This is a genomic window from Bradyrhizobium sp. Pa8 (genome assembly GCF_052588265.1).
Window position 1 is genome coordinate 2,867,035 of record NZ_CP176767.1, and the last position, 57,671, is coordinate 2,924,705.

The following is a 57,671-nucleotide window of genomic DNA, read 5'->3' on the forward strand; positions in this document are numbered from 1 at the left end:
GAGCTGGCGCTGCGCTGGCTGCGCGACCATGATCCCGGCCCCTCGGCCGAAGTGACGCTGGTGCACGGCGATTTCCGCAACGGCAATCTCATCATCGGCGCCGACGGCGTCCGCGCCGTGCTCGACTGGGAGCTCGCCCATCTCGGCGATCCCATGGAGGATCTCGGCTGGGTCTGCGTCAACTCCTGGCGCTTTGGCGAGATCGACAAGCCCGTCGGCGGTTTTGGCACACGCGAGGAATTGTTCGCCGGCTATGAGGCCGCGGGCCGCAAATGCGATCCCGTGCGCGTCAAATTCTGGGAAGTGATGGGCACGCTGCGCTGGGGCATCATGTGCGGCGGCATGATGCAGCGGTTCCGCGAGGGGCCGGATCATTCGATGGAACGTGCCATGATCGGCCGCCGCGCTTCGGAAACCGAAATTGATCTCTTGCGGCTGCTCGCGCCGCGCGGGAGGTGAGACATGCAGGATGAACCGACACCGACCGAGCTGACCAAGGCGGTCGCCGATTTCCTCCGCAACGACATCGCGCCGCTGATCTCGGGCCACCAGGCCTTCAAGCTGCGCGTGGCCGTCAACATCCTCGACCTCGTGACGCGGCAGCTGACGCAGGAGGAGGGGGGCGATGCGAAGGAGGTCGAGCGGCTGCGCGCGCTGCTCGGCATGGACGGCTCGATCGCCGATCTCAACCGGGCGCTCGCCGAGCGCATCGCCAATGGCGAGGTCGACCTCGCAACGCCTGGCCTCGCCGAGCATCTGTGGGCGACCACGATGGACAAGCTAGCGGTGGATCAGCCGAATTACGCATCATACAAGCGGGAGCTGGGACGGGACTAGGCGACACTTCATCCCCGTCATTGCGAGGAGCCCTTGCGACGAAGCAATCCAGACTGTTTCCGCAGAGGCAGTCTGGATTGCTTCGCTGCGCTCGCAATGACGAGCAGAGGGGTCTTTTACTTCCCCACCCATTTCGGCGGCCGCTTCTCCGAGAACGCCTTCGGGCCCTCGATATAATCCTGCGAGGCCACCATCGCCTTCACCGCCGGATATTCCCGCTGCTCCTCGATCGCCTGTTCCAGTGACACGGCAAGCCCCTTCTGGATGGTCTGCTTCGAGGCCCGGATCGACATCGGCGAGTTCTTGGTGATCATCTCCGCCCAGCGTAACGCGGCCGTCAGCGCTTCGCCCTGCGGCACCACCTCGTTGACGAAGCCGAGCTCATGGCCCTCCTTGGCGCTGACATGGCGCGCGGTGAGGATCATGCCCATGGCGCGCTTGAGTCCGATCTGGCGCGGCAGCCGGTGCAGGCCGCCGGCGAGTGCGGCGAGGCCGACGCGCGGCTCGGGCAGGGCGAAGGTCGCGTTCTCCGACGCGATGATCAGGTCGCAGGCGAGCGCGATCTCGAAGCCGCCGCCCATGGCGACGCCGTTGACCGCGGCGATGATCGGCTTGTCGCAATCGAAGCGCGAGGTGAGGCCGGCAAAGCCGCCCTTGTCCCAGCCGCGCTTGCCGCCCGCCGCCTGCCACTTCAGATCGTTGCCGGCGCAGAACGCCTTGTCGCCGGCGCCGGTGACGACCGCGACCCACTGCTCCGGATCGGCGGAGAAATCGTCGAACACCTTGTTGAGCTCGAAATGCGCATCGATGTGCAGCGCGTTGTAGACCTCGGGCCGCGACAGCGTGATGATCGTGATCGGCCCATTGCGTTCCACCTTTGAGAATTTCAGATCCATCGCGCGCTCCCGCATTTTCTCGTGAAGGAATATTGGCGTCATACTAGCGCGCGTCAGTGCCGCGACACCATCGAATTGCGCGGACGCGCCTTGCGCCTGTCACACGTCTTGCCTTGCTTGACTTGCGCGCGCACTTCTCACCTTAATCGTGCGAAGCAAAAATGCGCCTAGCGCCTTAACGCAAAACGACAAAACTACTCCGGAGAGAGCCGTGGATTTCTCATTGCCTGCCGATCTCGTCGCCTATCTCGGAGAGCTCGATCGTTTCATCGAACGCGAGATCAAGCCGCTCGAACGAGCCGATGACAACATCCGCTTCTTCGACCATCGCCGCGAATGGGCGCGCACCGATTTCGACAATGGCGGCCTGCCGCGCCATGAATGGGAAGCGCTGCTGCGCAAGGCCAAGGATCTCGCGGACGCCGCCGGCCATCTGCGCTTTCCGGTGCCGAAGCAATATGGCGGCAAGGACGGCTCCAACCTCTGGATGGCCGTGATCCGCGAGCACTTTGCCGCCAAGGGTCTCGGCCTGCACAACGATCTCCAGAACGAGCACTCCATCGTCGGCAATTTTCCCGTTGTCACCATGCTCGATCGCTACGGCCGCGACGACCAGAAGGCGATGATCGACGGCTCGATCAAGGGCAAGTACCGCATCACCTTTGGTTTGACCGAGCCGCATCACGGCTCGGACGCGACCCACATGGAGACGCGCGCGGTGCCGGCGACCCGCGACAACGTCAAGGGCTGGATCATCAACGGCGAGAAGATGTGGACGACCGGCATGCACGTCGCCACGCATTGCGCGCTGTTCGCGCGCACCTCGGGCAATGACGGCGATGCCCGCGGCATCACCTGCTTCCTGGTGCCGGCCAAGAGCCATGGCGTGAAGGTCGAAGAATATATGTGGACTTTCAACATGCCGACGGACCATCCCCGCGTCAGCTTTACGGACGTGTTCGTGCCGGAGGATGCGCTGTTCGGCGAAGTCGGCCGCGGCCTGTCGCTGGCGCAGTGCTTTGTCCACCAGAACCGCATCCGCCAGGCGGCAAGCTCGCTCGGCGCTGCCGTCTACTGCATCAACGAGAGCGTCAAATACGCGCGCGAGCGAAAACCGTTCGGCAGGGCGCTCGCCGAGAACCAGGCGATCCAGTTCCCGCTGGTGGAGCTTGCGACGCAAGCCGAGATGCTGCGCCTCCTGATCCGCAAGACGGCGTGGGAGATGGACCAGCTCAACGAGGAGCAGATCGAGCGCACGCTCTCCGACCGCGTCTCCATGTGCAACTACTGGGCAAACCGCCTCTGCTGCGAATCCGCCGACCGTGCCATGCAGGTCCACGGCGGCATGGGCTATTCACGCCACAAGCCGTTCGAGCACATCTACCGCCACCACCGGCGCTATCGCATCACGGAGGGCAGCGAGGAGATCCAGATGCGCAAGGTGGCGGGATTCCTGTTCGGGTATATGGGGCCGGGGAAGCACTGAGGCGCTGCGCACATATCTCTCTCCGAGTCGTCCCCGCGAAGGCGGGGACCCATAACCCCAGGGAGTGGTTTGGGGTGAGATGGTAACCAAGAGTCTTCGCCAAACTCCTCGCTGTGGTTATGGGTCCCGGGCTCGCGCTGCGCGCGCCCCGGGACGACAGCGGTGATCAATTCACCCTTCTATCCTTCCCCGCCCAATACGGCTCCCTCAGCTGCCGCCGCAAGATCTTGCCTGACGGATTGCGCGGCAGCGCCGGCAAGAACTCCACGCTTTTCGGTGTCTTGAACCCGGCAATGCGTTCGCGGGTGAAGTTGATGATGTCGGTGGCGGTCGCTTGCTTGCCGGGCTTCATCACCACGACGGCCTTCACGGCTTCGCCCCATTTGTCGTCGGGCACGCCGATCACGGCGGCTTCCGCGACATCGGGATGATCGCACAGCGCGCTCTCGACCTCTGCCGGGTAGATGTTCTCGCCGCCGGAGATGATCATGTCCTTGATGCGGTCATGGATGTAGAGGTAGCCGTCCTCGTCCATGTAGCCGGCGTCACCGGTGCGCAGCCAGCCATCGCCGCGCAGCGTCGCTGCAGTCGCCTCCGGCAGATTCCAGTAGCCGGCCATGTTGGAGCCCGAGCGCGTCGCGATCTCGCCGACCTCGCGCGGCGGCAGTGGTTTGCCGTCCGCATCCAGGATCGCGATCTCGACGCCCGGCAGCGCCTTGCCGGCCGAGCGCATCCGCTCGAGGCCCTCGACGTGGTCCTCCGGCGGCAGCGCGACGATGGTGCCTGTCGTCTCGGTCATGCCGTACATCTGCACGAAGCCGCATTTGAAGACCTCAATGCATTCCTTCAGCAGCGCCGCCGGAATCGGCGAGGCGCCATACAGCATGTATTTCAGTCGCGAGAAATCGACCGTCTTCGCGCGCGGCTGCCGCACCACGAACTGCATCGCGGCCGGCACCATGAACAGCTTGGTGATGCCCGACTGCTCGAAGAAATCCAGAACCTTGGTCGGATCGAACTCGCGCGCGATCACGCCGCGGGCGCCGTGGTAGAGCCCCATCACGCCCCAGCCGGAGCCGCCGATGTGGAAGATCGGCATCGCCACCAGCGACACGTCGTCGGTGGACCACCGGTTCCACTCCGGCTTGTCCGCGGCATTGCCTGTTTGCACGAGGTTGAGGAAGTTCGCATGCGACAGCATCGCGCCCTTGGGCTTGCCTGTGGTGCCCGACGTATAGAGCTGGATCGCGATGTCCCTGGTGTCGATCGGCATCCTGGGATCATCGCCGCTCTGCGCATCGCGCCAGGCCGTAAAATCCTGCCATTCCGGCGCGCCGCCTTCGGTGGTGATGACAGTGCGCACGCCAGGCAGCTGGTCCTTGATCTGGCGGACCTGCGCGATGAACTCCGGCCCGACGAACAGCACCGGCGCGTTGCAATCCGCAACGATGAACGCGACCTCGGGCCCGGCGAGACGCCAGTTCACCGGCGCCATCACCACACCCGCCTTCATCGCGCCCATCAGCAGCTCGAAATAGAGGTCGCTGTTCTTGCCGAGATAGGCGATGCGATCGTCCTTCTTCACGCCCATCGCGATCAGCGCGTTGGCGACCTTGTTGGTCTTGACGTCGAACTCGGCAAAGCTGGTGACGCGGCCCTCGAACTCGTAGGCGGTGGCATTGCCGCGGCTGGTCGCGCGCTCGCGCACCATGTCGGCGAGATTCGCCAATGGCTGTGTGGTGGACATGTCTCTCCCGTGGCGTCTTGTTTTTATGCCCGGGAGTGTGGCGTCATCCGCGGGTGAAGACAAGATGGGAGAGGCTCCGCTGTATGGGAAAGCCACGCTGTCGTCCCGGACAAGCGGAGCGCAGAGCCGGGACCCATAACCACAAGGAGAAGTTCGACGAAGACTCGGAGTGACCGGTCTCGCGTCAAACTTCTCCTTGTGGTTATGGGTCCCCGCCTTCGCGGGGACGACAGGGGAGGGCGGGATGAAAGCCTCAGCCCCTCACACGTCTTCCCTCGCAAGGCGACATCACCCCCGCTTGGCCCGATCCTTCTCGTTCTGCGCCATGATGCTCTCGCGCGCGGTTTTCCAGTCGTCGTCGCCCCAGTCGCGGAGCTGGTAGAAATTGCCGCCCATTGCCAGCGCCTGCGCGCCGTCCATCGCGATGGTCTCGCCGCTGATCCAGTCGCAGCCGCCGGAGATCAGGAACACCGCGAGGTTCTGCAATTCCTCCATGGTGCCGACGCGGCCCATCGGGTTCATCGCCTTGGTGCGGGCGCCGGCCTCGTCGCCGGGCTTGATGCGCTTGCTCATGCCCTCGGTCGGGATCTCGCCCGGCGCGATGGTGTTGAGGCGGATGCCGTAGCAGCCCCATTCGGTCGCGAGCGACATCGTCATGGCGTGGATCGCCGACTTGCTCATCGCGGACGGCACCACGTAAGGCGAGCCGTTGCGCACCCAGGTCGTGGTGATGGAAACGACATTGCCGGGCTGCTTCAAGGCGATCCAGCGCTTGCCGACCGCATGGGTGACATAGAACGTGCCGTGCATGACGATGTTGGCGACGGCATCGAAACCGCGCGGCGACAGTTCTTCGCTGCGCGAGATGAAATTGCCGGCCGCGTTGTTGATGAGGTCGGTGAGGGGAGCTTCACGAAAGATGGTCTCGACCATCTCCTCGACCGCGAGCGCGTTGCGGATGTCGACGCCGTGGCTGGTGACGCGGCCACCATGCAGGTCCATCAGTTCGGTCGCGGTCTCGTCGCACACAATCTTGCGCCGGCCGCAGATGTGCACCTCTGCTCCAAGCTGGAGGAAGCGCGCTGCCATCGACTTGCCGAGCCCGGTGCCGCCGCCGGTCACGAGAATGCACCGGCCGGCCAGAAGATTTTCCTTGAACATGGGTGTTTCCCCCGTAGGGATTGTCAGTTAATTGGTCGATTGACTAAATCCGGCCGCCGGCTTCCTGTAAAGCGGCACTGAACAAGAACAGGGGAGAATTCATCCATGGAAGAGCGCGTCTCGGTCTCGATCTCGGAAGGCGTCGCCGACGTGCGCCTGGTGCGCGCCGACAAGATGAACGCGCTCGATCAGGCGATGTTCGAGGCCCTTGTTGCCGCAACCGACCGGCTTTCGAAGGAAAAAGGCGTGCGCGTCGTCGTGCTGTCCGGCGAGGGCCGCGCGTTCTGCGCCGGCCTCGACATGGGGCGTTTTGCCGCCATGAAGGAGAGCGGCGGCAACGGAATTCCGGGTGGCGAAAATCGCGATCTCACCAAGCGCACGCATGGCCAGGCGAACTTTCCGCAACAGGCGGTGTGGGGATGGCGCCAGCTTCCGGTTCCCGTGATCGCGGCCGTGCACGGCGTCGCTTTCGGCGGCGGCTTCCAGCTCTCGCTCGGTGCCGACATGCGGTTCCTCTCGACCGATGCGCGGATGTCGGTGATGGAGATCAAATGGGGCCTCGTGCCCGACATGGCGGGCACGCCGATCCTGGCCTCGCTCGTGCGCGACGACATCCTGCGCGATCTCACCTACACCGGCCGCATCTTCTCCGCACAGGAGGCGATGAGCTACGGCCTCGCGACGCGCATCTGCGACGATCCGCGCGCTACGGCTCTCGAAGTCGCGCGCGAGATCGCCGGCAAGAGCCCCGATGCGATCCGCGCCGCAAAGCGCCTGCTCAACAATCTCTCTGTCGACCCCGGCCCGGCGCTGCTCGCCGAATCCGTCGAGCAGCAGAAGCTGATCGGCAGTGCGAACCAGACCGAAGCGGTGCGCTCCAATCTGGAGAAGCGCGCGGCGAAGTATGCGGATTGATATTCCGTCATTCCGGGGCGATGCGAAGCATCGAGCCCGGAATCCATAACCACGATCGGGAATATGGATTCCGGGCCTGCGCCTTCGGCGCATCCCGGAATGACGACCGTGGTTGTGACTGAGATCTCAAACCCGACGAAAGATCGGAAAACAAAAATGAGCGAAACGTCAGAGTTCCTCGGCATCGTCTCCGGCGAGCGCCGCCGTACCCACGCCGAAGTCGCCAACCGCGCCGATCGCATCGCGAGCGGCCTCGCCAAAATCGGCGTCAAGCAAGGCGATTGCGTCTGCATGCTGATGCGCAACGACATCGCTTTCCTCGAAGCCGCCTACGCCGCGATGCGGTTAGGTGCCTATGGCGTGCCGATCAACTGGCACTTCAAGCCGGAGGAGATCAACTACATCCTCGGGGATACCGGCACGTCCGTGCTGATCGGGCATGCCGACATGCTGCATGCCTTGCGTGATGCCATTCCGAAGGGTGTCACCGTGCTCAGCGTGCCGACCCCGCCGGAGATCCTGTCCAGCTACAAGATCGATCCTGATCACCTGAACACACCGGATTTCGCGATCGATTTCGAGTCATGGCTGGCACAGTTCCAGCCCTATGATGGCCCAATCGTGCCGCAGCCCATGAACATGATCTACACGTCAGGGACGACCGGCCACCCCAAGGGCGTGCGGCGCAATGCGCCCACGCCGGAACAGGCGGCGGCCGGCGAGCGCATGCGGGCGATGATCTATGGGCTCAAGCCCGGCGCGCGCGCGATCCTGCCGGGCCCGCTCTATCACTCCGCGCCGAACTCGTTCGGCATCCGCGCCGGAAAACTCGGCGGCGCGCTGGTGCTGATGCCGCGCTTCGAGGCCGAAGAATTTCTGGGCCTGATCGAACGATACAAGATCGTCACCATCTTCATGGTGCCGACCATGTTCATCCGCCTGATGAAGCTGCCGGAGGCGGTGCGCAGGAAATACGACGTCTCATCGCTGCGCCACATCATCCATGCCGCCGCGCCATGTCCGGCCGACGTCAAGCGCGCCATGATCGAATGGTGGGGGCCGGTGATCTACGAGTTCTACGGCTCGACTGAATCCAGCGCCGTCACCTTCGCGACCTCTGAGGATGCGCTCAAGAGGCCCGGCACCGTCGGCAAGATTTCGCCCGGCGCCGAACTGCGCTTCATCGGCGATGACGGCAGCGTGCTCCCCGTGGGCGAGATCGGCGAGATCTATTCCCGCATGGCGGGGATGGCTGACTTCACCTATCACAACAAGCCGGAGAAGCGCGCCGAGATCGACTGCGACGGTTTCATCACCTCCGGCGACGTCGGCTACATCGACGAGGACGGCTACGTCTTCATCTGCGACCGCAAGCGCGATATGGTGATCTCAGGCGGCGTCAACATCTATCCGGCCGAGATCGAATCCGTGCTCCATGCCGTGCCCGGCGTGCATGATTGCGCCGTGTTCGGCATCCCCGACGCCGAGTTCGGCGAGGCGCTGATGGCGGTGGTCGAGCCGCAACCGGGTGTCACGCTCGATGCCGGCAATATCCGCACCCGGCTCAAGGGCTCGCTCGCCGACTACAAAGTGCCCAAGCACATCGAGATTCGCACGAGCCTGCCGCGCGAAGACTCCGGAAAGATCTTCAAACGTCGCCTGCGCGATCCCTATTGGGAGCAGGCGGGGCGGAATATCTGAAGCCTTGTAGCCCGGATGGAGCGCAGCGCAATCCGGGCTACAACCAGGCAGGTCTGTGGACCATGACCTCGCAGCTCGTGCTATATAAGCGGGATCGTTGACCTCCGGATCATCCCATGGCTCCCGTTTCCATCCTGCTCAACCTGCTCTGGATTCTCATCGGTGGTGCCTGGATGGCGTTCGGCTGGCTCGTTGCCGCCGTCATCATGGCCATCACGATCATCGGCCTGCCCTGGGCGCGGGCGGCGTTCAACATCGCCGTCTACACGCTGCTGCCGTTCGGCTCGAGAGCGGTCAACCGCTACGAGGTCACCGGCACGAGCGACATCGGCACCGGCCCGCTCGGGGTGATCGGCAACATCATCTGGTTCGTGCTCGCCGGTGGGTGGCTGGCGCTTGGCCACGCCTTGACCGCGCTGGTTCTCGCCATCACCATCATCGGCATCCCCTTCGCCTGGGCCCATCTGAAGCTCGCCGGCATCGCGCTCTGGCCGATCGGCAAGGTGATCGTGCCGGCCTAGGCTCTCGGTTCGCAGGCTTCAGCTTCCGGGGATAAAGTGGACGTTGCTGCGCTTGATCCTGATTGGCGGCTTGTGACCCGTTGCCGCACTTGATCCTAATTGGCAGCTTGCGACCCGTTAGCGGAAGTCGTCCAAAGATCGGGCGTCTTTTCAGGACGCACGAGATCGTGTACTCTTTGAATAGCTGTCGTCACAGGCGGGAAAATGCCGAATTCCTCGCGGGACTGAACGGACAGCAGTCGTGCCATCGGCAAGCATTACACTCAAATCACCGACTTCCTTTTTCGCCGGTCCTTCAGCATTCGCATTCCAGCGCGGGTGCGCGTAAGCACGGCCGAATGCCATTTGAGTCCTGAAAGCGCGGCCCCCAGAGCGGTGCACGCGAGGGAGGAGAATCTCCATGGCTGACCACCCCAACATTTCGACTGAATCGTACCTAGCATCGCCGGCCCCGCGGGCCGCCACGGTCACTCGCCGCTCGCTGCTCGGCAGCGCCGGCATAGCGGCTGGCGCAGCCGTGCTCGCGGCTCCACCGAATATGCTCGGGATTGCTACGGCAGCGGCGCAGCCTGTGAGCGCGGACCCGCGCCCCCTCGACGCGGCGTTCAAGCGACGCACCTTCGAAGTCCGAGGGGTCTGCGCGGGCAACATCGAGAAAATTCCCATCGCGCCCCACCCGACGAATGGCGATGAGGCGCGCTACACCAATAAGGTCGGTTCCGATTCCCGCGGCCTGCCGCACGACCAGCGCGGCGAAGTGGAACAAGTGGCATGGCAGGCGCTCCATGCCGCTTGCCAATCGGCCGATCCCGCTGATTTTGAAAAGATCCCGCTCGGCGGCACGCGCAAACTGGTCAATCCCGTCGGCACGCTAGCTGTCAGTCTCAGCGGCATAAACCCCACGCAGATTGCGATACCGCCGGCACCAGCCCTCGCAAGCGCGGAGCGCGGCGGCGAGGCGGTCGAGGTCTATTGGCAATCCCTGCTTCGTGACGTTCCGCTGACCGAGTTGCGCGACGACACCTCCAATCGCGACGTGCTTGCGGCAACCGAGGAGATCAACAAGCTTGCCGATTTCCGGGGGCCGAAGTCTGGTGGGCAAGTCACACCCGGTACGCTGTTCCGTGCCAATGCGCTTTATTTCGACCCGGCGGACCCGAAGGGCCGCTCCGTCACGCCTCCAGGCGTTCTGGACGGACCGCTGATCTCGCAATTCCTGCTGCGGGACGTGCCCTATGCCTCACAGTGGATCAGCGCCCAAATTCGCACCGCGTTGCCGACAAGCGAATTCCAGACCGAATACGAAGAGTGGCTGGCAACCCAGAACGGCGCCACACCGAAACGGCGGATACAGTTCGACGCGACACCGCGATACATCACGACAGGACGAGATCTTGCGGAGTATATCCACACTGGTCCTGCACTTGGGTGGGCGGCAGCACTGATCCTTGGAACCCCCGGCGGTGGAGCGGACCCGCGTTATACCGGCATGTATCCACCGACGGAGCCCGCGTCCTACCCATCGAACCCGTACCGGAAATCGAAGACACAGCAACCTGCGGGGGGCACCTTCGGGTTGCAATATGTGCAGGCACTCCTCGCCACGGGGATCAGTAACTCCGTCCGCGCAGCCTACTGGCAGAAGTATTTCGTGCACCGGGCGGTGCGACCGGAAGCCTATGGCGGTCTGGCGCACCATCGCCTCGCCAATGGCGTGAGCGACTACCCGCTGCATGATAGCTTCCTGAAATCGGAAGCCCTCGATCGCAGTAAAGCCAAATACGGCACCTACCTATTGTCACAAACCTATCCGGAGGCCGCACCCTTCCACTCCACCTATCCCGGCGGCGCCACGAGCGTTGGTGCCGTCACGGCTACCATCTTGAAGGCGTTTTTCGACGAGAGCCGTGTCATCGCCAACCCGGTGCAGCCCGATCCGGCCGACCCGACGAAGCTTGTGCCCTATAACGGCCCGCCGCTCACGGTTGGTGGAGAGCTGAACAAACTCGCGGTGAATTTCGGTTTCGGACGGAATTGGGCGGGCATCCACTGGCGTTCCGACGCTTCGGCCTCAATGGCGATCGGCGAAGAAGTGGGTATCGGCATGCTGCGGGACGAGCGCATGACCCTCCGCGAACCTTTCGACGGCTTCTCCTTCACGCGCTTCGACGGCAGCCGCGTGACGATCTGACAGCAGTCGGGCGACGCCCCCTGCCGTGGGGCGCCGCCCGCGTCATGGCCCTATCCGAGGCAAGCGAGGTTTTGGTTTCACGAGTGCGTCCTCAGATTTCGCAACCGGTCAAATTCAATGCCTTGCGCAAGCCACCAAACGCCTTGAGCCGGCAGGGCTCGGTATCGCTGGCGGCCTTTGAACGCTGGAAATCGGCAGTTCGCTTGACAACGGTTGCCTTCGGCTTCGGCTTGGGATGTTCAACGGTCGCGATCTTCTTCGGATTGTGCCGATGACGGACGATCGGCTTCGGCTCGGACGAACCGATACGAATGTCTTCTGGCGGAGCAACACGGTCTTCGACCGAAGCAGCCTGTATCGGCATCTCGCTGCTCGCTGCGACAACTTCGAGGCGATCGGCCTTCGCCAGGGCGTCATGTGACGCAGAAATGCCGGCGTTTTGCTCGGCAAGCGGCTGGACGATCGCGACTGCGCGACGCGGTGGAGCTCTCAGCTCCATTGCTGACAGCACTCCTACACTCAACAGGATAAGGAGGCCCAACAACGCCATTCTCAGCATAATGCGCCTCTAACCTAGGTTAGTGCCGCTGAAAATTCTCTGCGCCAATGAGGCAACTTGTCGGCGGCTGCCGAACCCACGACAAATCATTTGCGGATAGCGTTAACGTCGGTGATGCTCCCCAGACGTACCGAGAATGCCGCCGCTCACGTCGTTCCGCGAGCAGACCGTACTCGGTCACCCCGCGTGCGTTTCTCGCGTGCGGACCTTGGGTGCCAGCCGGCGCCCGGCCTACCCTGCGCCCTCTCTTCTCGATGAGGGTGAACGGACAGCAAAGATTCGGGCGCCTGCGCCGCGAGACCGAGGACGTGTGTGTGCCGCTCTGCGAGAGCCATCGTGCCACGGTCAGCGATGTTGCCGCGCCGCCACCAAGTTCATCTTGCACTGCGGTAGAAAAATATCGCACACTCCTCCGGACCGGAGAGCCGTAGGGAGCTCTAAAAGGGGAGCGAGCCATGTCCCTCCAGACCATACCATCCGACACCACTGAGCATCGCCCTAACCGCGCTGAGGACGCCCAGGCGCTGGAGGCAGATGCGCGGCTGCGTGACGACATCCGCCTGCTCGGACGCATCCTGGGCGACACCGTGCGCGACCAGGAAGGTGCGGAATTGTTCGACCTGGTCGAGCGTATCCGCCAGACCTCGATCCGGTTCCACCGCGACGAGGACCGGCTCGCCCGCCGCGAGCTCGAGCAGATCCTCGACAGCATGTCGACCTCGGAGACGGTGCGGATCGTCCGCGCCTTCAGCTATTTCTCCCACCTCGCCAACATCGCCGAGGATCAGAACAACATTCGCCAGATGCGTGCCCGCAGTGCCGCCCAGAGCTCTGGCTCCGGCGTGCTGGCGGAGACGCTGGCCCATGCCAGGGACGCCGGGATCAGCTCCGATGTGCTGCGCAACTTCTTCAAGACCGCGCTCGTCAGCCCGGTCCTGACCGCGCATCCGACCGAGGTCCGTCGCAAGAGCACCATGGATCGCGAGATGGAGGTCGCGGCATTGCTGGACCGCCGCGAGCGCGTTGCGCTGACCGCGGACGAGGCCGCTGCCAGCGACGAACAGCTCCGCCGCGAGGTGCTGACGCTGTGGCAGACCAATCTCTTGCGCCGGACCAAGCTCACGGTGCTCGACGAGGTCGCCAACGGCCTGTCGTTCTACGATTACACCTTCCTGCGCGAAGTGCCGCGGCTGGTCAACGTGCTCGAAGACCGGCTGGAGGAGGCTGGCGGGGCGGCTGCCAGCGAGCTCGCCTCGTTCCTGCGCATGGGCAGCTGGATCGGCGGCGACCGCGACGGCAATCCCTTCGTCACCGCCGACGTGATGCGCGGGACGCTGCGGCTGCAGTCGAGCCGGGTGATGCAATTCTATCTCAACGAGCTGCATGTGCTCGGCTCGGAGCTGTCGATCGCGGCGCACCTCGCCGACGTCTCCGAGGAGCTGCGGACGCTGGCGGAACGCTCGCCCGACACTTCGCCGCACCGGAGCGGCGAGCCTTATCGTCTCGCGGTCTCCGGCATCTATGCGCGCCTGACGGCGACGGCCGAAAAGCTCGAGGTCGAGATCACGCGCCGGCCGGTCGGCAAGGGCAGGCCTTACGAGACCGTCAAGGAGCTGCAGGCTGATCTCGACGTGCTGCACCGTTCGCTGATCTCCAACAATGCCCGCGTCATCGCCCGCGGCCGGCTGCGGCTGCTGCGGCGGGCGGTGGATTGCTTCGGCTTCCACCTGGCGCGGCTCGACATCCGCCAGAATTCTGCCGTGCACGAACGTACCATCGCCGAGCTGATGGATGCCGCGAACCCCGGCATGTCCTATCTCGCGCTCGGCGAGGACGCGCGCATCTCGCTGCTCACCAACGAATTGCGCAGCACGCGCTCGCTGGTCTCGCCATTCGTCAAATACAGCGACGAGACCATGGGCGAGCTCAACGTCTTCCATTCCGCCGCGGAGGCGCATGCGAAGTTCGGCTCGGACGCGATTCCCCAATGTATCATCTCGATGTGCAAGGGCATGTCCGACATGCTCGAAGTGGCCGTGCTGCTCAAGGAGGTCGGCCTCGTCCATCCCTCCGGGCGCAGCGCCATCAACATCGTGCCGCTGTTCGAGACCATCGAGGATTTGCAGGCCTCCAGCGGCATCATGGATCGCATGCTGTCGCTGCACGATTACCGCCGCCTCGTCGACAGCCGCGGCAGCGTGCAGGAGGTCATGCTCGGCTATTCCGACTCGAACAAGGACGGCGGCTTCGTCACCTCGGGTTGGGAGCTCTACAAGGCCGAAATCGGCCTCGTCGACGTGTTCGAGCGCCACGGCGTGCGCCTGCGCCTGTTCCACGGCCGCGGCGGCTCGGTCGGCCGCGGCGGCGGTCCGAGCTATGACGCCATCATCGCGCAGCCCGGCGGCGCGGTGAACGGGCAGATCCGCATCACCGAGCAGGGCGAGATCATCTCGTCGAAATATTCCAACGCCGAAGTCGGCCGCAACAATCTGGAGATCCTCGCCGCCGCGACGCTGGAGGCGAGCCTGTTGCATCCGCGCCAGAGCGCGCCGCGCCGCGAATATCTCACTGCGATGGACGAGCTTTCAAATTTGGCTTTCAAGGCCTATCGCGGCCTCGTCTACGAGACCGACGGTTTTGTCGATTATTTCTGGGCGTCCACCGTCATCAACGAGATCGCCACGCTGAACATCGGCAGCCGCCCGGCCTCGCGCAAGAAGACCCGCGCGATCGAGGATCTGCGCGCCATTCCCTGGGTGTTCTCCTGGGCGCAGTGCCGCCTGATGCTGCCGGGCTGGTATGGCTTTGGCAGCGCGGTCGAGCAGTGGATCGCGGAGCATCCCGACAAGGGCATGCCGTTCCTGAAAGAGCTCTACAGGGAATGGCCGTTCTTCCGCATGCTGCTGTCGAACATGGACATGGTGCTGGCCAAAAGCTCGATCGCGATCGCCTCGCGCTATGCCGAGCTCGTGCCGGACGAAGCCTTGCGCGAAAAGATCTTCAGCCGCATCCGCCGCGAATGGCATTCCTGCATCGAGACGCTGCTCGATATCATGGGCCAGGACCGGCTGCTGCAAGGCAACCCGCTGCTGGAGCGCTCGGTACGCCACCGCTTCCCCTATCTCGATCCGCTCAACCACGTGCAGGTTGAATTGCTGAAAGAGCATCGCGCACAGAACCCGGACGAGCAGGTGCTGCGCGGGATTCAGCTGACCATCAACGGCATCTCGGCGGGGTTGAGGAATACGGGGTAGGGCGACACTGTTGCTCCACACTCAGTCGTCATGCCCGGGTTTGTCCCGGGCATCCACGTTCTTCGTACTACGCGTCAAGGCGTGAATGGCCGGGTCAGGCCCGGCCATGACGCGTGGAGGGAGCAGGGCCCTCAACAGAAATGCGCTCCTTGCGTCTCCACATAGACCGCATACAGCGACTGGCTCGCGGTCATGAACAGGCGGTTGCGCTTCTTGCCGCCGAAGCAGACATTGGCGCAGGTCTCGGGCAACAGAATCTGCCCGATGCGTGCGCCGTCGGCGCCTGAGAACACCTGCACGCCGTCATAGCCGGGGCCGACCCAGCCGGCACCGACCCAGATGTTGCCCTCGGTGTCGACGCGCAGGCCGTCCGGGAAGCCTGACTTGCCGTCGAGCGTCATGTCGATCAGCTTCTTCGGGTTCGACAGTTTCGGCCCGTCGATGTCGTAGGACCACACCACGTTCTTGGCCTCAGGGTAGTGCGTGATGCCGGTGTCGCAGACATAAGGTTTTTTGTAGTCGTGAGAGAAAGCGATGCCGTTGGGTTTGAACGGCTCGTCAGCGACCTTTGAAACCTGCCCTGTTTGCGTGTCCAGCCGATAGACAGCTTCCTTCTGATAGGGCTGCAGCGAGCCGGTATTGGCAAGCTTGCCTTCGTAGATGCTGATCGCGCCGTAGCCGGGATCGGTGAACCAGATCGCCTTGTCGTTGGGGTGCACCACCATGTCGTTCGGGCCGTTGAGCGGCTTGCCACCCGCCTGTTCGGCCAGTGTCGTGACCGAACCGTCGTGCTCGTGACGGACGAGGCGGGTGCGCTCGGCGCTGAGCTGGCGTCCTTCGGTGTCGAACGAGTTGCCGTTGGCTTCGTTCGACGGCTTGTGGAACTGCTCGGAGATATGGCCGTCGTCGTCGAGATAGCGAAGCTGTCGGTTGGCCGGGATGTCGCTCCAGACGAGATATTGCCCCTGCGCATTCCATGCCGGACCTTCCGCCCACAGGCAGCCGGTGTAGAGCCGCTTGATCGCGGTGTTGCCGACCTTGGCCTTGAAGCGCTTGGGATCGATGACGACGATGTCGGGGTCGGGATAGCGCTGCGGCTCGGCGCTGGCGCCGAAGTCGCGGGCCTCGCTGCGCGAGGCGAGCAGGGCCGATGCGGCCAGGGTTGCCGTGCCCTTGAGGAGAGTGCGGCGGCCGAGACCGCCACGCTCGCTTGCAGTCGTGTCGTCAGAGTTGGTCAGTGTTCTTGTCATGGTTTCCTCCCAAAGTTTTGTTGGGAGGACACCATTCGCCCGCAATCGGGCGTAAAGCGGGGCGATCTCCGGACCAGGCAACCTGAGATCGCAGGGCAGGGATGCCGGAAATGCGGCTAGACGGGATCCCTTACACGGGATCCCAGGGGAAGATGTCGGCGGATCGGTCGAGCTTGTAGAACGAGCCCTTCAGTGCCGGCATGCCGTGTTCCGCGATTGATTGCGGCGTCCAGCCCTCGCTCCGATGAACCGAGCGCAGCGGGCGGTTCTGGCTGAACAGGAACAGCTCGTTCATGCGTGCGCCGAAGATCTGCCCGCTGACCTCCTTGGCGGCATCGGAGAGCAGATAGGCGCAGATCGGCGCGATCTTCTCCGGTCCCATCTGCTTGATCTTCTCGACGCGCGCCTTCTCGGCTTCGGTCTCGGTCGGGATGGTGCCGATCATGCGGGTCCAGGCGAACGGCGAAACGCAGTTGGAGCGGACGTTGAAGCGGCCCATGTCGAGCGCGATCGACTTCGACAGCCCGATGATGCCGAGCTTGGCCGCGGCGTAGTTGGCCTGGCCAAAATTGCCGATCAGGCCGGAGGTCGAGGTGAAGTGCACGAAGGAGCCCGACTCCTGCTCGCGAAAGATCCGCGCCGCGGCGTGGCTGACGTAGAACGAGCCCATCAGGTGAACCTTGATGACGGCCTCGAACGCTTCCACGCTCATCTTGTGGAAGATCATGTCGCGCAGGATGCCGGCATTGTTGACGACGCCGTCGAGCCGGCCGAAATGATCGGTCGCGGTCTTCACGATCTTGCTGGCGGGGACAGCTTCCGCCACCGACTCGAAATTGGGCACCGCGATGCCGCCGCGCTTCTTGATCTCCTCGACCACTTCTTCGGCCGGCGTGGCGCTGGTACCGGCGCCGTCGGCGGCCCCGCCGGGATCGTTGACGACGACCTTGGCGCCCTCTGCCGCGCAGAGCAGCGCGATCTCGCGCCCGATGCCGCGGCCTGCGCCGGTGACGATGATGACCTTGTCTTGCAGTGATTTTGTCATGTGGGTTCTCCGCTATTCGCTTCAAATTCCGCCGTCATTCCGGGATGCGCCGAAGGCGCAGGCCCGGAATCCATATCCACGATCGGGAGTATGGATTCCGGGCTCGTCGCTTCGCGACGCCCCGGAATGACAGCCACTACCTCTCGTTCGTAAACACGATCGTGCCACTCGCGGCGAACATGCCGCCGACGCCGTGGCACACCGAAATCTTCGCATTCGGCACCTGCGCCGGCGCAATCCCGCGCATCTGGCGCACGCTCTCCTGGAGTGCGTACATGCCGTACATTCCCGAATGCATGTAGCTCAAGCCACCGCCATTGGTGTTGAGCGGGAGCTTGCCACCGGGCCGCGTGTTGCCGTCGGCGATGAATTGGCCGGTTTCCTCGTGCGGCATGAAGCCGAGATCGCCGAGGCCGAACAGCGGCAGATGCGCGAACGCATCGTAGATCATGAGATGGTCGACATCCCGGTGCGCGATGCCGGCTTCCTTAAAGGCGAGGGGGCCGGCTGTCTTGAACGCGCGCGAGGAGTTGAACGTTTCCATCTGGCTGACCATCGGCGTTTCCACGCTCTCGCCGGTGCCCATGATGTAGACGGGCTTGCGCGGAAAATCCTTGGCGCGGTCGGCCGAGGTCAGGATCAGTGCGCCGCCGCCGTCAGTGACGAGACAGCACTGCAAAAGGCGGAACGGATAGGCGATCATGCGCGAGTTGAGCACGTCGGCGACCGTGATCGGGTCCTTCATCATCGCACGCGGATTCTTCGCCGCCCATTCCCGCTGCACGACCGCCACCGAGGCGAGCTGCTCATGGGTGATGCCGTACGTCTTCATGAAGCGCAGCACGGGGATCGGGAACATGCTGGGCGGCCCGTAGACGCCGAACGGCGCTTCGAATTGGCCGTTGAGGCTGTCCGGCGGCGTCGAGCGCGGCAGCTTGCCGATCATCGACTTGCCGCTCTCGGCATGGGTGATCAGCACGGTCTTGCAGAGACCGGCCTCGATCGCAGCCGCGGCGTGGCGGACGTGCAGCATGAACGAGCAGCCGCCGACCGAGGTGCCGTCCACCCAGGTCGGCCTAATGCCGAGATAATGGCAGACCTGCTGCGGCGTTTCGACCGCGGTGGCAAAGCCGTCGATGTCGGAGAGTTTCAGCCCGGCATCCGCGATGGCGTTGAGCGCCGCATCCGCGTGGAGCTGGAGCTGCGAAATGTTGGGGACGACACCGAGCTCGGTGGTCTCGGCCGCGCCGACGACGGCAACCTGGTTCCTGCGCATGGCTTACCCCTTCGCCGGACGGAACACGGGAAGGGTGATCTTGTCGTCGAGTGCCTGGAAGGCGACCTCGAGCTTCATGTCGAGCTCGAGCGCCTCCGGCGTCTGCGGACAATCGATGATGTTGCTCATCATCCGCGGTCCTTCGGCGAGCTCGACCACGGCGATCGCATAAGGCGGTGTGAAGCCGGGAGCGGCGGGACGATGATTGATCACGTAGCTGTAGAGGAAACCCTTGCCAGTCGCCTTGAAGATGCTGACCTTGCGCGAGGCGCAGGACGGGCAGAACGGGCGCGGCGGGAAATAGACATGCGCGCAGGCGTCGCAGCGCTGCAAACGCAATTCGCCCGCTTTCGTGCCGTCCCAGAAATGCTGGGTCTCCGGCGTCGGTTTCGGGCGCGCGCGCTGCGGTTCGGCCATGTCGGAAAACCCTCCCAAAGGCAATTCTTGATAAGGCCTGGGCTTCACGCCTGCCTGTTTCGATCTTGATGCGACAATCGACCATGGCGCGTCAACGGTCCAGCAATGCGCATGCATGCCATCATGCGCACAATGCTTGTGTCGAACCGAGGCGGCGCTATAGATTGCGCGCGCAATATTCCGTGAGACAGACATGCCCGATTTTCCGACACTGGCGAAGCTCGCCGACGACCTCGAAAGCGGCCGCACGACCTCCCGCAAGCTGGTCGAGGCATGCCTCGCCAGGATCGCCGACCCGGCCGGCGAGGGCCAGCGCACTTTCATCCACGTCGACAAGGACGCCGCGCTCGCAGCCGCGGATGCGATGGACGGCTTGCGCAAGGTCAAGGCGGCGCCGTCGCGCTATGCCGGTATCCCGGTCTCGATCAAGGATCTCTTCGATATTAGGGGACAGACGACGCGCGCCGGTTCTCGTGCGCTCGACGATTCCGATCCGGCGGAGCACGATGCGGCGGCGGTTGCGCGGCTGCGCCACGCCGGCTTCGTCGTGATCGGGCGGACCAACATGACCGAGTTCGCCTATTCCGGCATCGGCATCAATCCGCATTACGGCACGCCGAAAGGCGCCTGGAACCGGGCCGAGGGACACGTGCCCGGCGGCTCGTCCTCGGGCGCCGCGGTGTCCGTGCTCGAAGGTATGGCGCATGGCGCGCTCGGCACCGACACTGGCGGCTCCTGCCGGATTCCGGCCGCCTTCAACGGCATCGTCGGCTACAAGCCGACGCAGCGCCGCGTGCCGCTGGACGGCTCCGTGCCGCTGTCCTTCTCGCTCGACAGCATCGGGCCGCTAGCGCGATCGGTCAGCTGCTGTGCCATTCTCGATGCCGTGCTCGCGAACGAGCCGATCGTCCCGCTGAAGCCGCGACCGGTGAAGGGCATGCGGCTCGCAGTGCCGACCACGATTGCGCTCGACGATCTCGACGCGGAAGTTGCCTCGACGTTCGAGCGCACGCTCAAGAGCCTCACCGATCACGGTGCGATCATCGAGCGCATCGAGATGGCCGAATTTCACGACATCGGCCCGATGAACGCCAAGGGCGGTTTTGCGGCATCCGAAAGCTACGCCTGGCATCGCTACCTCATCACGGCCAAGGGCGACGTCTACGACCCCAGGGTCTTCGTGCGCATCATGCGCGGCGAGGCGCAGAGCGCGGCCGATTACATCGATCTCCTCAACGAGCGCCGCTCGCTGATCGCGCGCGTCAATGCGCGCGTCGCGCCCTATGACGCGCTGGTGCTGCCCACCACCGCCAACACGCCGCCGAAGATTTCCGATCTCGCCGATGACAAGGCGTTCACCAGGGAAAACCTGCGGGCGCTGCGCAATTGCACCCTCATCAACATGATCGACGGCTGCGCCATCTCGCTGCCCGCGCATCGCGAGGGCGAAATTCCCGTCGGCCTGATGCTGGCGGGCGTGGGCGGATCGGACCGTCGTATTTTCGAACTTGCTGCCGGCATGGAGGCCGTAATTCGTGTTTGACCTGACTTTCACCGTCGACGCCCAGGACACCACCACGCCGCTGACATTGGCGATCGACCAGATGGTCATTGCCGGCTGGACCGGCCGCGATCCCGTCGCACGCGACAAGCACATCGCCGAGCTGCAAGAGATGGGCATCGCCCCGCCGGCCTCGACGCCGATCTACTATCGCGCCTCGGCGCGGCGGCTGACCCAGGAAGACAGCATCGAATGCTGCGGCGGCGATTCCTCCGGCGAGGTCGAATTCGTGCTGATCGGCTGGCAGGGCCGCATCTTCGTCGGCTGCGGCTCCGACCATACCGACCGCAAGGTCGAGGCCTATAACGTCACCGTGTCCAAGCAGATGTGCGACAAGCCGGTCGCATCGACGCTATGGGAGCTCGAGGACGTCATCGGCCATTGGGACAGGATGATCCTGCGCTCCTACGCCACCATCAAGGGCGAGCGCGTGCTCTACCAGGAGGGTACGCTCGACGCGATGCTGCCGGTCGCCGACCTGATCGCGCGCGGCTTTGAGGGTGGGAAGTTCCCCGACGGCTGCGCCATGTTCGGCGGCACCTTTGCGGCCAAGGGTGGCATCCGCTCGGCCGATCGCTTCGAGTTCGAGCTGGAAGATCCCGTGCTGAAACGGACCATCAAGCACGGCTACGACGTCGCGACGCTGCCGGTGAGGGGCTGATACCTCTCCGCCGTCATTGCGAACGAAGCGAAGCAATCCAGAATCCCTCCACGGAACCAGTCTGGATTGCTTCGTCGCAAGGGCTCCTCGCAATGACGGGGGGAGAGTCGGAAATCGGGTGGTTCTAGCGGCCGCGATCTGCGACACCCACAACCGTCATTCCCGGGCGCGCCTCTTGGCGCGAACCCGGAATCCATACTCCCGGTCGTGGTTATGGATTCCGGGCTCGCGACTGCGTGCGCCCCGGAATGACGGATGTGGATAGGATGATCGTCATGGCCGTCGCCAAACGTATTGCCGCACCTGATTCTGGAACCGACCTCGCCGCCCATGTCGACACCCTCGACTGGCCGCAGATCACGGCCGAGCTCGACGCCCAGGGCAGCGCCGTCCTGAAGAATTTGCTGACGCCCGACCAATGCCGCGCCATCGCCGCGCTCTATCCTGATGATGCAGGCTTCCGCAGCCGCATCGTCATGGGCCGGCACGGCTTTGGCCGTGGCGAGTACAAATATTTCTCCTACCCGCTGCCCGATCTGATCGCGCAGCTGCGCCCGGCGCTGTATGCGCATCTTCAGGCGGTTGCCAATCGCTGGAACGAGGCGATGGGGATCGACATCCGTTACCCAACCGCGCATGCGGCGTTCCTGAAGCGCTGCCACGAGGCAGGCCAGGCGCGGCCGACGCCGCTGCTGCTGCAATACGAGACCGGGGATTTCAACTGCCTGCACCAGGATCTCTATGGCGAGCACGTGTTTCCGCTCCAGGTCGCGATCCTCTTGTCCGAGCCGGGACGCGATTTCACCGGCGGTGAGTTCGTGCTGACCGAGCAGCGCCCGCGCATGCAATCGCGCGCCGAGGTCGTGCCGCTGACGCAGGGCGATGCGGTCGCTTTTGCCGTGCATCACCGCCCAGTGCAGGGGACACGCGGGACTTACCGCGTTAATCTCCGCCATGGCGTCAGCCGGATCAGGTCCGGCCAGCGCCACACGCTGGGTGTGATCTTTCATGATGCCAAATGAGCGCTGCGATTGACGGGTGATCTCTTCGACACGGCCGCCGAGGCACAGCCGTCGCGTGAGGAGATCGCCGAGGGCGCCGTGTTGTTGCGCGGATTCGTCAGGCCGATCGAGAGCGAGCTGATCGAAGCCGTGCGCGCGATCGTGGCGCAGTCGCCGTTCCGCCGGATGACCACGCCCGGCGGCCACCTGATGTCGGTGGCCATGACCAATTGCGGCGAGCGCGGCTGGATCACCGATCACACCGGCTATCGCTACGATCCCATCGATCCGCGAACCGGCGCGCCCTGGCCCGCGATGCCGCCCGTGTTGCGCGACCTGGCCCGGCGCGCGGCGGAGCAGGGCGGGTTCACCGGCTTTGCGCCCGATGCCTGCCTCGTCAATCGCTACGAGCCCGGCACGCGGCTGTCGCTGCATCAGGACAAGGACGAGCTGGACTATTCGGCGCCGATCGTCTCGGTCTCGCTCGGACTGCCCGCGACCTTCCTGTTCGGCGGCCTGGCGCGCAGCGACAAGCCGCGGCGCTTCCGGCTCGTCCATGGCGACGTGGTCGTCTGGGGCGGGCCCAGCAGGCTCGCCTATCACGGCGTCGCGCCGCTCGCCGACGGCGAGCACGCGCTGCTCGGCCGGAAGCGGATCAATCTGACGTTTCGACGGACGCGGTGATCTTCCTTCTCCCCTTGTGGGAGAAGGTGGATCGCTGGCGCGAAGCGGCAGCGAGACGGATGAGGGGGCTGTCTCCGCGGATAGAGACCCCTCATCCGCCTTCCCTTCGGGAAGGCACCTTCTCCCTGTTCGATGCGGCGTGCCGCATCCGCGTTCAGCCGCGTAACGGACCAGCTTGGCTAAAAATTAGGCCTCGACCGGTGGATAGGTTGCGGAAGGTGTTGAACCGAGTCAGCGGACTCTTGCGCGCGAGTCACGAACCATCGTTTCTTGATGGCAGATGGCCCTCACTGATTCGAGTCGCCATCGAACGGGAACAGAGACCGGCCGACCTCTCCAGATTGGACCGGTCCCTGAGCCCTTGGCTCCCCAGCGGGCGGCTCATCAGCGTAAAGTCGATGGGGCGTCCGCGAGGATCTACGCGAACAGCACCACTGTGCGGGTGATTTGGCAAGTCCGCTAATTGGCGAGGGCAGACCAAATCACAAGAGATCGCCCTTGCTTCTGCATTTCCGGAGTTTGCGAATGTCTGGTGATCTCACCAGACGTCAAGCCGCTACTCACCAATTAATTATGCTGAAGGCGCGATGCGGCACCTGACGCGCGTGTCGGCCGGGATGGCCGGCGCTGCAAGCCGTCGGCAGCGCTGATCGATCACCGCAATCCCGCTCCCGATCCAACGCGAGCCCGTCCGCGTGCGCTGTAAATCGTGGGGAACTGAATCCCAATCCCTTGAAACGGATGGCTTTCCGCGCCACCTTGCGCGACCTCAGCGGCTTTGCCCTAATGGGGGAGTGATTTGGCTGTTCGCCGAATCACGGCATGGAAAAGCCGAGCACACTTTGCACGCGGGCTCGGCTTTCCGTGGCGTTTGTCACAACAGGAGATGCTTTCGCATGTCCGTAACCACAAGGAGAGCCTAGCGTGACTAGTCGCCTCGTACAAGACAACCAGCCCCGCAAGACCAAGTTCACATTCGAAGAAGCTGTTGACGTCTGGCTGCGCCGCTGGTGCGGACAGTTTCAGCACGAGATCGCGGCGGCATATGTGATCAACCCGCGCGCGGTGAACCAAGTCCTCAAGGAAATCACCCACGCCGGGAGCAAGGCGGAGGCCGCTCGGCGCGTCAGCCGCACGGCATAATCATTGTGTAGGCGAGCGGCTCAGGCCGCTCGCCAAGCGACCATCTCACGCCAGTGTCAGCAGTTTTTCGGTTTTTTACACCGGCTAGACACTGGCGCGGCTATCGATTGATATTGCTCCGCTATTTCCACTACTGACTTTCCCACAAGGGGAAAAGGGAGTCCCGGAACGACGGTGCTTTGTTTACGGCTTCGGCGGGTGAATGAACGCCCAGGGGCTGACTTCCGAATCCCGCGTCACCTCGATCGAAATCAAATATGGCCCGTCATGGGCCAGCGCCTTTTCCATCGCCGCCGTGAACTGGTCCGGCGCGGTGACGCGCGCAGCAGCCACACCAAAGGACTCCGCGAGCTTGACGAAATCCGGATTGACCAGATCGGACGCCACCACGCGGCCGTTAAAGCGCTCACGCTGGTCGCGGCGCACATTGCCATAGGCGTTGTTGTTGAACACCAGCGTCACCACGCCGATGTTGAACTGTACGGCGGTGGCAAGCTCCTGAACGCCGAACATGAAGCCGCCGTCGCCGGTGATCGCCACCACCGGCTTGTCGGGGTTGGCGACCTTGGCGCCGAGCGCGGTCGGGAAGCCCGAGCCGAGCGTGCCCTGATAGCCTGACGTGATGAAGGTGCGCGGCTCGTAGATCGGGAAGCCGTACCAGGAGGCGAAGCCGAACTGCGACAATTCATCGGTGACGATCGCGTTCGCCGGCAGCACCTCGCGCAGGATGTTGAGATACGCCATCTGCGGCTGGATGCTCTGGATCTCTGCCAGCGCGGTCGCGGTGGCCTCGCGGATCGCGGCGCGGCGGCCGGCGGTCTTGCTGTAGCCGGCCTTGCTCACCGCTTCGATCAGATCGGCGGTCGCGGTCTTGGCATCGGCGACGATGGCGGTGTCGGAGATGAAGCGCCGCATCTCGACGGGATCGATGTCGATGCGGATGCTCTTCAACCCGTCCGGCCGATACGGCCAGCGTGACATCGTTGGCAGCTCCAGCCGCGAGCCGATGCCGATCATGAGATCGGTCTTCGGCCATAGCTTGTAGGCGGCAGCCATCGTGAGCCCCAGCTCGTGCGCGTTGGAGACGATGCCGCGCCCGCTGCGGAAGGCGACGACGGGTGCGTCGATCATCTCGGCGAGCTCGAGGATTTCGTCGCGCGCCTCGATCGCGCCGCTGCCGACAAAGATCATCGGCGCCTTGCTGCTCCTGATTACCGCGGCCGCCTGCGTGATCAAATCAGGATCGGGCAATGGCGCGGGCAGCGGCTCCAGCACCTTTGCGGCACAGGTGTCCGCGCGCTGGGTGAAGATATCCCAGGGCATCTCGACCGAGGCAGGGCCGCGCCGGCCGGACGTCATCTCCTGGAAGGCGCGCGACACGGTGGTCGGCGCGTTGCCGGGCGTTTCGATCCGATCCGCCCATTTCACATAGGTGCGCAAGGTGGCGAGCTGGTCCGGCATCTCGTGCAGATGGCCGCGGCCCTTGCCAAGAAACTGCGTCGGCACCTGGCCGGTGACGCACAGCACCGGCTCGTTGCAGCCGTAGGCGGTCAGCAGCGCCGCGCTGGCGTTGAGCACGCCGGGGCCGGGCACCACGCTGAACACGCCGGGCTTGCCGCTGGAGCGTGCGTAACCAAACGCCATGTAGCCGCAGGCCTGCTCGTGCCGCGCGCCGATTACGTTGAGCTTAGCCTGGTGGAAGGCGTCGAACAGGCCGTAGACCTGCGCGCCGGGCAAGCCGAACACGGTGTCGACGCCATGGGCGACAAGGCCGCTTACGATCGCTTCGCCGCCGGTGAGGGTGGTCATTGCACTATTCCATTTCGATTGTTGTTCAGGCTTCGTCGACGACGCCATTTCGTAGCATGCCGATGCCTTCGGCTTCGACCTCGATGACATCGCCGGGCTTCAGATAGCGCGGCGGATCGAACCGCGCACCGGCGCCGGTCGGCGTGCCCGTCACAATGATGTCACCGGGGACGAGCGTCGCGAAGGTCGAGATATAGCTGATGAGATAGCGGAACGGGAACATCAGCCGGCTGGTGCGGTCGTCCTGCCTGAGTTCGCCGTTGACATGCGTGGTGAGCCTGATGTCGGCGATCTGTGCTTCCCTGGTGTAGGGCACCAGCCACGGGCCGAGGCTTCCGCTGGAATCAAAGTTCTTGCCTTGCGTGACGTTGAACTTGGCATGGCGCAGCCAGTCGCGCACCGAGCCCTCGTTGCAGAGCGTGAGCGCCGCGACGTGGTCGAGCGCGGCACTTTCCGGAATGTGACGGCCCGCCTTGCCGATCACCAGCACGATCTCGCCTTCGTAGTCGAGCTGCGCTGATGCGCGCGGACGCACCAGCGGCGTGTCGTGGCCGACGAAGGAACGGGGCGAACGCATGAACATGCTCGGATATTTCGGTGCGTCCTGGCCGTCCTTGTACTCGGCATTGCGGTCGGGATAGTTGACGCCGATGCAGATGATCTTTTCCGGAGCGGGCACCGGCGGCAGCCAAATGATGTCGCCGAGCGCATGATCCGGCGCGCGGCCGGCGGCCTCCTCGGCAAGGCTCACGAGCTTTCCGGCCGCGATCACCTCGCACAGCGTCGGATAGTCCTTGGCGTAACGTGAGGAGAGATCGACGATACCTCCCTCCAGGACGGCGCCGTAGTGAGTTGAACCCTTGATCGAATATGTGGCGAGGCGAGGGAGCTTCATCGCTTAATCCGCCACCAGCACGTCGGCGACGAACTTCGGCTCGCGCACGGCTTGCCCGCTAAACGGCGAGCCCTGCTCGAACCACGAACGCGGCGCCGGCGCGCCCCACAGCGTCTGGCGGCGTGGATCGCGCAGCGACCAGCGCAGCGGCTCGTGGTCGTGATCGCCGGTGAAATAATCGCTGGTGTAGAGTTCGAGACGGTGCCCGTCGGGGTCGCGCACGTAGAGGAAGAACGCATTCGAGATGCCGTGGCGTCCCGGGCCGCGCTCGATGTTCTTGACGAAGCCTTGCGAGGCCATGACGTCGCAGAGATGGATGATGTTCATCGCCGTCGGCGTCCAGTAGGCGAAATGGTGCAGGCGAGGGCCCTTGCCGTTGGTGATGGCGAAATCGTGGACATTGCCCTTGCGTTGCATCCAGGCTGCGGCGATGCGGCCGTTCGGTCCGTCCTCCTCGGCATATTCGGTCAGACGGAAGCCGAGCCGCGCGTAGAACTCGACGGTGTCCTGCACCTCGGCGGCGAAGACATTGAAATGATCGAGCCGCTGCGGATGGCATCCCCTGTAGAGGTCGTAGCGGCGAAGCAGATGCGGCCGGCGGTCCATCGACGCGTAGAGCTCGATCTGGAAGCCGAAGGGATCGGTGAATTGCAGCGTGCGGCCCTGGAAGGGCTGGTCGACGAAGGCGTAAGAGAGACCGTTCTCCGAAAGGAAGGAGGCGGCCTTGTCGAGGTCTTTGTCATTGCCGACCTTGAAGCCGAGCCGGGCGCAGGCGGGTACTGCCGCCTTGCGCAACACCAGCGAGTGATGCTGGTGCTCCTCGGCTGCGCGCAAGTAGACGACCTTGTCGTCGGCATCCTCGACATGCAGGCCGACGGTGGTCTCGTAGAACGCGCGGCTGAGCTTCAGGTCGGTCACGTCGAGCACGACATGGCTGGAGCGGATGATGTTGAACGGCGGCTCGAAGATGTGTTGCGGTACGGGCATTGGCGTTTCCCTTTCTCGGCTCGTCACCCCGGGATGGCCCGAAGGGCCAGGCCCGGGATCCATAACCCCGGCTGGTGGATTTGGATTCCGGGCTCGACGCTTCGCGCCGCCCCGGAATGACACTGTCCCTAAATTCCCAATTTCTGAATCTTGTGCGTGCCCCGCGCCAGCGAGACGTGCTTGGTTTCCATGTAGAAGTCGAACGAGTAGTCGCCGCCGTCGCGGCCGATGCCTGAGGCCTTCATGCCGCCGAACGGCGTCGGCAGATGGCGGACGTTTTCCGAGTTCAGCCAGATCATGCCGGCCTCCAGCGCGTCGGCAACGCGCAGTGCGCGGCCAACGTCGTTGGTCCAGACATAGCCGGTCAGGCCGTAGCGGATGTCGTTGGCGATCTCGATCGCATCGGCTTCGTCACGGAAAGGCAGCACGGTGAGGAACGGACCGAACACCTCCTCCTGCGCCACGCGCATCTTGCCGTTCGCGCCGGTCACCAAGGTCGGCTCGACATAATGCCCGCCGCCCGGGCCGTCATAGGTCTTGCCGCCGACGGCGATCACAGCACCATCCTGCCGCGCGACGTCGAAATAGGAGCAGACTTTTGCGAGGTGCCGCTCGTGGATCAGCGGCCCGATCTCGGTGGCGGGATCGAGCGGATGGCCGACCTTGAGTGCCTTCACGCGCGCGGTCAGCTTCTCGATGAATGTCTCGGCAATGTCTTGCTGGATCAGCAGACGGCTCGACGACGTGCAGCGCTCGCCGTTGAGGGAGTAGATCATGAACACGACGGCATCGAGCGCGCGGTCGAGATCGGCGTCGTCGAACACGATCACCGGGTTCTTGCCGCCGAGCTCGAAATGCACGCGCTTCAAGGTCGGCGCGCCCTGGACCATGATCGCCGATCCCGTCGCGCTTTCGCCGACGAAGCCGATCGCCTTGATGGCGGGATGCTCGGTCAGGGCCTTGCCGGCCTCCTCGCCAAAACCGTGTACGGTGTTGAGCACGCCGTCGGGAACGCCGGCTTCCTTGACGAGCCTTGCCAGAATCGCGGCCGTCACCGGCGACCATTCGGCCGGCTTGTGCACGACGGTGCAGCCCGCGGCCAGCGCCGGTGCGATCTTCCAGGTCGAAAGCATGAACGGCGTGTTCCACGGCGTGATCACGCCGACCGGGCCGATCGGCACGCGGGTCGAGATATTCCAGTGCTCGTCGCTCGGCGTGTTCTGGCCATCGCGCGCCTCGGCGCATTTGTCGGCGAAGAAGCGAAAATTCTCGGCGGCGCGGATCGCGGCCTTGGCCATGAAGCGATAGGCCTGGCCGGTGTCGATGCATTCGAGCACGGCGATGTCGTCGGCATTGTCCTCGATCGCGTCGGCGACGCGGTGCAGCAGCTTCTTCCGCATCGCCGGCCCCATGTCGCGCCAGGACTTGAAGGCCAGCGCAGCGGCGGTGGCCGCGGCGTCGATGTCCTCGGCGGTGCCGCGGGCGACGCTTGCAAGCACGGCGCCATCGACCGGCGACTTCGTCTCGAATGTCTCACCGGAGATCGAGGGGACGATCTTGCCGTCGATCATGTGGCCGATGCCGTCGGCCCGCAGCTTCTTCAGCAGCGGTGCTGCGCGGTCGCGATTGGCCTGGAACACATCGGCTTTCGGCGTGGGCTTATCCATGGGCAGCCTCCACTTTCAGGGCGTCGTGGATGTTGTTGCGCTTCCAGCTGGTGTCCTTGTCGTTGATCTGCATGTCGAACGACAGGGCGAACTTGCTGGCGGCGAAGACGGGATCGAGATGTTTTGAAAGCGCCTGGAAGACGTGCTCGCCGGCTTTCTGGCGCGTGGGAAGGTCGCGGCCTTCGCCGATGCGCAGCACCATGTCGAGGAAGCCGTAGTCCTGCCGCGCGTCCGCGATCGCATAGCGCTCGCATCTAATGGCGCGGACGCGGATGCCGCCGAGTGGGAAGATGCCGGTCTCGACCGCCGCATTCCGCACCACCTCGCAGACCGCGCCGATGTCGAGGCGGCCGTCGAGATTGGCCGAATATTCGATGGTGAAATGCGGCATCGCGGTTTCACTCCCTGTTTTTTTGTTCGCCTAAGCGAAGTAGCAGCTCACCGAGCCGTAGGCGCCATAATCGGCCTGAATTGTGTCGCCCTTGCGGGTCTCGATCGGACGGATGAAGGAGCCGGCAAGCACGACCTGCCCGGGCTCCAGCGCAAGGCCGAGCGGCGCGATCTTGTTGGCGAGCCAGGCCACGGCGGTCGCTGGATGATTGAGCACGCCGGCGGCCAGGCCCGTTTCCTCGAGCTGGCCGTTCTTGAAGCAGAGCGCGCCGATCCAGCGCAGGTCGGCGTCCAGCGGGCGGATCGGCCGTCCGCCGAGCACGATGCCGGCATTCGCCGCGTTGTCGGCGATGGTGTCGAAGATTTTTCGCGTCGCCTTGGTGCTGGGGTCGACACGTTCGATGCGCGTGTCCAGGATCTCAAGCGCCGGCACGACGAAATCGGTGGCGTTGAGCACGTCGAACATCGTGCAGTCCGGCCCCGCGAGGCGCCTGCTCATGACGAAGGCGAGCTCGGCCTCGACGCGCGTGGCGATGAAGCGCCCGGTCGGGACGAGGCCGCCATCGGCAAAGAACATGTCGTCGAGCAGCACGCCGGAATCCGGCTCGTCGATATTGAGCGCGCTCTGCATCGCCTTCGAGGTCAAGCCGATCTTGTGGCCCTTGACGGTCCGGCCCTCCGCGAGCTTGAGGTCGACCCAGGCTTTCTGAATCGCGTAGGCGTCAGCGATGGTAATGCCTGGAAAATCCTGCGAGAGCTGCCGGATCTGGGTGCGGGTCTTCTCCGCCTGATGCAGACGGTTCGCACAAGCTTGGATATCGTCGTTGGAAAGCGCCATCTGTGATCTTACAAATCGTGGTGCCCGGAGATACTTAACATGTTAAGTGAATGCGTCAAACAGAATTTGGGCTTGCTGCACTGCAAACATTTTGCGGCTTGAAAGGGCGGCTTTGAAAGGACGACATGGCGAAGAGACCGGCTGATCCCGCGAACGGAAGTGAGCCCGCCGCACGGCAGGTGCCGATGCGCGACTTCTCGCGCTCGCTGCCGATGTCGCTGCTCAGGGCGCGTGAAGCGGTGATGCGGCAATTTCGTCCCAAGCTGCGCGAGCACGGCCTGACCGAGCAGCAATGGCGCATCCTCCGGGCACTGGCAGCCATCGAGGCCGCGGAGGTGACAGAGCTCGCGCGCACGGCCTTTCTCCTCGGCCCGAGCCTGTCGCGCATCCTGCGCGATCTCGAGGCGCGCAATCTGATCGAGCGTAAGACCGCGAAGGCGGACCAGCGCCGCAGCATGGTCTCGATCTCGAAAGAGGGCGTGAAGCTGATGGCCTTGGTGGCCCCATCCTCGGAAGCGATCTACGCCGAGATCACGCAACGCTTCGGCGCGCGCAAGCTCGCCGAGTTGCAGGAGATGCTCGGTCAGTTGGAATCGTGTCTCGCTTCCACGGACGCGAGCGACGTCACGGATGAAGCGTAACGGCAAATTTGCATGATCACTTTCCAACTACGCATGACTGTCATCATTGCATAACGCGTGGGCAGCGCGATCGTCGCGAAATGCGTGAAAATGCCGTGAGAAATCGCTGAGAATAGACAGCCGTCGCGGGTGTTGATCACTATTGGGTGCGCGCTGTGCGCAGTTAGTCGATGTTGGCGCAATATCAATTTACTCGTATCGGCAGAATTCGTAAGTAGCATCCGGTTCTGTATTCAGCGATAGAGCCAAGACATAGAGCCAAGACAAAGAAGGGCCGACAAGGATGCCCGGCCCCAGGGAGGAATGAATGAGACTGACGAGACGCGACTTCGCAGCCGGAATTGCTGCCGGCATTGCCGCGCCATACCTCATCAAGAGCGCGCATGCGCAAGGCGCCACCATCAAGATCGGCATGTGCGCGCCCGTCACCGGTCCCGCCGCTGAATCCGGTGGCTACGCCGTCAAGGGCGCCAGGCTCGCGCTCGAAGCCGTGAACAAGGCCGGCGGTATCCTGGGAAAACAGGGCGAATTGATCGTCGAGGACGACCAGACCACCAATCCCGGCATCGTGCTCGCATTCTCGAAACTCGCTGCGCAGTCCGACATCGTCGGGTTCCTTGGCTCGATTCGTTCGACCCAGGTCCATGCGATGGCGCCCGACGTCACCAAGCTCGGCAAGCCCGTGATGATCGGCGGTACCGATCCGAACCTCACCCATATGGGCAATCAGTGGCTGTTCCGCTGCCGTCCGAACGACAGCTATTCCGGCCGCGTGATCGCCGAATATGGCGTCACCACGCTGGCCAAGAAGAAATGGGCCGTGCTGCACTCGACCGATGCGTTCGGCACCGCGGGCGGCAAGGCGCTGACCGCCGCGCTCGAAAAGCTCGGCGCGCCGCCGGTGCTCGATCAAGGCTATGCCAACCAGAGCCAGGACTTCACCCCGGTCGTGCTCGCGATCAAGCAGTCCGGCGCCGACATCCTCGGTTCCTACTTCACCTTCGAGAACGATCTCGGCATCTTCGCCCGCCAGCTCCGTCAGCTCGGCGTCAACATCCCGTGGGTCGGCTCGCCCTCGATCGTCAACATCACGGCGCTGAAGCTTGCAGGTCCCGCGCTCTACAACACGTATGGCGTGGCGGACTATGCCGAGGATTCCAGCGAAGGCTCGAAGGCGTTCGGCAAGATCTACCGCGACGCGGTCAAGGTCGCGCCCGACAACCAGAGCTCCTGGACCTTCGACGCGATCAACGTGCTGGCGCAGGGCATCAACAAGGCCGGCACGACCGATCCGGCCAAGGTCCGCGAAGCCATCCTCGCGATCAAGAAGTTCCCGGGCGCCGAGGGCGAATACAATTTCGACCAGAACGGCGACGGTCTCCACGGCTACAACATCGTGAAGAACGACAAGGGCAAGATCGTCTTCGACAAGCACATCGAGTTCAACGACTGACGTTGAAGCGGCCTCCCTGATTCCGGTCGGGGAGGTCGAAACGTCTTTCATTGGACGAATCTGACCTCCAACAGAAGCTTGTCATGGATCTCGCCCTACAACTCCTTTTTACCGGCATCGGTATCGGCGCCGTCTACGCGCTCGTCGCGCTCGGCTTCGTGCTGATCTTCCGTGCCACCAATGTGGTGAATTTTGCCCAGGGCGAATTCTCCATGGTCGCGGCCTATCTGATGGTCGTCGCGGTCGAGGCCGGTCTGCCCTATTGGGCGGCCTTCATCGTCGCGCTGCTCGGCATGGCGCTGCTCGGAATCATCTTCAATCTCGGCGTCTATTATCCGCTGCGCCACCGCACCTATCTGCCCGTGATCATCGCCACTATCGGCGCCTCGATCCTGCTCGCCAATTCCGTGCTCGCGATTTACGGTCCGCAGCCGCAGGTGCTGGAAGGCTGGTTCGAGACGCCCGGCATTCAGGTCGGCCCGGTCTATCTCGACAGCCAGTATCTGCTGATCATCGGCGTCACGATCTGTCTCGTGATCTTCAATTTCTGGTTCTTCGAGAAGACGCTGCTCGGCAAGAAGCTGCAGGCGACCTCGCAGGACAAGGAAATGGCCTCGCTGCTCGGCATTTCCGTCTCCACCATGATCATGATCACCTTCATCTATTCGGCGGTGCTCGGCGGTCTTGCCGGCATCCTCGTCGCACCGGTGCTGTTCGTCTCGATCCAGATGGGCTCGACGATCGCGCTGAAGGCGTTCGCGGCCACCATCATCGGCGGCTTCGGCGACGTTGCCGGCGCCATCATCGGCGGGCTCTCGCTTGGGGTCATCGAAACCTTCGGTGCAGCCTATATCTCGGTGCCCTATAAGGACGGCTTCGCCTTCCTGGTGCTGATCGCCTTCCTGATCTTCCGGCCGCAGGGCATCTTCGGCGAACGCGTGGCGGAAAAGGCATGAGCGCTCCCAGCGACAACATGCCGATTCCGGCGCCCGCCATCCATTCGAAACCGCTCGTGATCCGGCACCTGCCGTACTTCATCGGCGCGGCGATCCTGGTCTGGCTCGCCGCGACCATGCGCTTCGACGGATACGTTCACAACATCCTGCTGCAGGCCACCACGTTCTCGATCGCGGTGTTCGGCCTCTCGGTCGTGCTCGGCCTGTGCGGCCAGATCAATCTGGCGCAGGCCGCGTTCTTCGGCCTCGGCGCCTATGCGGTCGGCATCGGCACGACGGACCTGCAGGTCAGCTTCTGGGTGTGCCTCGTCGGCGGCTGCCTGATCTCGCTGCTCGCCGGCGCGTTCCTGGGCATGTCCACGCTGCGGCTCGGCGGTCATTATCTTGCGATGGTGACGATCTCGTTCCAGCAGATCGTTACGCTGGTGATGATCAACGCGATCTGGCTGACGCGCGGCCCGGACGGCGTCCCCAACATCAAGCGGCCCGAGCTGTTCCAGTCGTCGCAGAGCTATCTCGCCTTCTGCGTCGCGATGCTGGCGATCGTCGGCTACCTGGTCTGGCATCTCGCGGATACAAAACTCGGCCGCGCCATGCGCGCGGTGCGCGACAACGAGCTTCTTGCGGCCGGCGTCAACGGCATCGACGTCTTCCGCACCAAGATCTACGCCTTCGCGCTCTGCGCGCTGCTCGGCGGGCTCGCGGGCGGATTGTTCGCCGGCGGCTTCGCCTATGTCAGCCCCGATCAGTTCTCCTTTGCGGAATCGATCGTGTTCCTGACCATGTCGCTGCTCGGCGGCGTGGCCTCGCCGATCGGTTCTGCCATCGGCACGGGGCTCTTGATCCTGATCCCGGAATGGCTGCGCTTCCTCAAGAGCGTGCCGGGCCTGTATCTCGCAATCTACGGCCTGTTCGTGATCCTGATCATCCGCTTCATGCCCGACGGCATCTGGGGCTTTGTCGCGGACGCCTTCACGCGCTGGCGCGCCAAGATCAAGGCGCCGCCGGCGGCGGCTGCCCTGCAATTGAAGCCGGCGACGATCGGCGGCGACACGGTGCTGGAAGTCACCGGCCTGTCGAAGCATTTCGGTGGCCTCAAGGCCGTCGACGGCGTCGACATCGCCGTTAAGCGCGGCGGCGTGCATGCGCTGATCGGTCCGAACGGCTCGGGCAAGACCACGACGCTCAATGTGCTCTCGGGTCTCTATGAAGCGACATCCGGCAGGATCGTGCTCGACGGCACCGACATCACCCACATGCCGCCGCATCAGCGCACGGCTTCCGGTCTCGGCCGCACGTTCCAGAACATTCGCCTGTTCCGTTCGATGACGGCGCTGGAGAATGTCGAGATCGGCGCCGAGCGGCCCGGCAACACCATGGTCGGGAAGGGCGACGACGCCCTGACCGAGCGGGCGATGGAGGCGCTGACCTTCGTCGGGCTCGGCAGCCGCGCCAACGAGCTGATCTCGAGCTTCTCCTACGGCCATCAGCGGCTGATCGAGATTGCCCGTGCGCTCGCGTCGAACCCGACGCTGCTGCTGCTCGACGAGCCCGCGGCCGGCCTCAACTCGACCGAGAAGCTGGAGCTACACGAGCTGCTCAAGCGCATCGCGGCGCAGGGCCTGACCATCCTGATCATCGATCACGACATGACGCTGGTCTCGGAAGCGGCCCAGCACATCACCGTGCTCAACTTCGGACGCCGTATCGCGGACGGCGAATCCCTGGCCGTGCTGCGTCATCCCGACGTCGTCTCCGCCTATCTCGGGAGCGAATGATGCCGTTGCTCGAAATCCGCAATCTGGTGGTGCGCTATGGCGAGATCGAAGCGCTGCGCGGGGTGACCTGCGCGGTGGAGCAGGGGCAGGTGGTGACGCTGCTCGGGGCCAACGGCGCCGGCAAGTCCACGACCTTGCGCGCCATCTCCGGCCTCGCCAAGCCGACCTCCGGCGACATCCTGTTCGACGGCAATTCGATCGGAGGTCTTGGTCCGGAAGCGATCGTCCGCATGGGCATCTCGCACGTGCCGGAAGGCCGCAGGGTATTCCCGGGTCTCACCGTGAAAGAGAACATCATGCTCGGCGCGTCCAATCGCCGGGCGCCGACCTCGGAGATATCGCGGGAGGCGGACGCGATGTTCGACCTGTTCCCCGACATCCGGAAGTTCACCAACGCGCTCGGCTGGACGCTGTCCGGCGGCCAGTTGCAGATGGTGGCGGTCGCGCGCGGCTTGATGGCCAAGCCGCGGCTGTTGTTGCTCGACGAGCCCTCCCTTGGTCTTGCGCCCGTCATCGTGCAGGCCGTGTTCAAGATCATCTCGGAGATCCGGCGCAACACGACGGTGCTGCTCGTCGAGCAGAATGCGCGCATGGGCCTGTCTGTGGCCGACTACGGCTATGTGCTCGAAACCGGCCGCATCGTGCTCGGCGGCAAGCCCGACGAGCTCTGGGGCAACGAAGCGATCCGCGCCGCCTATCTCGGCGGCCATGCCAAGGTGAGTGCTTAGGGCATGGTCCGGACCCGGAGGGCCGCGTTAGCGCAAAGTGTGCAGCGGTTTTTCGAGAAGATCATGCCCAAACAATAACCGGGGAGTTTGTCCATGGTCACGATCCAGGTCCAGAACCTCATCGACTTCGTCGGCGAGGTGTTCGGTCACGCGGACTCCTCGCCGGAGGAGGCGAAGCGGATCGCGACCTATCTCACCACGGCCAATCTCACCGGCCATGACAGCCACGGCGTGATCCGCGTGCCCGTCTATATCCGCTGGCTGAAGACCGGTTTCGTGGTCCCGAACCAGACCGCAGAGGTGGTTGTCGACAAGCCTTCGCTCGCGGTGGTCGACGGCAAGTTCGGCTACGGCCAGACCGTGACGCCGCAGGCGGTCCGGATCGGCATCGAGAAATGCAAGAAGGCGGGCCTTGCCGCTGTTGCGCTGCGCAATGCCGGCCATATCGGCCGCGTCGGTGACTGGGCCGAGATGGCCGCCGCCGAAGGGTTGGTCTCCGTGCATTTCGTCAATGCCGCCGGCTCGCTGCTGGTGGCGCCGTTCGGCGGCGTCGAGAAGCGGCTCTCCACCGCGCCTTATTGCGTCGGCATCCCGCGCGAGGGGCAGGATCCGATTGTGCTGGATTTCGCCACCTCGGTCGTCGCCGAAGGCAAGGTGCTGGTCGCAAGCCGCGGCGGCAAGAAGCTGCCGAAGGGCGCGCTGGTCGATGCCGACGGGACCCTGAGCGAGAACCCGACTGTGCTCTACGGGCCCTTCACGCCGGAAGGGCCGCGCGATCACACCAAGGGGACGGGGGCCATCCGCGCCTTCGGCGATCACAAGGGCTCGGGCCTTGCGTTCATGTGCGAGCTGCTCGGCGGCGCGCTGACCGGAACCGGGGCCACATCGGGCGGGCGACGCTTCGCCAACGGCATGCTGGCGTTCTATGTCGATCCGAAGGTGATCGATACCTCCCATGTGTTCGATGCAGAGGTGTCGCGCTATACCGACTTCATCCGCGCCACCAAGCCGATGGCGGGGGTCGATCAGGTGCTGATCCCGGGCGATCCCGAGCGGAAAACCCGGGCCGAGCGCACCAAGAACGGCATCCCCTTGCCGGATGACACCTGGGCGGCGATAGTGAACACCGCCCGCGAGGTCGGTGTCAGCGAAGTCAGCATCCAGCGGGCGACCGCATAGGTCTTGCGTCATTGCGAGCGTAGCGCGGAGCCCCGGTTCGCGGTAACAGCAGAGCCGTGCTGTCGCGGCGCTCGTCATGGTGACGAAGGTCCAAACAACGGTCCAAGCAACAAAAGAAGGAAGGCAACGTGGCGAACAAGGTCAAGGAAATCTGGAAGTCGGGCAAGGCCGTGGTCAACGCGTGGCTCGCGATTCCCTCCGGCTTCTCGGCCGAGATGATCGCGCAATGCGGCTTCGACAGCGTCACCGTCGACATGCAGCACGGCGTGCAGGACTATCTCTCGATGGTGCAGTGCTTCCAGGCGATGGATAAGCATCCCGTGACCCCGATGGTCCGCGTGCCCTGGAACGAGCCCGGCATCATCGGCAAGGTGCTCGACGGCGGCGCCTATGGCGTGATCTGCCCGATGGTCAACACGGCGCAGGAGGCCAAGAACCTCGTGTCGTATTCCAAGTATCCGCCGCAGGGCGTCCGCTCCAACGGCCCGATCCGCGCCGGCATGTACGGCACCGCGGGCTCCTACCAGAAGACCGCGAATGCCGACACCATCCTGCTGCCGATGATGGAGACCAGGACCGCGGTCGAGAACATGGAAGCGATCCTCGACGTCGAGGGCATCGACGGCGTCTATATCGGCCCGTCCGATCTCGGCTTCTCCTACGGCCTCGAGCCGAAGCTCGATCGCACCGAGCCAGAGATCCTCGCGATCTACGACAAGATCATCAAGGAATGCGCCAAGCGCGGTCTCAACCCGGGCATCCATTGCAGCGGCGCGGAAGGCGCGGCGCGTGCGATCAACATGGGCTTCAAGCTGGTGACGTTGTCCAACGAAGTCGGCCTGATGACGACCTACGCCAAGATGCAGGTCAACGCGACCCGCAAGGATTCGGCTGGGAAGGCCTAAGACACTCGCGAATGGCGAATGGGGAGTAGCGAATAGTGCTGCTCCCCTTTTTCCATTCGCCACTCACCACTCGCTATTCGCCTCCGAAGGAGACCTGCCATGACCATCAGCCCCGTCATTCGCCTCCATCCCGATGATGGCGTGCTGATCGCGCGCGCGAGCCTGCCGCCGGGAACCTTGGTTGCCGACGGCGTGACCACGGTCGAGCGCATTCCCTCCGGCCACAAGGTCGCGATCAAGCCGATCGCATTGGGCGAGCCGGTGATACGCTACGGCCAGATCATCGGCTTTGCGACCACGCCGATCGCGCCGGGCCAGCACGTGCACGTGCAGAATTGCGGCATGGGGGATTTCTCGAAGGACTACGCCTATTGCGCCGACGTCAAGCCGACGCCGAACTTCGACCTGCCCGCGACCTTCGAAGGCATCCGCCGCCCGGACGGTCGCGTCGCCACGCGCAACTATATCGGCATCCTCACCTCAGTGAATTGCAGCGCGCATGTCGCAAGCCTCGTCGCCGACGTCTTCAAGAAGAATCCGTTCACCGGCGACAATCCGCTCGCCGACTTCCCCAATGTCGACGGCGTGGTCGCGCTGACCCACAAGACCGGCTGCGGCATGACGCAGAACGAGCCCTTGGCGCTGCTCCGCCGTACGCTCGGCGGCTATGCGCGTCACGTCAATTTCTCCCACGTGATCGTGCTCGGCCTCGGCTGCGAGGTGAACCAGATCGGCGGGCTGATGGAAGAGCAGAAGCTCGCCGGCCGCCTCCGCGCGATGGACATCCAGGAGGTCGGCGGCACCCGCAAGACGGTCGAAGCGGGTATTGCCTTCGTGCGTGAAGCCCTTTCGGATGCCAACAAGGTGAAGCGCGAGACTGTCGCCGCGAGCGAATTGACCGTTGCCCTGCAATGCGGCGGCTCGGACGGTTATTCCGGCGTATCCGCAAACCCGGCGCTTGGGGCCGCCAGCGATCTCATCGTCCGTCACGGCGGCACCGTGATCCTGTCCGAGACGCCGGAGACCTATGGCGCCGAGCATCTGCTCACGCGCCGCGCCGTCAGCCGCGAGGTCGGCGAGAAGCTGGTCGATCTCATGCGCTGGTGGGACGAATACACCGAGCGCGAAGGCGCCGAGATGAACGCCAATCCCAGCCCCGGCAACAAGGCCGGCGGCCTCACCACCATTTTGGAGAAATCGCTCGGCGCGATGGCGAAGGCCGGCACCACCAACCTCGTCGAGGTGCTGCGCTACGCCGAGCCCATCACCAAGAAAGGTTTCGTCTTCATGGACACGCCCGGCTACGACCCTGTCGCGGCGACCGGGCAGGTGGCGGGTGGCGCCAATCTGGTCTGCTTCACCACCGGCCGCGGCAGCGTGTTCGGCTGCAAGCCGGCGCCCTCGATCAAGCTCGCCACCAACACGCCCATGTACAAGCGCATGGAAGAGGACATGGACGTCAATTGCGGCACCATCCTCGAAGGCGAGGAGAGCGTCCAGGAGTGTGGCCAGCGCATCTTCGAGCTCATCCTGAAGACGGCGTCGGGCCAGCCGACCAAGAGCGAGAGCTTTGATTTCGGCGGCGCCGAGTTTGCGCCCTGGGTGTTAGGGGCGACGATGTAGCGTGACCGTGCAGCCCGTGCCGTAGGCACGGTCTGCCCGTTGTTAGTGCTTGATCGAGGTCACCACCGGTGTTCTGCTCAAAAAAGCTGCTGGAGCACCGCACCCCGTGTCGATCTACGTCGCATTACACCACGTCACGCACTACAAATACGACCGCCCGATCGATCTTGGCCCGCAGACCATCCGGCTGCGGCCGGCGCCGCATACGCGCACGCCGGTCCTGAGCTATTCGCTCAAGGTCACTCCGGCCAATCATTTCGTGAACTGGCAGCAGGATCCGCAAGGCAACTGGCTGGCGCGCTACGTGTTTCCGGAGAAGACGACCGAGCTGAAATTCGAGGTCGACTTCACGGCGCAGATGACCGTGGTCAACCCGTTCGACTTCTTCGTCGAGCCCTACGCCGACAGCTTTCCGTTCGAGTACTCGAAGGATTTGAAGACCGAGCTCGCGCCGTATCTCGAGACCATCAAGCCCGATCGCCTGTTCGCAAAATTTCTCGACACGATCCCGCCTGAAGCCCCGAACACCGTCAACTTCCTGGTCGATCTCAATCGCGAGCTTCAGAAGCACGTCCGTTACATCATCCGTATGGAGCCCGGCGTGCAGACGCCTGAGGAGACGCTCTCCTCCGGCGCCGGATCGTGCCGCGACTCCGCCTGGCTCCTGATCCAGACCTTCCGTCATCTCGGTCTCGCGGCCCGTTTCGTCTCCGGCTATCTCATCCAGATCCGTCCCGACATCGATCCGATCGAGGGACCGCCGGAGGTGGAGAGCGATTTCACCGATCTGCATGCCTGGGCCGAGGTCTATCTGCCGGGTGCGGGCTGGATCGGATTTGACGCGACGTCCGGCATGCTGGCGGGCGAGGGACATATCCCGGTTGCGGCCACGCCGCATTATCGTTCGGCCGCGCCGATCTCCGGCGGTGCCGGATTTGCCGAAGTCGAGTTCGAGTTCGACATGAGTGTGAAGCGCATCCGCGAGGCGCCGCGCATCACAAAACCGTTCTCCGACGAATCCTGGACGCGGCTCAACGATCTCGGCGAGCAGGTCGATGGCGATCTCGCCGCGCAGGATGTCCGACTCACCATGGGCGGCGAGCCGACCTTCGTCTCGGTCGACGATCTCGAAGCGGCCGAATGGAACTCCGAGGCCGTCGGCCCGACCAAGCGCGCGCTCGCTGACGATCTGATCCGCCGCTTGCACAAGCGCTTCGGGCCGGGTGGCCTGCTGCATTTCGGCGAGGGCAAATGGTATCCCGGCGAAAGCCTGCCGCGCTGGGCCTTCGGCTTGTACTGGCGCAAGGACGGCGTGCCGATCTGGAAGAATGCCGATCTGATCGCCAAGATCGAGAATCCACGGCGCGCCGAGGTCAAGGACGCCCAGGCATTCGTGGAGGGCGCGGCGGCGCGGCTCGGACTCGATCCCGGCTACATCATCCCGGCCTATGAGGACACTGCCTACTGGCTCCAGAAGGAAGCCGAGCTTCCCGTCAACGTCGATCCGTCCGACTCCAAATTATCCGATCCGGAGGCGCGCGCGCGCATGGCGCGCGTGTTCGACGAGGGCCTCAACACGCCGCGCGGTTTCGTTCTGCCGGTGCAGCGCTGGAACGCGCCGCCGCGCTGGCGCAGCGAGCGCTGGCAACTCCGGCGCAATCATCTGTTCCTGATGCCGGGCGATTCACCGCTGGGTTTGCGCCTGCCGATCGGCTCGCTCGGCTACATCCCGCCCAACCAATATCCCTACATCGTCGAACAGGACCCGATGGAGGCCCGCGGCAAGCTGCCGGTGTTCAGCCTTCCGGCGCGTCCGGAATCGCCGCCGCCGCAGGTCGAGCCCGAGCATCTCAACACCTCCGTCCCCGTCCGCACCGCGATGTCGGTCGAAGTCCGCAACGGCGTGCTCTGCGCCTTCATGCCGCCGGTCGAGCGGATCGAGGATTATCTCGAAATGATCGCGGCCCTCGAAGCGACGGCCGAGGAGATGCAGATTCAGGTTCATGTCGAAGGCTATCCACCGCCGTTTGATCCGCGCATCGAGGTGATCAAGGTGACGCCCGACCCTGGTGTCATCGAGGTCAACATTCAGCCGGCGAAGAGCTGGCGCGAGGCGGTCGACATTACCGTCGGGCTCTATGAGGACGCCGGCAAGACACGCCTCGGCGCCAACCGCTTCCTGGTCGACGGCCGCCATACCGGCACCGGTGGCGGCAATCACGTCGTGGTCGGCGGCTCCAGTCCGCAGGACTCGCCGTTCCTGCGACGTCCCGATCTGTTGAAGAGCCTCGTGCTGTACTGGCAGCGGCATCCGTCGCTGTCCTATTTCTTCTCGGGGCTGTTCATCGGCCCGACCAGCCAGGCGCCGCGCATCGACGAAGCGCGGCACGACAGCATCTACGAGCTCGAGATCGCGCTCTCGCATGTGCCGCCGCCGGGCTACCAGACGCCGCTGTGGCTGGTGGACCGGCTGTTCCGGCATCTGCTCGTCGACATCACCGGCAACACCCACCGCGCCGAGATCTGCATCGACAAGCTCTATTCGCCCGATGGCACCACGGGCCGGCTCGGCCTCGTCGAATTCCGCGCGCTCGAAATGCCGCCCGACCCGCGCATGTCGCTGGCGCAGCAGCTCCTGATCCGCGCGCTGATCGCAAAATTCTGGCGCGAGCCGCAGACCGGCAAATTCGTGCGCTGGGGCACCGCGCTGCATGATCGCTTCATGCTGCCTCACTTCATCTGGCAGGATTTTCTTGACGTGCTTTCTGAGTTGAAGCAGTCCGGCTATCCCTTTGAGCCGGAATGGTATCTGGCCCAGCTCGAATTCCGCTTCCCCGCTTTCGGCCGTATCCATCATGGCGGCGTGACGCTGGAGCTGCGGCAGGCGCTGGAGCCCTGGCACGTGCTCGGCGAGGAGGGCTCGGCCGGCGGCACGGTGCGTTATGTCGACAGTTCGGTCGAACGGCTTCAGGTGAAGGCTGAGGGGTTTGTCGAGGGCCGCCACGTCGTGACCTGCAACGGCCGCCGCCTGCCGATGACCTCGACCGGGCGCTCGGGGGAGGCCGTGGCCGGCGTCCGCTTCAAGGCCTGGCAGCCTGCCTCCGGCCTGCACCCGACCATCCCGGTTCACGCGCCCCTGACCTTCGACCTGATCGACACCTGGAACGGGCGCTCGCTGGGCGGCTGCGTCTATCACGTCGCCCATCCCGGCGGCCGCAGCTACGACACCAAGCCCGTCAACACCTACGAGGCCGAGGCGCGGCGGCTGGCGCGCTTCCAGGACCACGGCCATACGCCGGGTCCGATGCAGCCCCCGCCCGAGGAACGCACAAATGAGTTTCCGCTGACCCTCGACTTGCGGACCCCGCTCCTGCAATGAGAATGATGGTGGGGCAGGGAGAGGCGCATGGGCGAGGGCGCAGCCGAACAAGACGACAAGGCGGGTAAGGCGCCAGGACAGCGTGACGGTCAGCGCGAAGGCCAGCGCCGCCTCGCGCAATGGGTCCGCGACTATAGCCGCCTGCCCGGCATCCCCGACGAGTTCCTGGGGCCCGATGGCGCGCCCCGCGCGGTCTGGAGCCGCTTCTTCGACGCCTTCGGCGCGCTCGCGCCGGACGAGATCGAACGGCGGTTCGGCATGGCCGACCGCCATTTGCGCGAGGCCGGCGTCACCTACCGTGCGCCCGGCGACAGCGCCGACCGGCCGTGGTCGATCAGCCATCTGCCGCTGCTGATCGACGAGGCCGACTGGAAGCAGCTGTCCGCCGGCATCACCCAGCGCGCCGAGCTGCTCGAGCTCGTGCTGCGCGACATCTATGGCGAGGGGCGGCTGGTCGCGGAAGGCGCGCTGCCGGCGGCCGCGATCGCCGGCAGCCCCGAATATCTCCGCCCCGTCTGCGGCGTGCCGCCGCCGGGCGGGCGCTATCTCTCGCTCTATGCCGCCGATGTCGGCCGCGGGCCCGACGGGCGCTGGTGGGTGCTGGGCGACCGCACGCAGGCCCCATCAGGGGCGGGCTATGCGCTGGAGAACCGCCTGGTGCTCTCGCGCGCCTTCTCCGACCTCTACAAGTCGATGAACGTGCCGCGCGTCGCGCCGTTCTTCGAGGCGTTTCGCGACAGCCTGCGCGCGCGCGCCGATCGCGACGAGCCGCGCATCGGCGTGCTCACGCCGGGCAGCTTCAGCGAGACCTATTTCGAGCACGCGACGCTGGCGCGCTATCTCGGCTTCCTGCTGGTCGAGGGCGACGATCTCGCCGTCAGCGACAATCGCATCCACATCCGCACCGTTGCGGGGTTGAAGCGGCTCGACGTGCTGCTCCGCCGCGTCGATTCAAATTCGCTCGATCCGCTCGAGCTCGATGCGTCCTCGCATCTCGGCGTGCCCGGCCTGATCGACGTGCTGCGCAAGGACGGCGTCGTCGTCGCCAACATGCCGGGCTCGGGCGTGCTGGAGGCGCGCGCGCTGCTCGGATTCCTGCCGGCCCTGAGCCGCCGCCTGCTCGGCGAAGAGCTCAAGATGCCGCATATCGCGACCTGGTGGTGCGGCCAGCGCATCGCGCGCGACGAGGTGCTGTCACGGCTCGACGAGGTCGCGATCGAGGGCGCCTATCGGCGTGGCGTTCCCGGCTTCGACAGCAATGGCCCGGTGCTCGCGAGCGAGCTCGACGCATCCGGGCGCCAGCGTCTCGTTGACGCCATCAGCGCGCGCGGCATGGACTATGTCGGTCAGGAGGTGGTGCGGCTCTCGACCATGCCGGTGTGGGAGCAGGGCCAGCTCACGCCGCGTCCCTTCGTGTTGCGCGTGTTCGCGGCCGCGACGCCCGACGGCTGGGCCATCATGCCCGGCGGCTTCTGCCGGATCGCCGAGCAGGCGGACGCGCGCGCGGTGTCGATGGGCGACGGCGCGCGCGCCGCCGACGTCTGGGTGGTCTCGGACAAGAAGGTCTCGATCGCCACGCTGCTGCCCGCGACCGACAAGGTGCGGATCCGTCGCATCGCCGGCGTGCTGCCGAGCCGCGCCGCGGACAATCTGTTCTGGCTCGGCCGCTATCTCGAACGCGCCGAGGCAACGCTGCGGCTGGTGCGCGCGCTGGGTTCGCCGAGCGGGCCCAACAAGGGCACCGCGGCCTCGCTGCAATCGGCCGACCGCATCCAGCGCCTGCTGGTGGCGTGGGGCGCGATCTCGCAGTCCTCGCGCACTGCGCCGGGGCGTATCGTCGCCGAAGCGCTGCAGAGCCCGGAGCGTTTCGGCTCGGCGCTGTCGCTGGTGCGCGCGGCGCAGCGCACGGCGACATCCTTGCGCGAGCGGCTGTCGCCCGACGCCTGGCAGGTCATCACCGAGATGGTCGATCGCCTCGCCTACGAGGTCGAGGACGACGACGATGTGCTGAGCGCGGCCGAGCTGACCTTGCAGGAGCTTGCGAGCTTTGCAGGACTGGCGCAGGAGAACATGAACCGCGCCGCCGGCTGGCGCTTCCTCGATATCGGCCGCCGCACCGAGCGCGCCATCAACACCACGCGCTTCGCGCGCCAGTTCGCCTATGACGAGGCCTGCGACGAGGATCTCGATATCCTGCTGACGCTGGTGGATTCCCAGATCACCTACCGCTCGCGTTACCTGCTGGCGCCGATCCTCGCGCCAGTGCGCGACCTCGCGGTGCTCGACAGCTACAATCCGCGCTCGGTCGCGTTCCAGGTGACGACGCTGAACGAGCACATCGCTTCGCTGCCGAGCCTGAAGGAGCACGGCCTGATCGAACAGCCGCAGCGGCTCGCGGTGGCGGTGCAGTCCATGCTGGCCATCGCGGAAGCCGAGAAGCTCGAGGTCAAGACCCTGTTCTCGCTGGAGCAGGACCTGCTCAGCCTCGCCGAGGCGATCGGGCTGCACTACTTCCCGCACGGCCCCAATGCCAGCCGGCCGGAAAAGCTGACGGGGCTGGCGTGATCTACGACATCCGTCACGTCACGACTTACGAATACGAGAGTCCGGTCAGCTTCGCCCGCTGCACGCTGCGGCTTGAGCCGAAGAGCGGCAATGGTCAGGAACTGATCTCGCACAGGGTCGAGATCCGGCCGCGCCCGTCCGAGCGCCACGTCCGCCGCGACTTCTTCGGCACGCTCACCGAGAGCGTGGTGATCGAAACCGCGCACCGAAACTTGCGCATCGACTCGCGCTCGCGCGTGTCCGTCTCGCGAAAGCCGCCCGCGCGCGATGCCGGCAGCCCGCCATGGGAGAGCATCCGCGACATCGCGTTTGAAGCAACGAGCCTCGGGCCGTCCTCGCCGGTCGGTTACGTCTTTGCGAGCCCGTTGGTGCCGGTACTGCACCCCGTCAGCGCCTATGCGGCCACGAGCTTTGCGCCCGGCGCAGGGATCCTGGCCGGCGCGACCGATCTCATGCATCGCATCCGCACCGAATTCCGCTACGATCCGAAGGCGACGGTGATCTCGACGCCGCTTGGCGAGGTCTTCGACAAGCGCCACGGCGTTTGCCAGGACTTTGCCCATGTGATGATCGCAGGGCTGCGCGGGCTCGGCCTCCCGGCAGCCTATGTCAGCGGCTATCTCCGTACCATTCCGCCGCCGGGCCAGCCGCGTTTGCAGGGCGCCGATGCCACCCATGCCTGGGTGTCGTTGTGGTGCGGGGCCGAGCTTGGCTGGGTCGATTTCGATCCGACCAACGATTTGCTGGTCGCCAACGATCACATCGTGCTCGCGGTCGGCCGCGACTTTTCCGACGTCTCGCCGGTCGACGGCATCATCGTCGGTTCGCCGAAGCAGAAGCTCGGCGTCGCCGTGGACGTGCTGCTGGTGGAATAAAAGCGTCTTGACGAGCCCGGCCAGGCTGTGTCGCGCCCCGACCGCAACCGTGATGTCGCAGGGCACAACAGCAACATATTTCCGTAAATTCGTCCCGGCGTTTGGTCAGTTGGGCCAAGATGGGCTATGCTGGCCGTTGCGTCGAGGACACGAATGAGACGTCGGGAGCTGGCGTGGGACACCACCGACAAGCGGGGCTGCATCCATGATGACGTTACCGAGACTGGCGGCTGAATCCCTGGAGAAGTTGCTGGGCTCGTTCATGCGTCGCAGGTATGACGATTCCTATGCCAGGGTGGTGGAGGCCTCGACGCGCACCGCGATGGAATGCATCGGCAACAGCGATGCGCTCTATCACAATATAGAGCATACGATGCTGGTGACGCTGGCGGCCCAGGCGATCATGCTTGGCCGCAATCTGCACACGCACCTTGATGCCGAGGACTACATTCATATCCTGATCGCCTGCCTTGCGCACGACATCGGCTATGTTCGCGGGCTGTTTCCGGAGGACGACGAAGACGGTTTCGTGGTCGACGAGGCCGGCACCAAGGTGTCGCTGCCGCGCGGCGCGTCGGATGCCAGTCTGATGATGTATCACGTTGATCGTTCGATGCTTTTCGTGCGGCGGCGGCTGCCACCGATCCGCGGTATCGACAGTGAGCGCGTCGCCCGCGCCATCGAGGGCACCCGTTTCCCGGCCCGTGAAGGCCAGGAGTATGACGACGAGGCCTCGATCCTGCGCGCCGCGGACTTCATCGGCCAACTCGGCGATCCCAACTATCTGCGCAAGGCCAACGCGCTCTACTACGAGTTCGAAGAGGTCGGCATGAACCGCCAGCTCGGCTACGACTCGCCCGCCGACATCGTGAACCGCTATCCACAATTCTACTGGAACAGCGTCGCACCGCACATCCAGACCGAGATCGGCTATCTCAACAAGACCGAGATCGGCCGGCAGTGGATCGCCAATCTCTACAGCAACGTGTTCCGCGCCGAGCGCGAGATCTCGCTGTCAGGCCCGCAGAAATAGGGACTCTTGCAGCTCGCATGGAGCGCGTCCGCGTCGCCCGGATCTCGCTATGCTCCATCCGGACTACGAGATCGCGCAAATCCGTGAGCAAGTCATGCAACAAAAAACCATCGCCACGGATATCCTCGACATCGCCTATCTCGAATACGGCGCGCCGGATGGCTGGCCCTGCATCATGGGCCACGGCTTTCCCTATGATGTGAACGCCTATGCCGAGACCGCGCCTCTGATCGCGGAAGCGGGCGCGCGGGTGCTTGTGCCGTGGCTGCGCGGCTACGGGCCGACGCGGTTTCGTTCAGCGTCGACATTGCGCTCCGGCGAGCAGGCGGCACTCGGCGCCGATCTGCTGGCCTTCATGGACGCCCTCAAAATCGAGCGTGCGATCGTCGGCGGTTACGATTGGGGCGGGCGGGCGGCCTGCGTGGTCTCGGTGCTGCATCCCGAGCGCGTGATCGGGCTGATCTCCGGCAATTCCTACAACATCCAGAACATCGCGCGCGCGATGGAGCCGGCTTCGCCACCGGAGGAAGCGGCGCTCTGGTATCAATATCTCTTCCACAACGAGCGCGGCCGTCGCGCGCTGGAGCGCAACCGGCGCGGCTTTGCGCGCCAGCTCTGGGCGATGTGGTCGCCGAAATGGGGCTTCGACGACGCGACGTTCGAGACAAGTGCGGTGTCGTTCGACAATCCTGATTTCGTCGATGTCGTGATCCATTCCTACCGTCATCGCTATGGGCTGGTCGAAGGCGATCCCGCCTATGCCGCGATCGAGGCGAAGCTCGCCGCGCAGCCGCCGATCCGTGTCCCGACGATCGCGGTCGACGGCGATAGCGACGGCGTCAATCCCGGCACCGCCCATCATGCGCCCAGGTTCGAAGGGTTTTTCGAGCGGCGTGTGTTCGCCGGGGCCGGCCATAACCTGCCGCAGGAGCGGCCTGCCGAATGGGCGCAAGCCGTGCTCGACGTTCGCAAGGCGGCCGGGTAACGCCGATTTTCGCCGTCGCGGGGAACTTTTCGCTGACAGCGCCGTCCAAATCCTGAGCGAGAGCTGTGAGGGAGATGACCATGGGCGAGGAAAGCAAGCCGAGCGGACCCGACCTGACCCAAGGCGTGTCGTTCACCGCGTTCAAGGACGGCAAGCTGCTCGGCCATGTCGGCGAGGAAGACGTCTTGCTGGTGCAAGCCGGCAGCGAGGTCTTCGCGATCGAGCCGTCCTGCAGCCACTATCACGGCCCACTCGCCGAAGGGCTGGTCGTCGGCGACACGATCCGCTGCCCCTGGCATCACGCCTGCTTCTCCTTGCGCACCGGCGAGGCCACCCGGCCGCCGGCGCTGAATGCGCTGGCGGTCTGGGAGGTCACGCGCGACCAGGATAGGATCTCGGTTCAGCGCAAGCGCGAGATGCCGCAGCCTGCAGCGTCACATCGCAGCGCGCCGACGCCGGAAAAATTCGTCATCGTCGGCGGCGGTGCGGCCGGCTTTGCGGCCGCCGAGACGCTGCGGCGCGAGGGCTTTGCCGGCGCCGTCACCATGCTCAGCGATGACGGCGCGATGCCGGTCGACCGGCCGAACCTCTCCAAGGATTACCTCGCCGGCAGTGCACCCGAGGATTGGCTGCCGCTGCGGGGCGAGGACTATTATCAGGACGCGGGCATCGATCTCAGGCTCAACGCGAGTGTTGCAGCGATCGATCCGAAGGCGCGCATCATCGCGCTCGGCAATGGCGACAAGCTGCCGTTCGACCGGCTGCTGCTCGCGACCGGTGCCGAGCCGGTCAAATTGCAGATTCCGGGCGCGGACCAGCCCCATGTGCACACCTTGCGGACCGTCGCCGACAGCCGCGCCATTATCAAGGCGGCCGGCAGCGCGAAGCGCGCGCTGGTGATCGGCGCCAGCTTCATTGGCCTCGAAGTCGCGGCCTCCTTGCGGGCGCGCAAGCTGGGGGTGCATGTGGTTGCCCCCGAGGAGAGGCCGATGCAGCTTGTGCTCGGCCCCGAGATGGGCGATTTCGTCCGCGCGCTGCATGAAGAGAACGGCGTCCACTTTCACCTCGAGGACACCGTGGAAAAGCTCGACGGCAAACGCGCCACGCTGAAGAGCGGCAGCGTGATCGAGGCCGATCTGGTCGTGGTCGGGATCGGCGTCAAGCCGCGCCTTGCGCTCGCCGAGCAGGCGGGGCTCGCCATCGATCGCGGCGTCAGCGTTAACGAGTATCTCGAGACCAGCGCATCAGGCATCTTCGCGGCCGGCGACATCGCGCGCTGGCCCGATCCGCATTCGGGCCAGAACATTCGCGTCGAGCACTGGGTGGTGGCGGAGCGGCAGGGCCAGGCCGCGGCGCGCAACATGCTCGGCAAGCGCGAACGTTTCGACGCCGTGCCGTTCTTCTGGTCGCAGCACTACGACGTTCCGATCAACTATGTCGGCCATGCCGAGAGCTTTGACGACGTCGCGATCGACGGCAGCATCGACAGCAGGGACTGCCTGCTGAAGTACCGTAAGGGCGGGCGCGTGCTGGCGGTTGCTTCGATCTATCGCGATCTCGATAGTCTCAAGGCCGAGCTCGACATGGAGCGCTCGCGCGCGTGAGGCGCCCCGTTCGCCCTTGACTTAAGTCAATGGGGGCTCCCGCGGGGGCTGCTCTACTGGCTGTTGTCCCGGCGCGGCTCGTGCTATCCTGAGATGTGCCTTGGGACTTCGCATGCAGGAGTAGCCGTCATGACAAGTGCTTCGGATACGTCTCCAAACTTGGGTCTAGGGTCCGGCATTGCTGCGCTGCACGCCAAGTGGGGCTGGATCGTCGCCCTCGGCGTCGTCTATCTCATCACCGGCTTCATCGCGCTCGGCAGCATGATGATGGCGACGGTGGCGAGCGTGCTCGTGGTTGGTGTGATGATGATCATCGCCGGGGTCACCGAGGTGATCGGCGCGTTCCAGATGAAGAGCTGGGGCAAGTTCCTGATCTGGGCCTTGCTCGGCGTGCTCTATATCGTCGCGGGCTTCCTGACCTTCGAGAACCCGTTGTTCGCCGCGGTGCTGCTCACCTTGTTCCTCGGCGCGTCGCTGCTGGCCTCGGGCGCCGTCAGGCTGTTTCTCGCCTTCAGCATGAAAAGGGAAAGCCCGTGGGTGTGGGTGGCGCTGTCTGCGGTCATCACTCTGCTGCTCGGGCTCTTGATCCTGGCGCGCTGGCCGGTCAACAGCGTCTATATCCTCGGCCTGTTCCTCGGCATCGACCTGATCATGGCCGGCGCCGGCTGGGTCAGTCTGGGCTTTAGCCTGCGGCGGCGCCATTAAGGCTTGATCCGGAGAAGGACCGTGGTCGCCCAAGAGCGCGATGACCGTTCATCCAGATTTCATCGTGCGTCGGGCGACGCTGAGGGATTGTCATGCGCTGGTTTCATCTCGCCGTGATCGTGTTTTTCGCCGCAGCGACCATCGTCTTCGCCGTGCAGAATCTCGACACGGTCACGATCTCCTTCTTCAAGATGAATCTCAGCCTGCCGCTCGCGCTCCAAACCCTCGTTGTCTATCTCGTTGGAGCCGCGACCGGCGGCAGCCTGTTCGCCCTGCTGCGGCGTTCATACGCAGGTTCGAAACGACACGTCGAATGAACCAGCAACTCGACGCAAGACCATCTTGCGGAACTCCGCTGAGCTGACGTGCTGGCAAAAAAGCAGCACGCCGCGCGGTCGCATCGCGTGGACGATCATCACCGGGGAGAAACCATGAGAGCCGCTTTGGTCCTGGCCGCAGCGCTGGCTGCCGCCTGCCTGTCCACGCCCGTCTCCGCGCAAAAGTCCTACGGTCCCGGCGTCAGCGACACCGAGATCAAGATCGGCAACACCATGCCCTATAGCGGCCCCGCATCGCCGCTGGGCATCACCGGTAGGGTCATTTCGGCCTATTTCGACGAGGTCAACGAGAAGGGCGGCGTCAACGGCCGCAAGCTCAATCTTCTGTCGCTCGACGACGCCTTCTCGCCGCCGAAGACCATGGAAGCGGCGCGCCGGCTGGTCGAGGGCGACGGCGTCGCCTTCATCTTCGCGACCATGGGCACCGCGCCGAGTTCGGCGATCGCAAAATATCTCAACAGCAACAAGGTGCCGCAGCTCTTTTTGATCAGCTCGGCCTCGAAGTGGAACGATCCCGCCAACATGCCGTGGTCGATGGCGCTGCCCTGGGCGCCGAACTACACCAGCGAAGCCGCGATCGACGTCGCCTATGCCCGCGCCAAGAATCCGAACGCGCGCTTCGCGGTGCTCTATCAGAACGACGACGCCGGCAAGGAATATTTTCGCGGCGTCAAGGAAGCGCTTGGTGCCGACGCCGACAAGGCGCTCGCGATGGCCTCGAGCTTCGAGGTCACCGATCCCACCGTCGATTCCCAGGTGCTGACGCTGGCCAACACCAAGGCCGACGTTTTCATGATCTATTCGGTGACGCCGCGCGCCTGCGCGCAGGCGATCCGCAAGGCCCATGAGGTCGGCTGGCAGCCGACGCGCTTCCTCGCCTCCGGCTGCGCCAACAAGGCGACCGTGATGGTGCCGGCAGGTCTCGATGCCGGCAAGGGCGTGCTGTCGCTCGGCTCGCTCAAGCCGTTTGTCGAGCAGCCGAAGGACGACCCGTCGATGACGGCCTATATCGACTTCATGAAGAAGCGCCTGCCCAATGCCGACATCAACAACGTGGCCGGCCTCTACGGCTACACCGTCGCCGAGGCATTGGTTGTCCTGCTCAAGCAGTGCAAGGACAATCTGACGCGCGAGAACATCATGGCGCAGGCGGCGAACCTCAAGAACGTGCCGCTGTCGCTGTTGATGCCCGGCATCACCCTCAACACCACACCGCAGGATTTCCGCCCCATCAAGGACGGCTATATGCTCCAGTTCGACGGCAACGACTGGATCGTGGCGAGCGAGCTCTTGCGCGGGACGTGAGGCTGAGCGAGTGGTCTCTCTCCGCTAGCTCGGAATCGTAGGGTGGGCAAAGGCGCTTTTGCGCCGTGCCCACCACGGGTCCAACACTGGAACAGGCGCGTGGGCACGCTTCGCTTTGCCCACCCTACGATACTGACGCGAAGGTCAGCGAGCGGGAGGATTAGAATGGACTTTCAACACTCCGCCCGTTCGCTGGAGCTGCAGGAGCGCGTTCGCCGGTTCATGCTGACGCATGTCGAGCCGGTCGAGGAGTTCTATTACGAGCAGGTCAAGCCGGAGGCCACGCGCTACAAGACGCCTCAGGTGCTCCAGGACCTGAAGCGACTGGCGCGGGAGCAGGGGCTCTGGAACCTGTTTCTCTCCGGCGAGCACGGCCAAGACCCTAACAACACTGGCCTGACCAATCTCGAATATGCGCCGGTGAAGGAGATCATGGGCCGCATCCTCTGGGCGCCCGAAGTGTTCAACTGCTCGGCCCCTGATGTCGGCAACATGGAAGTGCTGGCGAATTACGGCACGAAGGCACAGCAGGAGCGCTGGCTGAAGCCGCTGCTGGAGGGGCGCATCCGCTCCGGCTTCTCGATGACGGAGCCGCAGGTCGCCTCCAGCGATGCCACCAACATCCAGTGCGAGATCAAGCGCGACGGCGGCGACTACGTCATCAACGGCCGCAAATGGTTCACGTCAGGCGCGATGAACGAGGATTGCGAGATCCTGATCGTGATGGGCAAGACCGCGCCCGACGATCCCGACCGTCATCGCCAGCAATCCATGATCCTTGTGCCCAAGGCGACGCCCGGCGTGCGCATCGTCCGCGACATGCTGACCTACGGCTATGACGACGCGCCGGTCGGCCATCCCGAAATCGTCTACGAGAATGTCCGTGTACCGGCAGAGAACATCCTGCTCGGCGAAGGCCGCGGCTTCGAGATCGCGCAGGGCAGGCTCGGCCCCGGCCGCATCCATCACTGCATGCGGTTGATCGGCTGCGCCCAGCGTGCGCTAGAATTGATGTGCCAGCGCTCCGTGTCGCGGACAGCCTTCGGCAAGCCGCTCGCAGACCAGGGCTCGGTGCGCGAGGACATCGCCAACTCCTTTTGCGAGATCGCGCAGGCGCGGCTGCTCACCTTGCAAGCTGCCGATAAGATGGACCGCGAAGGCAACAAGGCCGCGCGCGACCTGATCGCCGCGGCCAAGATCGTGGTGCCCGGCATGGCCGCCCGCGTCATCGACCGCGCCATCCAGATCCACGGTGCCGCCGGCGTCTCGCAGGACACCTTCCTCGCCCGCGCCTACGTCTATGCCCGCTTCATCCGCATCGGCGACGGCCCCGACCAGGTGCACCTTGCCGCAGTCGGCAAGGAGCTGATCAAGCGCGGCGGAGTGATGGGGTAGCGCCTGCCCCTCTCCGGGGGCGCGTGCATCTTGACGTGGGATGAACGCTCATGACGGCGCGCAGGATGCCGCGCGCAACCCCCGGCGTCTCGCCATTCGACCCGACCTTTAACCATGAAACGGCACTGTTTCAGGTCGTTACGGCATTGTTTCAGAACGTTGTAGCACAATAGTAACGACTCTCGATTGAAAGTGGCGCTGAGTGCGCGCTGCGGCAGGTTCGCGCACGGGTGAGAGAGAATAAACCGCTTCCGTTCGAGGAGAGGGCCTTTGCCGGCGTCGAAAGAGGCGGTCACGCCCCTGGCCATGTCAGGAAGCACGTTTAGCATGAGCTACCGCTGGATCATCGTGTCGGCGATCCTGTTGATGGCCTTGTTCGTTCAAATGCCTGTCGTTCTCAACGCGGATTTGAGCTGCCTGCTGACCGAAGGCGAGAAGGTTCTCGATGGCGGAAAGCTTGGCGTCGACGTCTTCGAGCTGAATCCGCCGCTGTCGGTCTATTTGTACATGCCGGCGTTGCAGCTTGCGCGCATCAGCGGCATTGCCCCCGAGATCTTCGTGATCATCCTGGTGATGATCGAGATCGTTGCCGCGCTCATCATCATCGATCTCGCCGCTGCGGCGGCAAAGCTGGAAGCCGACGAGAGGAGCATTACGGCGTGCGTGCTCGCATTCCTGTTCGCAATTTTTCCCAGCGCCGTATTCGGACAGCGTGAACACATCGCCGTCATTGCGATGACGCCCTTTGTCGCCATCGCTGCGATCCGCTGGCGCGGGCTTGCGCCCGGACCGGTTGCGATCCTGGCGGGACTGGGTGCCGGGTTGGGCATGAGCCTCAAGCCCTACCTTACCCTTGTGGTCGGCCTGCCGATCATCCTCTGCGTCCTCCGTCAACGCTCCATCAGACCCTTGTTCACCCCCGAAGCGTGTGCGGCCGCTGCTGTCGTCATCGGCTACGCAGCGGTGCTCGCCATCTTCTTTCCGGCTTACCTGTTGACCTTTGCCCCGATGGTCACTGCCGCCTATGTGCCATTGAGGATGGATTTCGGCGATCTGCTTTTTTTCCCGGCCGTTATGCTGGTCGCTTCCGTCGGCCTTGTGCGCCTGTTGGCGCCGCAGGACTTCAAATGGGAAGGCGGCGCAACGCCGTGGCTGGCCGCAGCGGTCGGTGGAGCAGCGAGTTTCATTATCCAGGGCAAGGGCTGGACCTACACCGCATTTGCGCTTTGCATGTTTGCGAGTGCCGCGCCATTGCTGCAGGCTCGCACGAAGACGTTGCGCCTGCCTGTCATGATCTGCGCTCTTGCTGCGATTGTGTGCATCGGCTCCCGTTTATCCCTTCAGGTGCGGCCGTTCCCGCCGCTGGAGGGGCGTATCCTGGCCCTTGCAAAGCATCCGCGGCTGATCACGATCGGCGATCATGTCGCTCTCGGGCATCCGCTCGTCCGTCAGATCAATGCGACCTGGGCGGGCAACACGTGTGGGCAGGCGTTAGCGGCCGGCTCGATGCTCCAACAGAAGAGCTCGCAACTGCCTGAGGGGGAGCGAGCGAAACTGGACGGCATCATCAATTTCGAGCGGCGGCTGCTGTTGGCGGACCTGCGAGCCGGCCGTCCGAATGTGATTCTCGTGGATACCTATCTGTTGAGCTCAATGCCGTTCGATTGGCTGGCCTGGGCCAATTCGGATCCCGACCTCAAGGCGGAGTTGAGCCGCTATCGTGAAGTCGCGGATGCCGACGGTCGCGTTCGCATATTGGTCGATCCATCCAGTTCGGAATGATAGTCCCGTCTCGCGATGGCAGTGTTGCCCGGGCAGCGTGACCGAACAAGAGAGGTCCCCGTTTGACAGCGCAGCCGCGTAACGACGAGCAGGGGTACCCGAGTGACCATCCCGGCCAACGTATTGGTGACTTGTGCTACGCTGCAGGGATGAGCGAGAACGACCCTCATCGAAAGCTGCCCTTTCACCAAATCGAAGGTTTCGGTGAAGCTCTTATTGCCGTGCTGACAGGTTTTTTGATCTGGGGATTCTACGGCTTTCCGCACGTCGCCATCGTCGCAATCGGAATAGCCGCTTTCGTTTGCTTTGCCGCCTATTCGTGGTGGCCGACGTCACGTCCCTAAGCGGCCGGTCCAACGCAATTCGGGTGTGCAATGGCGAGACTCATCACGCTTGCTGGTTTGCCGGGGGGCGGCAAGTCGAGCATTGCCCGGGTTCTGGCGCGGCGTACCGGAGCCGTCTGGCTGCGGATCGATTCGATGGATCAGGCGATCTGGGCATCCGGTACTGCACCGGCCGATCTGCTGGACTGGACCTATCGCGCCGCTCAGGCAGTCGCGACCGACAACCTCGCCCTCGGCCTGGACGTGATTGCCGACTGCGTCAATGATTGCGAGGAGGCGCGGGAAGGCTGGGAGATCGCCGCGCGAAAGGCAGGCGCCGAGATCGTCTGGATCGAGGTGGCGTGCAGCGATGCCGACGAGCACCGACGCAGGATTGAGACGAGATCGACCGACATTGCCGGGCTGTCGTTGCCCGGCTGGAATGCGGTCGCCGGCCGAGCCTACGCTCCGTGGGAGCGCGATCATTTTACGGTCGACACAGCACGGCGCAGTCTCGAGGAGTGCGTGGAAGAAGCGCTCGGCCTGCTTTACCATCGGTAGCCGCTTCTGGCGCCTCCTTCCGCAAACACAAGTCTACTGAAGCTGACCCAGCTCATCCATGGCGATGATGAAGCCAACGAATGCAAGCAATCCTAGAAACAACACAATGGAATAGAGAAACTCTCGCGTGAACGTCGCGCGAAACATCATCTCCAGGGAGAAAATTGACGCTCCGGGCCTGAGAGCCTTTCGGTACATTTGCTCCTGCAAGAAGGAGCCGTAAGCCACTGCCGCAAATACGATGGCGGTCACAACAGCGATGATCCTGACTCGTCCCTCTCCTGTGATCCCTATGTAGGCAAAACACGAGAACAGGATGATCAGAACGACAATTTGGGCCTTCCGCATGTTGGGTTTCGCTGGCTCCAGGCCATCCAAATTTGACGATCGACTTTGGTGTGCGCAATTGAAGCCGCGCAAGTAACCCAGACGTCCGGCTTCCATGACGCCTGGCGCCGCCACGATGACATCATGCCAGTGTTTTGCCCGACGAGTCAAAGCGATTTCGTAAAATCAGCAGTCATCCGAGCGCGAAGCCAAGCCATTGATATCGCTGGGCCCGGCTACTGTGCATGGGGTTGTTTTTCAGTTTTTGGTTCTGGCAGGCCTGCCGCCGGCCTCATGGCGCCGGGGTGCGCCCGATCATTTCGCCATCATCATCCCGCT

General features: G+C 64.3%; 50 protein-coding genes (2 of these 50 only partly in view). 34 read left to right on the plus strand and 16 right to left on the minus strand.

Features of this window, described 5'->3' with window-relative positions; translation table 11 throughout:
- Both ACKWRH_RS13015 and ACKWRH_RS13020 read left to right on the plus strand, forming a co-directional pair.
- Nucleotides 1-459: the 3' portion of a phosphotransferase family protein gene (locus tag ACKWRH_RS13015; RefSeq protein WP_445220858.1), read on the plus strand. It extends 528 nt beyond the left edge of the window; only the last 459 of its 987 coding nucleotides appear in the window; its start codon lies beyond the left edge, outside the window; its stop codon occupies nucleotides 457-459.
- A gap of 3 nt (nucleotides 460-462) precedes the next feature.
- Nucleotides 463-837 carry a DUF6285 domain-containing protein gene (locus tag ACKWRH_RS13020; RefSeq protein WP_445220859.1) on the plus strand — a complete coding sequence of 125 codons (375 nt, stop codon included), beginning with the start codon at nucleotides 463-465 and terminating at the stop codon, nucleotides 835-837.
- Nucleotides 838-953: 116 nt separating this feature from the next.
- Here ACKWRH_RS13020 and ACKWRH_RS13025 read toward each other — a convergent pair whose 3' ends face one another.
- A complete protein-coding gene (locus ACKWRH_RS13025) occupies nucleotides 954-1,733 on the minus strand; it encodes an enoyl-CoA hydratase-related protein (RefSeq protein ID WP_445220860.1) in 780 nt (259 codons plus the stop codon).
- A gap of 211 nt (nucleotides 1,734-1,944) precedes the next feature.
- On the opposite strand from ACKWRH_RS13025, the gene ACKWRH_RS13030 reads away from it, so the two are divergent.
- Nucleotides 1,945-3,219: an acyl-CoA dehydrogenase family protein gene (locus ACKWRH_RS13030; RefSeq protein WP_445220861.1), complete on the plus strand. Its 1,275-nt coding sequence runs from the start codon at nucleotides 1,945-1,947 to the stop codon at nucleotides 3,217-3,219.
- 166 nt (nucleotides 3,220-3,385) lie between these two features.
- On the opposite strand, the gene ACKWRH_RS13035 is transcribed toward ACKWRH_RS13030, so the two are convergent.
- Both ACKWRH_RS13035 and ACKWRH_RS13040 read right to left on the minus strand, forming a co-directional pair.
- Nucleotides 3,386-4,966, minus strand: coding sequence for a fatty acid--CoA ligase (locus ACKWRH_RS13035; protein ID WP_445220862.1), 1,581 nt, complete (start codon nucleotides 4,964-4,966; stop codon nucleotides 3,386-3,388).
- Nucleotides 4,967-5,254: 288 nt separating this feature from the next.
- Nucleotides 5,255-6,127: an SDR family oxidoreductase gene (locus tag ACKWRH_RS13040; RefSeq protein WP_445220863.1), complete on the minus strand. Its 873-nt coding sequence runs from the start codon at nucleotides 6,125-6,127 to the stop codon at nucleotides 5,255-5,257.
- 105 nt (nucleotides 6,128-6,232) lie between these two features.
- Between ACKWRH_RS13040 and ACKWRH_RS13045 the strand changes: the two genes are divergently transcribed.
- The 4 genes from ACKWRH_RS13045 to ACKWRH_RS13060 all read left to right on the plus strand — a co-directional run bounded on the left by ACKWRH_RS13045 (nucleotide 6,233) and on the right by ACKWRH_RS13060 (nucleotide 11,455).
- On the plus strand, nucleotides 6,233-7,042 hold the full coding sequence (locus ACKWRH_RS13045) for a crotonase/enoyl-CoA hydratase family protein (protein ID WP_445220864.1): 810 nt from the start codon (nucleotides 6,233-6,235) through the stop codon (nucleotides 7,040-7,042).
- Nucleotides 7,043-7,198: 156 nt separating this feature from the next.
- On the plus strand, nucleotides 7,199-8,743 hold the full coding sequence (locus ACKWRH_RS13050) for an acyl-CoA synthetase (RefSeq protein ID WP_445220865.1): 1,545 nt from the start codon (nucleotides 7,199-7,201) through the stop codon (nucleotides 8,741-8,743).
- A gap of 116 nt (nucleotides 8,744-8,859) precedes the next feature.
- Complete coding sequence (locus ACKWRH_RS13055) at nucleotides 8,860-9,264, plus strand: YccF domain-containing protein (protein WP_445220866.1); 405 nt, start codon at nucleotides 8,860-8,862, stop codon at nucleotides 9,262-9,264.
- Between the two features lie 400 nt (nucleotides 9,265-9,664).
- Entirely contained in the window at nucleotides 9,665-11,455 is a 1,791-nt protein-coding gene (locus tag ACKWRH_RS13060) for a vanadium-dependent haloperoxidase (RefSeq protein ID WP_445220867.1), read from the plus strand.
- A 91-nt stretch (nucleotides 11,456-11,546) separates the two neighbouring features.
- On the opposite strand, the gene ACKWRH_RS13065 is transcribed toward ACKWRH_RS13060, so the two are convergent.
- Complete coding sequence (locus ACKWRH_RS13065; protein ID WP_445220868.1) at nucleotides 11,547-12,014, minus strand: hypothetical protein; 468 nt, start codon at nucleotides 12,012-12,014, stop codon at nucleotides 11,547-11,549.
- A 455-nt stretch (nucleotides 12,015-12,469) separates the two neighbouring features.
- On the opposite strand from ACKWRH_RS13065, the gene ppc reads away from it, so the two are divergent.
- Nucleotides 12,470-15,268: a phosphoenolpyruvate carboxylase gene (gene ppc / locus ACKWRH_RS13070; protein WP_445220869.1), complete on the plus strand. Its 2,799-nt coding sequence runs from the start codon at nucleotides 12,470-12,472 to the stop codon at nucleotides 15,266-15,268.
- Between the two features lie 131 nt (nucleotides 15,269-15,399).
- Here ppc and ACKWRH_RS13075 read toward each other — a convergent pair whose 3' ends face one another.
- From ACKWRH_RS13075 to ACKWRH_RS13090, 4 genes are all read right to left on the minus strand, one after another.
- Nucleotides 15,400-16,518 (minus strand): SMP-30/gluconolactonase/LRE family protein, encoded by a 1,119-nt coding sequence (locus tag ACKWRH_RS13075; protein ID WP_445220870.1) that lies wholly within the window; start codon nucleotides 16,516-16,518, stop codon nucleotides 15,400-15,402.
- A gap of 130 nt (nucleotides 16,519-16,648) precedes the next feature.
- Nucleotides 16,649-17,563 carry an SDR family oxidoreductase gene (locus tag ACKWRH_RS13080; protein WP_445220871.1) on the minus strand — a complete coding sequence of 305 codons (915 nt, stop codon included), beginning with the start codon at nucleotides 17,561-17,563 and terminating at the stop codon, nucleotides 16,649-16,651.
- Nucleotides 17,564-17,699: 136 nt separating this feature from the next.
- Nucleotides 17,700-18,839, minus strand: coding sequence for a thiolase C-terminal domain-containing protein (locus ACKWRH_RS13085; protein WP_445220872.1), 1,140 nt, complete (start codon nucleotides 18,837-18,839; stop codon nucleotides 17,700-17,702).
- Between the two features lie 3 nt (nucleotides 18,840-18,842).
- Nucleotides 18,843-19,256, minus strand: a complete 414-nt coding sequence (locus ACKWRH_RS13090) for a Zn-ribbon domain-containing OB-fold protein (protein WP_445220873.1) — start codon at nucleotides 19,254-19,256, stop codon at nucleotides 18,843-18,845.
- Nucleotides 19,257-19,449: 193 nt separating this feature from the next.
- On the opposite strand from ACKWRH_RS13090, the gene ACKWRH_RS13095 reads away from it, so the two are divergent.
- The 5 genes from ACKWRH_RS13095 (at nucleotide 19,450) to ACKWRH_RS13115 (ending at nucleotide 24,306) form a co-directional block, all read left to right on the plus strand.
- Entirely contained in the window at nucleotides 19,450-20,799 is a 1,350-nt protein-coding gene (locus ACKWRH_RS13095) for an amidase (RefSeq protein WP_445220874.1), read from the plus strand.
- Nucleotides 20,792-21,478, plus strand: a complete 687-nt coding sequence (locus tag ACKWRH_RS13100; protein WP_445220875.1) for a DUF2848 domain-containing protein — start codon at nucleotides 20,792-20,794, stop codon at nucleotides 21,476-21,478. Before ACKWRH_RS13095 ends, ACKWRH_RS13100 begins: the two co-directional genes overlap by 8 nt.
- Before the next feature lie 275 nt (nucleotides 21,479-21,753).
- Nucleotides 21,754-22,500, plus strand: a complete 747-nt coding sequence (locus ACKWRH_RS13105; RefSeq protein ID WP_445220876.1) for a 2OG-Fe(II) oxygenase — start codon at nucleotides 21,754-21,756, stop codon at nucleotides 22,498-22,500.
- A gap of 9 nt (nucleotides 22,501-22,509) precedes the next feature.
- Nucleotides 22,510-23,163: a DNA oxidative demethylase AlkB gene (gene alkB / locus ACKWRH_RS13110; RefSeq protein WP_445220877.1), complete on the plus strand. Its 654-nt coding sequence runs from the start codon at nucleotides 22,510-22,512 to the stop codon at nucleotides 23,161-23,163.
- 924 nt (nucleotides 23,164-24,087) lie between these two features.
- A complete protein-coding gene (locus ACKWRH_RS13115; protein WP_445220878.1) occupies nucleotides 24,088-24,306 on the plus strand; it encodes a hypothetical protein in 219 nt (72 codons plus the stop codon).
- A 183-nt stretch (nucleotides 24,307-24,489) separates the two neighbouring features.
- On the opposite strand, the gene ACKWRH_RS13120 is transcribed toward ACKWRH_RS13115, so the two are convergent.
- The 6 genes from ACKWRH_RS13120 to hpaH form a co-directional block, all read right to left on the minus strand.
- Nucleotides 24,490-26,115, minus strand: a complete 1,626-nt coding sequence (locus tag ACKWRH_RS13120) for a thiamine pyrophosphate-dependent enzyme (RefSeq protein ID WP_445220879.1) — start codon at nucleotides 26,113-26,115, stop codon at nucleotides 24,490-24,492.
- Nucleotides 26,116-26,140: 25 nt separating this feature from the next.
- Complete coding sequence (locus tag ACKWRH_RS13125; RefSeq protein WP_445220880.1) at nucleotides 26,141-27,010, minus strand: fumarylacetoacetate hydrolase family protein; 870 nt, start codon at nucleotides 27,008-27,010, stop codon at nucleotides 26,141-26,143.
- Nucleotides 27,011-27,013: 3 nt separating this feature from the next.
- Entirely contained in the window at nucleotides 27,014-27,997 is a 984-nt protein-coding gene (gene hpaD, locus ACKWRH_RS13130; RefSeq protein ID WP_445220881.1) for a 3,4-dihydroxyphenylacetate 2,3-dioxygenase, read from the minus strand.
- A gap of 128 nt (nucleotides 27,998-28,125) precedes the next feature.
- A complete protein-coding gene (hpaE, locus tag ACKWRH_RS13135; RefSeq protein WP_445220882.1) occupies nucleotides 28,126-29,664 on the minus strand; it encodes a 5-carboxymethyl-2-hydroxymuconate semialdehyde dehydrogenase in 1,539 nt (512 codons plus the stop codon).
- On the minus strand, nucleotides 29,657-30,055 hold the full coding sequence (locus ACKWRH_RS13140) for a 5-carboxymethyl-2-hydroxymuconate Delta-isomerase (protein ID WP_445220883.1): 399 nt from the start codon (nucleotides 30,053-30,055) through the stop codon (nucleotides 29,657-29,659). Before ACKWRH_RS13140 ends, hpaE begins: the two co-directional genes overlap by 8 nt.
- A gap of 30 nt (nucleotides 30,056-30,085) precedes the next feature.
- Nucleotides 30,086-30,892, minus strand: coding sequence for a 2-oxo-hept-4-ene-1,7-dioate hydratase (gene hpaH / locus ACKWRH_RS13145; protein ID WP_445220884.1), 807 nt, complete (start codon nucleotides 30,890-30,892; stop codon nucleotides 30,086-30,088).
- A gap of 125 nt (nucleotides 30,893-31,017) precedes the next feature.
- Between hpaH and hpaR the strand changes: the two genes are divergently transcribed.
- The 21 genes from hpaR to ACKWRH_RS13250 all read left to right on the plus strand — a co-directional run bounded on the left by hpaR (nucleotide 31,018) and on the right by ACKWRH_RS13250 (nucleotide 57,005).
- The gene (gene hpaR, locus ACKWRH_RS13150) at nucleotides 31,018-31,533 is read left to right on the plus strand and encodes a homoprotocatechuate degradation operon regulator HpaR (protein WP_445220885.1); all 516 of its coding nucleotides are present in this window, start codon (nucleotides 31,018-31,020) and stop codon (nucleotides 31,531-31,533) included.
- 307 nt (nucleotides 31,534-31,840) lie between these two features.
- A complete protein-coding gene (locus ACKWRH_RS13155; protein ID WP_445220886.1) occupies nucleotides 31,841-32,986 on the plus strand; it encodes an ABC transporter substrate-binding protein in 1,146 nt (381 codons plus the stop codon).
- A gap of 83 nt (nucleotides 32,987-33,069) precedes the next feature.
- The gene (locus ACKWRH_RS13160; protein WP_445220887.1) at nucleotides 33,070-33,942 is read left to right on the plus strand and encodes a branched-chain amino acid ABC transporter permease; all 873 of its coding nucleotides are present in this window, start codon (nucleotides 33,070-33,072) and stop codon (nucleotides 33,940-33,942) included.
- Complete coding sequence (locus ACKWRH_RS13165; protein WP_445220888.1) at nucleotides 33,939-35,720, plus strand: branched-chain amino acid ABC transporter ATP-binding protein/permease; 1,782 nt, start codon at nucleotides 33,939-33,941, stop codon at nucleotides 35,718-35,720. The genes ACKWRH_RS13160 and ACKWRH_RS13165 overlap by 4 nt, the downstream gene beginning before the upstream one ends.
- Entirely contained in the window at nucleotides 35,720-36,448 is a 729-nt protein-coding gene (locus tag ACKWRH_RS13170; protein ID WP_445220889.1) for an ABC transporter ATP-binding protein, read from the plus strand. The genes ACKWRH_RS13165 and ACKWRH_RS13170 overlap by 1 nt, the downstream gene beginning before the upstream one ends.
- A 93-nt stretch (nucleotides 36,449-36,541) precedes the next feature.
- Nucleotides 36,542-37,627 (plus strand): malate/lactate/ureidoglycolate dehydrogenase, encoded by a 1,086-nt coding sequence (locus ACKWRH_RS13175; RefSeq protein ID WP_445220890.1) that lies wholly within the window; start codon nucleotides 36,542-36,544, stop codon nucleotides 37,625-37,627.
- Nucleotides 37,628-37,755: 128 nt separating this feature from the next.
- Complete coding sequence (locus tag ACKWRH_RS13180) at nucleotides 37,756-38,532, plus strand: HpcH/HpaI aldolase family protein (protein ID WP_028157190.1); 777 nt, start codon at nucleotides 37,756-37,758, stop codon at nucleotides 38,530-38,532.
- A 99-nt stretch (nucleotides 38,533-38,631) separates the two neighbouring features.
- Entirely contained in the window at nucleotides 38,632-40,155 is a 1,524-nt protein-coding gene (locus ACKWRH_RS13185; RefSeq protein ID WP_445220891.1) for a UxaA family hydrolase, read from the plus strand.
- 106 nt (nucleotides 40,156-40,261) lie between these two features.
- On the plus strand, nucleotides 40,262-43,534 hold the full coding sequence (locus tag ACKWRH_RS13190; RefSeq protein WP_445220892.1) for a transglutaminase family protein: 3,273 nt from the start codon (nucleotides 40,262-40,264) through the stop codon (nucleotides 43,532-43,534).
- Nucleotides 43,535-43,561: 27 nt separating this feature from the next.
- Entirely contained in the window at nucleotides 43,562-46,099 is a 2,538-nt protein-coding gene (locus tag ACKWRH_RS13195) for a circularly permuted type 2 ATP-grasp protein (RefSeq protein ID WP_445220893.1), read from the plus strand.
- Complete coding sequence (locus ACKWRH_RS13200; RefSeq protein WP_445220894.1) at nucleotides 46,096-46,974, plus strand: transglutaminase family protein; 879 nt, start codon at nucleotides 46,096-46,098, stop codon at nucleotides 46,972-46,974. The genes ACKWRH_RS13195 and ACKWRH_RS13200 overlap by 4 nt, the downstream gene beginning before the upstream one ends.
- A gap of 205 nt (nucleotides 46,975-47,179) precedes the next feature.
- Nucleotides 47,180-48,007 (plus strand): HD domain-containing protein, encoded by an 828-nt coding sequence (locus ACKWRH_RS13205; RefSeq protein WP_014496839.1) that lies wholly within the window; start codon nucleotides 47,180-47,182, stop codon nucleotides 48,005-48,007.
- Between the two features lie 94 nt (nucleotides 48,008-48,101).
- Nucleotides 48,102-48,992: an alpha/beta fold hydrolase gene (locus ACKWRH_RS13210; RefSeq protein WP_445220895.1), complete on the plus strand. Its 891-nt coding sequence runs from the start codon at nucleotides 48,102-48,104 to the stop codon at nucleotides 48,990-48,992.
- A gap of 80 nt (nucleotides 48,993-49,072) precedes the next feature.
- A complete protein-coding gene (locus ACKWRH_RS13215) occupies nucleotides 49,073-50,596 on the plus strand; it encodes an FAD-dependent oxidoreductase (protein WP_445220896.1) in 1,524 nt (507 codons plus the stop codon).
- A gap of 129 nt (nucleotides 50,597-50,725) precedes the next feature.
- Nucleotides 50,726-51,301 carry an HdeD family acid-resistance protein gene (locus ACKWRH_RS13220; RefSeq protein ID WP_014496836.1) on the plus strand — a complete coding sequence of 192 codons (576 nt, stop codon included), beginning with the start codon at nucleotides 50,726-50,728 and terminating at the stop codon, nucleotides 51,299-51,301.
- A gap of 92 nt (nucleotides 51,302-51,393) precedes the next feature.
- Complete coding sequence (locus ACKWRH_RS13225) at nucleotides 51,394-51,618, plus strand: hypothetical protein (protein ID WP_445220897.1); 225 nt, start codon at nucleotides 51,394-51,396, stop codon at nucleotides 51,616-51,618.
- A 114-nt stretch (nucleotides 51,619-51,732) separates the two neighbouring features.
- Nucleotides 51,733-52,944, plus strand: a complete 1,212-nt coding sequence (locus tag ACKWRH_RS13230) for an ABC transporter substrate-binding protein (RefSeq protein ID WP_041955751.1) — start codon at nucleotides 51,733-51,735, stop codon at nucleotides 52,942-52,944.
- Between the two features lie 165 nt (nucleotides 52,945-53,109).
- Entirely contained in the window at nucleotides 53,110-54,339 is a 1,230-nt protein-coding gene (locus ACKWRH_RS13235) for an acyl-CoA dehydrogenase family protein (RefSeq protein WP_445220898.1), read from the plus strand.
- A 327-nt stretch (nucleotides 54,340-54,666) separates the two neighbouring features.
- Nucleotides 54,667-56,121, plus strand: coding sequence for a hypothetical protein (locus tag ACKWRH_RS13240; protein ID WP_445220899.1), 1,455 nt, complete (start codon nucleotides 54,667-54,669; stop codon nucleotides 56,119-56,121).
- A 149-nt stretch (nucleotides 56,122-56,270) separates the two neighbouring features.
- Nucleotides 56,271-56,465, plus strand: coding sequence for a hypothetical protein (locus ACKWRH_RS13245; protein ID WP_445220900.1), 195 nt, complete (start codon nucleotides 56,271-56,273; stop codon nucleotides 56,463-56,465).
- Between the two features lie 30 nt (nucleotides 56,466-56,495).
- Nucleotides 56,496-57,005 (plus strand): AAA family ATPase, encoded by a 510-nt coding sequence (locus tag ACKWRH_RS13250; RefSeq protein ID WP_445220901.1) that lies wholly within the window; start codon nucleotides 56,496-56,498, stop codon nucleotides 57,003-57,005.
- Nucleotides 57,006-57,038: 33 nt separating this feature from the next.
- On the opposite strand, the gene ACKWRH_RS13255 is transcribed toward ACKWRH_RS13250, so the two are convergent.
- Together ACKWRH_RS13255 and ACKWRH_RS13260 are read right to left on the minus strand one after the other, a co-directional pair.
- A complete protein-coding gene (locus ACKWRH_RS13255; protein WP_445220902.1) occupies nucleotides 57,039-57,503 on the minus strand; it encodes a hypothetical protein in 465 nt (154 codons plus the stop codon).
- A gap of 158 nt (nucleotides 57,504-57,661) precedes the next feature.
- A protein-coding gene (locus ACKWRH_RS13260) for a methyl-accepting chemotaxis protein (RefSeq protein ID WP_445220903.1) crosses the window boundary here: on the minus strand, nucleotides 57,662-57,671 show its end. 1,730 nt of this gene lie beyond the right edge of the window; the window shows 10 of its 1,740 coding nt (coding positions 1,731-1,740); its start codon lies beyond the right edge, outside the window — the gene reads right to left on this strand; the stop codon is at nucleotides 57,662-57,664.

Coding starts and splice junctions, on each gene's coding strand:
- ACKWRH_RS13040 (WP_445220863.1), bottom strand. CDS start 6,127: ATGTTCAAGGAAAATCTTCTGGCCGGCCGGTGCATTCTCGTGACCGGC.
- ACKWRH_RS13220 (WP_014496836.1), top strand. CDS start 50,726: ATGACAAGTGCTTCGGATACGTCTCCAAACTTGGGTCTAGGGTCCGGC.
- ACKWRH_RS13205 (WP_014496839.1), top strand. CDS start 47,180: ATGATGACGTTACCGAGACTGGCGGCTGAATCCCTGGAGAAGTTGCTG.
- ACKWRH_RS13215 (WP_445220896.1), top strand. CDS start 49,073: ATGGGCGAGGAAAGCAAGCCGAGCGGACCCGACCTGACCCAAGGCGTG.
- ACKWRH_RS13065 (WP_445220868.1), bottom strand. CDS start 12,014: ATGCTGAGAATGGCGTTGTTGGGCCTCCTTATCCTGTTGAGTGTAGGA.
- ACKWRH_RS13140 (WP_445220883.1), bottom strand. CDS start 30,055: ATGCCGCATTTCACCATCGAATATTCGGCCAATCTCGACGGCCGCCTC.
- ACKWRH_RS13235 (WP_445220898.1), top strand. CDS start 53,110: ATGGACTTTCAACACTCCGCCCGTTCGCTGGAGCTGCAGGAGCGCGTT.
- ACKWRH_RS13025 (WP_445220860.1), bottom strand. CDS start 1,733: ATGGATCTGAAATTCTCAAAGGTGGAACGCAATGGGCCGATCACGATC.
- hpaR (WP_445220885.1), top strand. CDS start 31,018: ATGGCGAAGAGACCGGCTGATCCCGCGAACGGAAGTGAGCCCGCCGCA.
- hpaD (WP_445220881.1), bottom strand. CDS start 27,997: ATGCCCGTACCGCAACACATCTTCGAGCCGCCGTTCAACATCATCCGC.
- ACKWRH_RS13055 (WP_445220866.1), top strand. CDS start 8,860: ATGGCTCCCGTTTCCATCCTGCTCAACCTGCTCTGGATTCTCATCGGT.
- ACKWRH_RS13230 (WP_041955751.1), top strand. CDS start 51,733: ATGAGAGCCGCTTTGGTCCTGGCCGCAGCGCTGGCTGCCGCCTGCCTG.
- ACKWRH_RS13170 (WP_445220889.1), top strand. CDS start 35,720: ATGCCGTTGCTCGAAATCCGCAATCTGGTGGTGCGCTATGGCGAGATC.
- hpaH (WP_445220884.1), bottom strand. CDS start 30,892: ATGGCGCTTTCCAACGACGATATCCAAGCTTGTGCGAACCGTCTGCAT.
- ACKWRH_RS13105 (WP_445220876.1), top strand. CDS start 21,754: ATGGCCGTCGCCAAACGTATTGCCGCACCTGATTCTGGAACCGACCTC.
- ACKWRH_RS13060 (WP_445220867.1), top strand. CDS start 9,665: ATGGCTGACCACCCCAACATTTCGACTGAATCGTACCTAGCATCGCCG.
- ACKWRH_RS13245 (WP_445220900.1), top strand. CDS start 56,271: ATGAGCGAGAACGACCCTCATCGAAAGCTGCCCTTTCACCAAATCGAA.
- ACKWRH_RS13125 (WP_445220880.1), bottom strand. CDS start 27,010: ATGAAGCTCCCTCGCCTCGCCACATATTCGATCAAGGGTTCAACTCAC.
- ACKWRH_RS13045 (WP_445220864.1), top strand. CDS start 6,233: ATGGAAGAGCGCGTCTCGGTCTCGATCTCGGAAGGCGTCGCCGACGTG.
- ACKWRH_RS13075 (WP_445220870.1), bottom strand. CDS start 16,518: ATGACAAGAACACTGACCAACTCTGACGACACGACTGCAAGCGAGCGT.
- ACKWRH_RS13175 (WP_445220890.1), top strand. CDS start 36,542: ATGGTCACGATCCAGGTCCAGAACCTCATCGACTTCGTCGGCGAGGTG.
- ACKWRH_RS13085 (WP_445220872.1), bottom strand. CDS start 18,839: ATGCGCAGGAACCAGGTTGCCGTCGTCGGCGCGGCCGAGACCACCGAG.
- ACKWRH_RS13035 (WP_445220862.1), bottom strand. CDS start 4,966: ATGTCCACCACACAGCCATTGGCGAATCTCGCCGACATGGTGCGCGAG.
- ACKWRH_RS13120 (WP_445220879.1), bottom strand. CDS start 26,115: ATGACCACCCTCACCGGCGGCGAAGCGATCGTAAGCGGCCTTGTCGCC.
- ACKWRH_RS13095 (WP_445220874.1), top strand. CDS start 19,450: ATGCCCGATTTTCCGACACTGGCGAAGCTCGCCGACGACCTCGAAAGC.
- hpaE (WP_445220882.1), bottom strand. CDS start 29,664: ATGGATAAGCCCACGCCGAAAGCCGATGTGTTCCAGGCCAATCGCGAC.
- ACKWRH_RS13155 (WP_445220886.1), top strand. CDS start 31,841: ATGAGACTGACGAGACGCGACTTCGCAGCCGGAATTGCTGCCGGCATT.
- ACKWRH_RS13250 (WP_445220901.1), top strand. CDS start 56,496: ATGGCGAGACTCATCACGCTTGCTGGTTTGCCGGGGGGCGGCAAGTCG.
- ACKWRH_RS13165 (WP_445220888.1), top strand. CDS start 33,939: ATGAGCGCTCCCAGCGACAACATGCCGATTCCGGCGCCCGCCATCCAT.
- ACKWRH_RS13160 (WP_445220887.1), top strand. CDS start 33,070: ATGGATCTCGCCCTACAACTCCTTTTTACCGGCATCGGTATCGGCGCC.
- ACKWRH_RS13080 (WP_445220871.1), bottom strand. CDS start 17,563: ATGACAAAATCACTGCAAGACAAGGTCATCATCGTCACCGGCGCAGGC.
- ACKWRH_RS13020 (WP_445220859.1), top strand. CDS start 463: ATGCAGGATGAACCGACACCGACCGAGCTGACCAAGGCGGTCGCCGAT.
- ACKWRH_RS13210 (WP_445220895.1), top strand. CDS start 48,102: ATGCAACAAAAAACCATCGCCACGGATATCCTCGACATCGCCTATCTC.
- ACKWRH_RS13225 (WP_445220897.1), top strand. CDS start 51,394: ATGCGCTGGTTTCATCTCGCCGTGATCGTGTTTTTCGCCGCAGCGACC.
- ACKWRH_RS13240 (WP_445220899.1), top strand. CDS start 54,667: ATGAGCTACCGCTGGATCATCGTGTCGGCGATCCTGTTGATGGCCTTG.
- ACKWRH_RS13195 (WP_445220893.1), top strand. CDS start 43,562: ATGGGCGAGGGCGCAGCCGAACAAGACGACAAGGCGGGTAAGGCGCCA.
- ppc (WP_445220869.1), top strand. CDS start 12,470: ATGTCCCTCCAGACCATACCATCCGACACCACTGAGCATCGCCCTAAC.
- ACKWRH_RS13050 (WP_445220865.1), top strand. CDS start 7,199: ATGAGCGAAACGTCAGAGTTCCTCGGCATCGTCTCCGGCGAGCGCCGC.
- ACKWRH_RS13185 (WP_445220891.1), top strand. CDS start 38,632: ATGACCATCAGCCCCGTCATTCGCCTCCATCCCGATGATGGCGTGCTG.
- ACKWRH_RS13090 (WP_445220873.1), bottom strand. CDS start 19,256: ATGGCCGAACCGCAGCGCGCGCGCCCGAAACCGACGCCGGAGACCCAG.